The organism is Streptomyces sp. NPDC102270, assembly GCF_044766405.1.
In the GTDB taxonomy this organism is placed as follows: Bacteria; Actinomycetota; Actinomycetes; order Streptomycetales; family Streptomycetaceae; genus Streptomyces.
This window is the reverse complement of record NZ_JBIWLX010000002.1, coordinates 336,914-393,616: the sequence shown is the minus strand read 5'-3', so window position 1 is coordinate 393,616 and position 56,703 is coordinate 336,914. Positions and strand designations below refer to the sequence as shown.

51 protein-coding genes, 1 tRNA gene and 2 pseudogenes (2 of these 54 only partly in view) are annotated in these 56,703 nt (G+C 71.0%); 28 read left to right on the top strand and 26 right to left on the bottom strand.

The window, feature by feature from the left end:
* From ACIRP7_RS04705 to ACIRP7_RS04695, 3 genes are all read left to right on the top strand, one after another.
* Positions 1–1,255, top strand: the 3' portion of a protein-coding gene (locus tag ACIRP7_RS04705) for an MFS transporter (protein WP_403653926.1). It extends 254 nt beyond the left edge of the window; the window shows 1,255 of its 1,509 coding nt (coding positions 255–1,509); its start codon lies beyond the left edge, outside the window; it ends in the stop codon at positions 1,253–1,255.
* 237 nt (positions 1,256–1,492) lie between these two features.
* A complete protein-coding gene (locus ACIRP7_RS04700) occupies positions 1,493–1,900 on the top strand; it encodes a DUF485 domain-containing protein (protein ID WP_403653923.1) in 408 nt (135 codons plus the stop codon).
* Positions 1,897–3,504, top strand: coding sequence for a cation acetate symporter (locus tag ACIRP7_RS04695; protein ID WP_403653920.1), 1,608 nt, complete (start codon positions 1,897–1,899; stop codon positions 3,502–3,504). Before ACIRP7_RS04700 ends, ACIRP7_RS04695 begins: the two co-directional genes overlap by 4 nt.
* 369 nt (positions 3,505–3,873) lie before the next feature.
* Here the strand turns inward: ACIRP7_RS04695 and ACIRP7_RS04690 are convergent, their stop codons facing one another.
* From ACIRP7_RS04690 to ACIRP7_RS04680, 3 genes are all read right to left on the bottom strand, one after another.
* Positions 3,874–4,761 (bottom strand): cellulose-binding protein, encoded by an 888-nt coding sequence (locus ACIRP7_RS04690; RefSeq protein WP_403653918.1) that lies wholly within the window; start codon positions 4,759–4,761, stop codon positions 3,874–3,876.
* A 231-nt stretch (positions 4,762–4,992) separates the two neighbouring features.
* Positions 4,993–7,548, bottom strand: a complete 2,556-nt coding sequence (locus ACIRP7_RS04685) for an SUKH-4 family immunity protein (protein ID WP_403653915.1) — start codon at positions 7,546–7,548, stop codon at positions 4,993–4,995.
* 9 nt (positions 7,549–7,557) lie between these two features.
* Entirely contained in the window at positions 7,558–8,553 is a 996-nt protein-coding gene (locus ACIRP7_RS04680; RefSeq protein WP_403653912.1) for an SMI1/KNR4 family protein, read from the bottom strand.
* A 323-nt stretch (positions 8,554–8,876) separates the two neighbouring features.
* On the opposite strand from ACIRP7_RS04680, the gene ACIRP7_RS04675 reads away from it, so the two are divergent.
* Together ACIRP7_RS04675 and ACIRP7_RS04670 are read left to right on the top strand one after the other, a co-directional pair.
* Positions 8,877–9,449, top strand: a complete 573-nt coding sequence (locus tag ACIRP7_RS04675; protein ID WP_403653909.1) for a YwqJ-related putative deaminase — start codon at positions 8,877–8,879, stop codon at positions 9,447–9,449.
* A gap of 100 nt (positions 9,450–9,549) precedes the next feature.
* Positions 9,550–10,044, top strand: coding sequence for an SUKH-3 domain-containing protein (locus ACIRP7_RS04670; protein ID WP_403653906.1), 495 nt, complete (start codon positions 9,550–9,552; stop codon positions 10,042–10,044).
* 14 nt (positions 10,045–10,058) lie between these two features.
* On the opposite strand, the gene ACIRP7_RS04665 is transcribed toward ACIRP7_RS04670, so the two are convergent.
* On the bottom strand, positions 10,059–11,366 hold the full coding sequence (locus ACIRP7_RS04665) for a sensor histidine kinase (protein ID WP_403653903.1): 1,308 nt from the start codon (positions 11,364–11,366) through the stop codon (positions 10,059–10,061).
* Positions 11,367–11,533: 167 nt separating this feature from the next.
* Between ACIRP7_RS04665 and ACIRP7_RS04660 the strand changes: the two are divergent.
* The 8 genes and pseudogenes from ACIRP7_RS04660 to ACIRP7_RS04625 all read left to right on the top strand — a co-directional run bounded on the left by ACIRP7_RS04660 (position 11,534) and on the right by ACIRP7_RS04625 (position 17,645).
* Positions 11,534–12,224 (top strand): annotated as a pseudogene (locus ACIRP7_RS04660) (hypothetical protein).
* A 23-nt stretch (positions 12,225–12,247) separates the two neighbouring features.
* Positions 12,248–12,322 (top strand) — tRNA-Gln (locus ACIRP7_RS04655).
* Between the two features lie 112 nt (positions 12,323–12,434).
* Entirely contained in the window at positions 12,435–13,883 is a 1,449-nt protein-coding gene (glmU, locus tag ACIRP7_RS04650) for a bifunctional UDP-N-acetylglucosamine diphosphorylase/glucosamine-1-phosphate N-acetyltransferase GlmU (protein WP_403653900.1), read from the top strand.
* A 75-nt stretch (positions 13,884–13,958) separates the two neighbouring features.
* Positions 13,959–14,939 carry a ribose-phosphate diphosphokinase gene (locus tag ACIRP7_RS04645; protein WP_352388306.1) on the top strand — a complete coding sequence of 327 codons (981 nt, stop codon included), beginning with the start codon at positions 13,959–13,961 and terminating at the stop codon, positions 14,937–14,939.
* A gap of 183 nt (positions 14,940–15,122) precedes the next feature.
* Complete coding sequence (locus tag ACIRP7_RS04640) at positions 15,123–15,707, top strand: 50S ribosomal protein L25/general stress protein Ctc (RefSeq protein WP_403653897.1); 585 nt, start codon at positions 15,123–15,125, stop codon at positions 15,705–15,707.
* A gap of 102 nt (positions 15,708–15,809) precedes the next feature.
* A complete protein-coding gene (gene pth / locus ACIRP7_RS04635) occupies positions 15,810–16,412 on the top strand; it encodes an aminoacyl-tRNA hydrolase (RefSeq protein ID WP_403653894.1) in 603 nt (200 codons plus the stop codon).
* A 30-nt stretch (positions 16,413–16,442) separates the two neighbouring features.
* Positions 16,443–16,946: a hypothetical protein gene (locus tag ACIRP7_RS04630; protein ID WP_403653892.1), complete on the top strand. Its 504-nt coding sequence runs from the start codon at positions 16,443–16,445 to the stop codon at positions 16,944–16,946.
* Between the two features lie 118 nt (positions 16,947–17,064).
* Positions 17,065–17,645, top strand: a pseudogene (locus ACIRP7_RS04625) (LPXTG cell wall anchor domain-containing protein).
* Between the two features lie 61 nt (positions 17,646–17,706).
* Here ACIRP7_RS04625 and ppc read toward each other — a convergent pair.
* A complete protein-coding gene (gene ppc, locus ACIRP7_RS04620; protein ID WP_403653889.1) occupies positions 17,707–20,448 on the bottom strand; it encodes a phosphoenolpyruvate carboxylase in 2,742 nt (913 codons plus the stop codon).
* A 308-nt stretch (positions 20,449–20,756) separates the two neighbouring features.
* On the opposite strand from ppc, the gene ACIRP7_RS04615 reads away from it, so the two are divergent.
* Together ACIRP7_RS04615 and ACIRP7_RS04610 are read left to right on the top strand one after the other, a co-directional pair.
* Positions 20,757–21,767: an acyl-CoA desaturase gene (locus ACIRP7_RS04615; RefSeq protein WP_403653886.1), complete on the top strand. Its 1,011-nt coding sequence runs from the start codon at positions 20,757–20,759 to the stop codon at positions 21,765–21,767.
* A 7-nt stretch (positions 21,768–21,774) separates the two neighbouring features.
* On the top strand, positions 21,775–22,443 hold the full coding sequence (locus tag ACIRP7_RS04610) for a TetR family transcriptional regulator (protein WP_403653883.1): 669 nt from the start codon (positions 21,775–21,777) through the stop codon (positions 22,441–22,443).
* A gap of 70 nt (positions 22,444–22,513) precedes the next feature.
* Here ACIRP7_RS04610 and ACIRP7_RS04605 read toward each other — a convergent pair whose 3' ends face one another.
* The 3 genes from ACIRP7_RS04605 to ACIRP7_RS04595 all read right to left on the bottom strand — a co-directional run bounded on the left by ACIRP7_RS04605 (position 22,514) and on the right by ACIRP7_RS04595 (position 23,899).
* On the bottom strand, positions 22,514–22,687 hold the full coding sequence (locus tag ACIRP7_RS04605; protein WP_352388323.1) for a CsbD family protein: 174 nt from the start codon (positions 22,685–22,687) through the stop codon (positions 22,514–22,516).
* 64 nt (positions 22,688–22,751) lie between these two features.
* Positions 22,752–23,105, bottom strand: a complete 354-nt coding sequence (locus ACIRP7_RS04600) for a VOC family protein (protein WP_403653880.1) — start codon at positions 23,103–23,105, stop codon at positions 22,752–22,754.
* The gene (locus ACIRP7_RS04595) at positions 23,105–23,899 is read right to left on the bottom strand and encodes a trans-aconitate 2-methyltransferase (protein ID WP_403653877.1); all 795 of its coding nucleotides are present in this window, start codon (positions 23,897–23,899) and stop codon (positions 23,105–23,107) included. The genes ACIRP7_RS04600 and ACIRP7_RS04595 overlap by 1 nt, the downstream gene beginning before the upstream one ends.
* A gap of 89 nt (positions 23,900–23,988) precedes the next feature.
* Between ACIRP7_RS04595 and ACIRP7_RS04590 the strand changes: the two genes are divergently transcribed.
* A complete protein-coding gene (locus ACIRP7_RS04590; protein ID WP_352388327.1) occupies positions 23,989–24,486 on the top strand; it encodes a MarR family transcriptional regulator in 498 nt (165 codons plus the stop codon).
* On the opposite strand, the gene ACIRP7_RS04585 is transcribed toward ACIRP7_RS04590, so the two are convergent.
* Positions 24,445–25,212 carry a LuxR C-terminal-related transcriptional regulator gene (locus ACIRP7_RS04585; protein ID WP_403653873.1) on the bottom strand — a complete coding sequence of 256 codons (768 nt, stop codon included), beginning with the start codon at positions 25,210–25,212 and terminating at the stop codon, positions 24,445–24,447. The genes ACIRP7_RS04590 and ACIRP7_RS04585 overlap by 42 nt on opposite strands.
* Before the next feature lie 272 nt (positions 25,213–25,484).
* Between ACIRP7_RS04585 and ACIRP7_RS04580 the strand changes: the two genes are divergently transcribed.
* The gene (locus ACIRP7_RS04580; protein ID WP_403653870.1) at positions 25,485–25,943 is read left to right on the top strand and encodes a GNAT family N-acetyltransferase; all 459 of its coding nucleotides are present in this window, start codon (positions 25,485–25,487) and stop codon (positions 25,941–25,943) included.
* Here the strand turns inward: ACIRP7_RS04580 and ACIRP7_RS04575 are convergent.
* From ACIRP7_RS04575 to galT, 4 genes are all read right to left on the bottom strand, one after another.
* The gene (locus tag ACIRP7_RS04575) at positions 25,933–26,721 is read right to left on the bottom strand and encodes a hypothetical protein (protein WP_403653867.1); all 789 of its coding nucleotides are present in this window, start codon (positions 26,719–26,721) and stop codon (positions 25,933–25,935) included. The two genes, ACIRP7_RS04580 and ACIRP7_RS04575, sit on opposite strands and share 11 nt — an antisense overlap.
* Positions 26,722–26,809: 88 nt before the next feature.
* A complete protein-coding gene (gene galK / locus ACIRP7_RS04570; protein ID WP_403653865.1) occupies positions 26,810–27,964 on the bottom strand; it encodes a galactokinase in 1,155 nt (384 codons plus the stop codon).
* The gene (galE, locus tag ACIRP7_RS04565) at positions 27,964–28,932 is read right to left on the bottom strand and encodes a UDP-glucose 4-epimerase GalE (RefSeq protein WP_403653862.1); all 969 of its coding nucleotides are present in this window, start codon (positions 28,930–28,932) and stop codon (positions 27,964–27,966) included. The genes galK and galE overlap by 1 nt, the downstream gene beginning before the upstream one ends.
* The gene (gene galT, locus ACIRP7_RS04560) at positions 28,929–29,990 is read right to left on the bottom strand and encodes a galactose-1-phosphate uridylyltransferase (RefSeq protein ID WP_403653859.1); all 1,062 of its coding nucleotides are present in this window, start codon (positions 29,988–29,990) and stop codon (positions 28,929–28,931) included. Before galT ends, galE begins: the two co-directional genes overlap by 4 nt.
* 111 nt (positions 29,991–30,101) lie before the next feature.
* Between galT and ACIRP7_RS04555 the strand changes: the two genes are divergently transcribed.
* Positions 30,102–31,799 carry a sodium:solute symporter family protein gene (locus ACIRP7_RS04555; RefSeq protein WP_403654249.1) on the top strand — a complete coding sequence of 566 codons (1,698 nt, stop codon included), beginning with the start codon at positions 30,102–30,104 and terminating at the stop codon, positions 31,797–31,799.
* 21 nt (positions 31,800–31,820) lie between these two features.
* Complete coding sequence (locus ACIRP7_RS04550) at positions 31,821–32,123, top strand: hypothetical protein (protein WP_403653856.1); 303 nt, start codon at positions 31,821–31,823, stop codon at positions 32,121–32,123.
* A 332-nt stretch (positions 32,124–32,455) separates the two neighbouring features.
* On the opposite strand, the gene ACIRP7_RS04545 is transcribed toward ACIRP7_RS04550, so the two are convergent.
* From ACIRP7_RS04545 to rsmI, 8 genes are all read right to left on the bottom strand, one after another.
* Complete coding sequence (locus ACIRP7_RS04545) at positions 32,456–33,148, bottom strand: LuxR C-terminal-related transcriptional regulator (protein ID WP_403653853.1); 693 nt, start codon at positions 33,146–33,148, stop codon at positions 32,456–32,458.
* Positions 33,149–33,380: 232 nt separating this feature from the next.
* Positions 33,381–35,183, bottom strand: coding sequence for an ABC-F family ATP-binding cassette domain-containing protein (locus tag ACIRP7_RS04540; protein ID WP_403653851.1), 1,803 nt, complete (start codon positions 35,181–35,183; stop codon positions 33,381–33,383).
* A gap of 49 nt (positions 35,184–35,232) precedes the next feature.
* On the bottom strand, positions 35,233–36,132 hold the full coding sequence (locus ACIRP7_RS04535) for a 4-(cytidine 5'-diphospho)-2-C-methyl-D-erythritol kinase (protein WP_403653848.1): 900 nt from the start codon (positions 36,130–36,132) through the stop codon (positions 35,233–35,235).
* On the bottom strand, positions 36,129–37,004 hold the full coding sequence (gene rsmA, locus ACIRP7_RS04530) for a 16S rRNA (adenine(1518)-N(6)/adenine(1519)-N(6))-dimethyltransferase RsmA (protein ID WP_403653845.1): 876 nt from the start codon (positions 37,002–37,004) through the stop codon (positions 36,129–36,131). The genes ACIRP7_RS04535 and rsmA overlap by 4 nt, the downstream gene beginning before the upstream one ends.
* Positions 37,005–37,039: 35 nt before the next feature.
* Positions 37,040–38,395 (bottom strand): ubiquitin-like domain-containing protein, encoded by a 1,356-nt coding sequence (locus ACIRP7_RS04525; protein ID WP_403653842.1) that lies wholly within the window; start codon positions 38,393–38,395, stop codon positions 37,040–37,042.
* A gap of 118 nt (positions 38,396–38,513) precedes the next feature.
* Positions 38,514–39,398, bottom strand: a complete 885-nt coding sequence (locus tag ACIRP7_RS04520; RefSeq protein ID WP_403653839.1) for a TatD family hydrolase — start codon at positions 39,396–39,398, stop codon at positions 38,514–38,516.
* Positions 39,399–39,444: 46 nt separating this feature from the next.
* A complete protein-coding gene (locus ACIRP7_RS04515; protein WP_403653836.1) occupies positions 39,445–39,837 on the bottom strand; it encodes a hypothetical protein in 393 nt (130 codons plus the stop codon).
* A 246-nt stretch (positions 39,838–40,083) separates the two neighbouring features.
* On the bottom strand, positions 40,084–40,932 hold the full coding sequence (rsmI, locus tag ACIRP7_RS04510) for a 16S rRNA (cytidine(1402)-2'-O)-methyltransferase (protein WP_403653834.1): 849 nt from the start codon (positions 40,930–40,932) through the stop codon (positions 40,084–40,086).
* 85 nt (positions 40,933–41,017) lie between these two features.
* Here rsmI and ACIRP7_RS04505 point away from each other — a divergent pair, with 85 nt between their 5' ends.
* The 3 genes from ACIRP7_RS04505 to ACIRP7_RS04495 all read left to right on the top strand — a co-directional run bounded on the left by ACIRP7_RS04505 (position 41,018) and on the right by ACIRP7_RS04495 (position 46,275).
* On the top strand, positions 41,018–42,757 hold the full coding sequence (locus ACIRP7_RS04505) for a dolichyl-phosphate-mannose--protein mannosyltransferase (RefSeq protein WP_403653831.1): 1,740 nt from the start codon (positions 41,018–41,020) through the stop codon (positions 42,755–42,757).
* 126 nt (positions 42,758–42,883) lie between these two features.
* The gene (locus ACIRP7_RS04500) at positions 42,884–44,506 is read left to right on the top strand and encodes a penicillin-binding transpeptidase domain-containing protein (RefSeq protein ID WP_403653828.1); all 1,623 of its coding nucleotides are present in this window, start codon (positions 42,884–42,886) and stop codon (positions 44,504–44,506) included.
* A gap of 95 nt (positions 44,507–44,601) precedes the next feature.
* Positions 44,602–46,275, top strand: coding sequence for a penicillin-binding transpeptidase domain-containing protein (locus tag ACIRP7_RS04495; RefSeq protein WP_403653825.1), 1,674 nt, complete (start codon positions 44,602–44,604; stop codon positions 46,273–46,275).
* Positions 46,276–46,285: 10 nt separating this feature from the next.
* On the opposite strand, the gene ACIRP7_RS04490 is transcribed toward ACIRP7_RS04495, so the two are convergent.
* Positions 46,286–46,633 (bottom strand): SsgA family sporulation/cell division regulator, encoded by a 348-nt coding sequence (locus tag ACIRP7_RS04490; protein ID WP_403653822.1) that lies wholly within the window; start codon positions 46,631–46,633, stop codon positions 46,286–46,288.
* A gap of 168 nt (positions 46,634–46,801) precedes the next feature.
* On the opposite strand from ACIRP7_RS04490, the gene ACIRP7_RS04485 reads away from it, so the two are divergent.
* The 6 genes from ACIRP7_RS04485 to ACIRP7_RS04460 all read left to right on the top strand — a co-directional run bounded on the left by ACIRP7_RS04485 (position 46,802) and on the right by ACIRP7_RS04460 (position 51,573).
* Entirely contained in the window at positions 46,802–47,842 is a 1,041-nt protein-coding gene (locus tag ACIRP7_RS04485; RefSeq protein ID WP_403653819.1) for an energy-coupling factor ABC transporter permease, read from the top strand.
* Between the two features lies 1 nt (position 47,843).
* Entirely contained in the window at positions 47,844–48,605 is a 762-nt protein-coding gene (gene cbiQ, locus ACIRP7_RS04480) for a cobalt ECF transporter T component CbiQ (protein WP_352388369.1), read from the top strand.
* The gene (locus tag ACIRP7_RS04475) at positions 48,593–49,366 is read left to right on the top strand and encodes an energy-coupling factor ABC transporter ATP-binding protein (RefSeq protein ID WP_403653816.1); all 774 of its coding nucleotides are present in this window, start codon (positions 48,593–48,595) and stop codon (positions 49,364–49,366) included. Before cbiQ ends, ACIRP7_RS04475 begins: the two co-directional genes overlap by 13 nt.
* On the top strand, positions 49,363–49,824 hold the full coding sequence (locus ACIRP7_RS04470; RefSeq protein ID WP_403653813.1) for a MarR family winged helix-turn-helix transcriptional regulator: 462 nt from the start codon (positions 49,363–49,365) through the stop codon (positions 49,822–49,824). The genes ACIRP7_RS04475 and ACIRP7_RS04470 overlap by 4 nt, the downstream gene beginning before the upstream one ends.
* A 107-nt stretch (positions 49,825–49,931) precedes the next feature.
* The gene (locus tag ACIRP7_RS04465) at positions 49,932–50,378 is read left to right on the top strand and encodes an organic hydroperoxide resistance protein (RefSeq protein WP_352388375.1); all 447 of its coding nucleotides are present in this window, start codon (positions 49,932–49,934) and stop codon (positions 50,376–50,378) included.
* 34 nt (positions 50,379–50,412) lie between these two features.
* Entirely contained in the window at positions 50,413–51,573 is a 1,161-nt protein-coding gene (locus tag ACIRP7_RS04460) for a serine hydrolase domain-containing protein (protein WP_403653810.1), read from the top strand.
* Positions 51,574–51,576: 3 nt separating this feature from the next.
* Here the strand turns inward: ACIRP7_RS04460 and ACIRP7_RS04455 are convergent, their stop codons facing one another.
* From ACIRP7_RS04455 to ACIRP7_RS04440, 4 genes are all read right to left on the bottom strand, one after another.
* A complete protein-coding gene (locus tag ACIRP7_RS04455; RefSeq protein WP_403653807.1) occupies positions 51,577–51,852 on the bottom strand; it encodes a DUF1876 domain-containing protein in 276 nt (91 codons plus the stop codon).
* 85 nt (positions 51,853–51,937) lie between these two features.
* Positions 51,938–54,673, bottom strand: a complete 2,736-nt coding sequence (locus tag ACIRP7_RS04450; protein WP_403653804.1) for an alkaline phosphatase family protein — start codon at positions 54,671–54,673, stop codon at positions 51,938–51,940.
* 4 nt (positions 54,674–54,677) lie between these two features.
* Complete coding sequence (locus tag ACIRP7_RS04445; protein WP_403653801.1) at positions 54,678–56,033, bottom strand: ABC transporter permease; 1,356 nt, start codon at positions 56,031–56,033, stop codon at positions 54,678–54,680.
* Positions 56,030–56,703, bottom strand: the 3' portion of a protein-coding gene (locus ACIRP7_RS04440) for an ABC transporter ATP-binding protein (protein ID WP_403653798.1). The gene runs 274 nt beyond the window's last position; only the last 674 of its 948 coding nucleotides appear in the window; its start codon lies off the right edge, out of view; its stop codon occupies positions 56,030–56,032. The genes ACIRP7_RS04445 and ACIRP7_RS04440 overlap by 4 nt, the downstream gene beginning before the upstream one ends.

The following is a 56,703-nucleotide window of genomic DNA, read 5'->3' as shown; positions in this document are numbered from 1 at the left end:
CAAGCCGGTGCTGATCGCGGGCTCGGCGGTGTTCCTGCTCGGCTCGCTGCTGTGCGCGGTGGCCTGGAACATGGGGGCGCTGATCGCGTTCCGGATCGTGCAGGGGCTCGGCGGCGGGGCCCTGCAGGGCACGGTCCAGACGCTCGCCGCCGATCTGTACCCACTGGAGCAGCGCCCGAAGATCCAGGCCAAACTGTCCACGGTGTGGGCGGTGGCGGCGGTCGCGGGGCCGGGGATCGGCGGGGTGCTCGCGGCGTACGCGAACTGGCGGTGGATCTTCCTGGTCAACCTGCCGATCGGCGCGGTGGCGCTGTGGCTGGTCGGCCGTCACCTGCACGAGCCGCAGCGCTCCTCCCGCGGAACGACGGCCACGCGTACGCGTGTCGACTGGGCGGGCGCGCTCGCGGTGTTCGCGTGCGGGGGCGTGCTGCTGGCGGCGCTCGTGCAGGGCGGGGTTGCCTGGACGTGGCTGTCGTGGCCGTCGCTGGGCCTGTTCGGCACGGGACTCGCCCTGGTGGCCGCCGTGGTCCTGATCGAACGCCGGGCGGCCGAGCCGATCATCCCCGGCTGGGTCTGGCGCCGCCGCACGATCGCCGCGGTGAACCTGGCACTGGGCGCGCTGGGACTCCTCATGGTGGCCCCCACGGTCTTCCTGCCGACGTACGCCCAGTCGGTGCTCGGCCTCGCCCCGGTCGCCGCCGGATTCGTGCTGTCCGTATGGACGTTGAGCTGGCCGGTGTCGGCGGCCCTGAGCCAGCACGTCTACCGGCGCATCGGCTTCCGCAACACGGCGATGCTGGGCATCGGTACGGCCGCCCTGATCCTGTTCGCCTTCCCTTTCCTGCCCTACCCGGGCGCGGCCTGGCAGCCGACCCTGCTGATGCTGCTCCTGGGCGGTGCGCTGGGCCTGTTCCAACTCCCCCTGATCGTCGGGGTCCAGTCGACGGTCGGCTGGGCGGAACGCGGCACGACGACGGCCTCCGTCCTCTTCTGCCGCCAGACCGGCCAGACGGTGGGCGCGGCGGTCTTCGGCGCGGTCGCGAACGGCGTCCTGGCGAGTCGCCTGGGCGGCGCGAGCGACCTCGACTCCATCACGCGCGCGTTGGACGCCGGTACGGCCCCGGAGGCCACCCGTGCGGCCATCGCGGACGCGGTGCACGCGGTGTACGTGGGCGCGGGATGCGCGGCGGCCCTGGCGTTCGCGGTGCTGCTGGTGCTGGCGCCGCGGCGGTTCCCGGTGCTCGAGGAGCAGTGAGCGAGCCGTCCATGCGCCCGGCGTAAGGGGCCGAGCACGCTGCGGTGAGACCAAAAGTCTGAGTTAACGGGGGTAACACCGCAGGTCAGAGAAGTAAGCGCATACCGACCGATCAGTTTGTCGAAAGGGCTGTACAACTCCGGACCGCCGAGTAACGTGCGGGGCTCCGCTCCCCCGTCCACCCCCCAACTCCCTGCGGTCCGCCGCGTCGGACCCGAGCCTCGCAAGGAGCACCGGGTGTCTTACGACCCGTCACAGCCGTACCCCACCTATCCCTGGCAGCCCCCCGCCCCGCCGCCCGAACCGGCCCGACACCGCCCCAGCCACCGCGATCCGCTCGGCCACCACAGCGACCTGCGGATCCTGCGCAGCGCCTACCGCTGGCAGCGGCGCACCGCCACGCTCACCGCGCTCGGCTACTTCACGCTCTTCCTGGTGCTGTCCGCGTACGCGCCGTCCTTCATGGCGAGCAGCGTCACCGACGGACTGCCCACAGGACTGCTCCTCGCCCTGCTCCAACTGCCCGTCACCTGGCTGGCGATCGCCGTGTACGAGCACACCGCGCGCCGCTACGTCGACCCGCTCGCGGACCGCATTCGCAAGCAGTCCGAGGTGGACGCCCGGCGAGGGGCGGCGGCGCGATGACCGGCTTCAGCGACTCCGCCCAGGCGATGAGCCTGGTGGCGTTCTCCGCCGTCGCCACCATCACCCTCCTGCTGTGCGTGATGACCGGCCCGGACCGCGACGACCTCGACGAGTTCTACACCGGCTACAACTCCCTGTCCGCCCTGCGCAACGGCCTCGCCATCGCGGGCGACTACATCTCCGCCGCGACCGTCCTCGGTACGGGCGGGGTCATCGCGCTCTGCGGCTACGACGGCATCGTTCTCGCGCTGAGCACGGTCCTGTCGCTGATGCTGCTGATGTTCCTGCTGGCCGAACCCCTGCGCAACGCGGGCCGGTTCACCATGGGCGACGCGCTCGCACACCGGATGCCGGGACGCGCGGTACGTGTCGCCGCGTGCCTGGTCACCCTCGCCGCGCTGATGCCGCTGATGCTGGTGCAGCTCGCCGGCGCCGGCCAACTGCTGGCGTTCATCCTGGGGTTCTCCGGCGACTCGCTGAAGACGGGCTTCATCATCGGCCTGGGCATCCTGATGATCAGCTACGCGGCCATCGGCGGCATGAAGGGCACCGCCCTCATCCAGATCCTGAAGATCGTCATGCTCCTCGGCTCGGGCGCCGTGATCGCCGTACTCGTCATGCACCGGTTCGACTGGAACCCCGCGGCACTGTTCGACACGGCGGCCCGGCAGAGCGGGGTGGGGCCGGACTACCTGCGCTCGGGACTGGAGTTCGCGGGCGGACCGTATCCGCGCCTCGACATGATCACCTCGCAGCTCGCGGTCGTCATCGGCGGGGCGTGTCTGCCGCACGTCACCATGCGCATGTACACCGCGTCCAGCGCCCGTCAGGTACGGCGTTCGATGTCGTGGGCGGTGTCGTCGGTGGCCGTGTTCGTCCTGGTCATCACGGTCGTCGGGGTCGGGGCGACGGCGATGATCGGACGTACGGTGATCGCGGAGGCGGATCCGCAGGGCAACACGGCGTATCTGCTGGGCTCGCGGGCGGTGTTCGGGCCCGAGGTGTCGACCGGAGAGACGTTTCTCTTCACCACGGTCACCACGGCGCTCTTCCTCACCCTTCTCGCGTCCGTCGCCGGCATGATCCTCGCCTGCGCCAACTCCCTGGCGCACGACGTGTTCGCGGCGCGGGCGCGGTCGATGCCGGCGCACCGGGAGATCCTGCTGGCCCGGGTGTCGGCGCTGGCGGTCGGCGTCCCCACGATCTTCCTCGCGACGTTGATCCAGCACCGCAGTCTGCAGCCGCTGGTGATCCTGTCCTTCTGCGTCGGCGCGTCCGCGTTGGCGCCGGCGCTCGTGTACAGCCTGTTCTGGCGGCGCTACACGCGAACGGGGCTGCTGTGCACGCTGATCGGCGGCACGGTGACGGTGCTCCTGCTGATGCCGGGCACGAATCTCGTCTCCGGGTCACCTGTGTCCGCGTTCCCCCAGGCCGACTTCAACTGGCTGCCGTTCACGACGACGGGGCTGGTGTCGATTCCGGCGGGGTTCTTGTTCGGGTGGCTGGGGACGGTCGCCTCGGGGCGGCGGAAGGCGGAGGAGCAGCGGCGGCAGTACGAGGCGGTGGAGGGGTGGATCTTGGCGGGGGCTGTGCGGAGGGGGTGAGTGGGGGCGTTGGGTGTCGGCCGCGGGTCGGTGGGGGCTGGGCGCGCAGTTCCCCGCGCCCCTGAGTGGGTGCGGGTGACCGGCGTCGGGTCTGCGCCGCCGGCCCTGAGTGGGTGCGGGTGGCCCGACCGGCCCGGCCGCCCCAACTGGCTCGGCCCGCCCGGCCGCGGGCCGGTGGAGGCTGGGCGCGCAGTTCCCCGCGCCCCTGAGTGGGGGCGGGTGACCGGTGTCGGGTCTGCGCCGCCGCCCCTGAGTGGGGGCGGGTGACCGGTGTCGGGTCTGCGCCGCCGCCCCTGGGTGGGGGCGGGTGACCGGCGTCGGGTCGGCGCCGTCGGCTGACTGGTCCGGTCGGGCCGGCGCCGCACGCTGTCACTCCGTTGCTGCTGTTCCTGTGAGGGCCGTCAGGCTGCTGCGTACGTGGTCCATCTGTGCCTGCATCTCGTCCCAGCGCTCCCCGTGCTTCCGCAGCACCCGTTCCGTCTCGCCGGCGATCCGCTCCTCCTGGGCCCGCGCCTCCGCGAGGATCTCCGCCGCACGCGCGCGTGCGTCCTCCTCGCACCGGCCCAGCGATGCCTCCGCCTCCGCGAACTCCCGCCGCGCGTCCGACAGCGCCGCCTCCGCCCGCGCCACCCGTTCGGCGTCCCGCGCGTCCGCCTCGGCCATCCGCTTCTCCTCGGCCTGCTCCACCACGGCCCACCGCTCCGCCTGCTCCTTGGCCTGCTCGGCAAGCATCGCGATGGTGCGCTGGCGTACGTCGCGCAACGCGGCGAGCGCCTCTCCGCGCCCCTGTTTCACCTCACGCCGGGCGGTGACACGGATCTCGTCGGCCTCGGCGCGCGCGACGAGCAGCCGCTGACGAGCGCGTTCGTCGGCCTCGGCGCGCACGGCATCGGCGTGCGCCTGTGCGGCACCCAGGAGGCCGTCGGCGTGCGCCCGCGCCTCGTCCGTGAGGCGCTGCGCCTCCTGCCGCCCCCTCTCCCGAACGGCCGCGGCCTCCTCCTGCCCCAGCTCGAAGAGGCGCCGCGCCCCCTCACCGAGGGCCTCGTACGCCTGCGGGGCCAGCGTCGCCACGACCTCCCGCATCCGCACCGCCTCGGCCTCCATCTCCCGGGCGAGCACGGTGAGCCGGGCGGCCCGTTCCCAGGCGGCGTCACGGTCCCGGGACAGGGCGGCGGCGTACGCGTCGACCTGTTCGGGGCGGTAGCCGCGCCCCCGTACGGCCACGAACCCCGGGGGCGACACCGGTGCGCTGCTCATCCTGGAACCCCTCTCCACCGACCACGCAAATGGACGCGAAATGATGATTTCGTGCACATCTTGATGTATCGGACGGAAATGTTCATAACGCGACACTCCGCAGAAAGGCCCCGGGGGCACGAGGTCGACACGGGGTCGTCGCGTCATCGGATGCGCGCACAAAAGGGCCGGACCCGGTCACACGACCGGGTCCGGCCCTCCACGCGCGCGTGGCTCAGCGGCGGCGGGGCGTCACAACAGCCCGTCCCACATCTGTTCGAGCAGCACCGACCACCAGCTCTCCGGCGAACCCAGCGCCGCCGGATCGAGCGAGGCCAACTGGGCCTGGAAGTCGACGGTCCAGCGGCCCGCCTGCTCCTGGTTCAGGCCGAAGCGAAGCCGCCACATCCGGCCGAGCAGTGCCAGACAGCGCTGGAACTCGGGCAGGCCCGTGTTCACGAACTGCGGCGGTACGGGCGCACCGCCCGGCCCGGACTCCACGGGTACGGCGACGATGTTCGCCGTGCCGTACTGCACACAGATCGCCTTGCCGAAGTCGCTGCCCATGACGAGGTACGAGCCCGCGTCCGAGGCCGGCCGCACCCCGCGCTCGGCCGCCAGCTCGGCCAGCGTCGGCACCGGCCGCCCCGGCTGGGCCTGCGCCCAGAAGAACGGACCCATGTCCAACGGCAACCCCGCCACGACCAGCGAGTGCGCGACGACCGGCGGCACGCCCTGGCGGTCCACCGCGACCTGCTCGAACCGGAAGATCCCCGGCCCGAAAGCCCCCGCCAGCTCCTGCGCCACACCCTCCGGCGGGATCGGCGGCGCGGCCTGCACGGGCGGCAACGGCGCGCGCACCGGCGCGGGGCGGGCGGGTCCGTCCGCCACCTGGTGCAACTCGCCCTGGTGCGCCAGCAGTTGCTGCATGCCCTGCTGGCGGCTCGCGTGATCCGTGCCGTAGGGGGCGATGCTCGCGATCCTCGCCTGCGGCCACTGTTCGCGGATCATCCGCGCGCAGTACGCCCCCGGGAGCTCGCAGGACTCCAACTCGGTGTGGAGCTCCAGCACCTGGTCCGGGGGGACGTTCATGCCGCGCAGCTCGTGGAAGATCTGCCACTCCGGGTGCGGCGTCCCCGGCGCCGACCGCCGGATCAACTGCTGCTCCGACCCGTCCTGCGCACGGTACCGAAGGACGGCCTGATAGCCGGGCCCCACGGTGGGCTGCGACTGCTGGGGGTATCCGTAGGCCGGGGGCGGAGCGGGGGCGGGGTGCACGGGAGCGGGGTGGCCCGGTGTGGGCTGCCCGGCTGCGGGGTGCCCCGGCATCGGCCCGCCCGGCGGAGGCACTGGGCCCAGGGACGGGGACGGGGACGGGGACGGTACGGCACCCGGAGGCGGGGGCGGCATCGTGCCGGGCGGCATCGGCTGCGGAGCACCCGGAGCGGCGCCGGGGACTCCGGGGACACCGGGAGCCCCCGGGGCACCGGGAGAGCCGGGGGCCTGCGGCGGCGGAGGCACGCCGGGACCGCCACTCACCGGAGGTGCGGACAGCACGGTTTCCGCGTGATGCATGGCTCCGGGTTCACCCGGGGTGCCCGGGAACCCCGAAGCACCGGGCCCTCCCGCAGCACCCGGAGCGCTCGGGAACGGCGCTGCACCGTGAGTGCCAGGAGCCTGAGGCCCGCCCGGCCCGCCCGGCCCACCCGACGGCTGCGGAGCACCCGGGAACCCGTATCCACCCGGCGCACCCGCGGTGGGAGCACCAGGGGCCGACGGCGCCCCCGACCCCGAAGGCCCCTCGACACCCGGCGCCGACACGAACTGGGTGGGCACATACCCGCCCCCCGGCGCACCAGGAGGGGGCGGCGTGGGCGAGTTCCCCGGCTGTGCACCGGGCACCCCGGGGGGACCCGGCGGAGGCGGCGGCGTCGGTCCCCCGGCCTGCGCCCCCCGCGAGGGAGATGCCAACTTGCTGGTGGCGACATCGGCGATGTCCCCGGCACTCGGCGCGGGCCCCGGAGCACCGGGAGCGCCAGGCACACCCTGCGGCTGAGGCACCCCAGCAACCCCACCAGCCCCCTGCGGGTAGCCGTACGCAGACGACGCCCCGGACGACGACCGACCACCCCCAGAAATCCGCGCAGTCCTGGAGTCCAAGCCCGCCGAGCCCGCCGAGCCCTCCAAGTCCTCGAAGTCCTCCGAGACCTCAGAGATCTCCGACCCCTCCAAGACCGCCGAAGTCCCCTCGTCCGTACCGCTACCAGCGCCACCGTCACCGCTCACCGGCGCCGAGAACACCGTCTCCGGCAACGCCACCGAGAGGTCCTCGCCCCCGTTGGTGTCGGTCCCGGTCCACGGCCTGGCCCCGGCAGGCACCTCCGGCGCGGCGCCCGAACCGGCACCCGCTCCCCCGGGCCCGGCGATCCCCAACTTGTCCGCCGCGTCCTGCAACCACTCCGGCGGCGAGAGAAGGAACGACGTCTGATTCAGATCGACCCGGGACGCCGCGGACGCGGCCCCCGCGTCCCCGTCGCCGCCCCCGGCCTCCCGCCCGTACTCCTCCTCGTACCGGCGAATCACCTCGCCCACCGGCAGCGAAGGCCACAGCGTGGCGTCCCCGCTGTCCCGGGCGATCACCAGCCGCTGCGCGCCCCCGTCCGAACGGGGCCCCTCCGCCCGGTCCTCGGCCCACACCACGAACCCGAGGTCGAACTCCCGTACCCGCACCTCACGGTGCTGGTACGACGGCACGTCCCCGTTGATCCACTCTTCCGCGCGCTCCTGCGCCTGCGCGAACGTCACCATCGTTGAAGCTCACTCCCCCGACACGGAAGAAGACACGGGAACGGAACGGGCGAACCCGCCGTCCACCATCAGGTTCGCCACCGTCTCCAACTCCGGTGGATTACCGGCCAGTCGGGACAGGAACACGTCGAAGTCGGCGCCGCAGGGCAGCAGAAGACGTTCCACGCGCACGGCCGGCGGCATCGAAGGGTCGACGTCGCGCGCGTCGTCGTAGGCGCAGAACCAGACCGATCCGATGCCCTCGCCCTTCACCTTCACGGCCAGTAGACCGCCCTGGACGAAGCCGACACCGAGGTAGTCCTTCGTCAGGTGGTCCCGCAGGCACTTGTTGACGTACACGAGGTCGTTGACCGCCGCCTCGTCGCGGACCGTGAAGAACGGCTGGTCGACCAGGAGCCCCAACTCCGCGTCCAGGGCGGCGCCCACCGGGGCCGATCCGCCGGCCGCCTTCAGGAAGGACCGGTACGCGCCCGGCAGCCGGTAGCCGAGATCCTCCTCGACCCCCTGCACCTGTGACTCCGTCACGGCGACGGCCGACTTCGGCAGCCCGAAGTGCGCCGGCCGCGTCTCCTGCAACGGCCGCGTCCCCCGCTTGTTCTGGTCGACACGTGTCGTCGCGATCCCGCCGTGATGCCGCAGCAGCGCCTTCACCTCGACGGGGACCAGCTCGAGCCGCCGCGAACCCACCACGTGATGCCACGTCCAGCCGTGCGGCGTCGCCACCGCCGGCACCGTGTCCCACAGCTCGTGACCGGTCGCCGCGAGCGCCGCGTTCGCCGAGACGTAGTCCGTCAGCCGCAACTCGTCGACCCCGAAGCCCTCCGGCGGCTCGGCGATCTCCGCGGCGGCACGCGCGTAGGGCGAGAAGTCGGGGTAGCCATGCTCGTCCACCCGTACCCCTCTGGGGTGACGCGCGGCCCGGACCGGATCCGGAAAGTGCACGACCTGCCCGGCGTAGGCCGCGTTCGGCGGCGCGGCTTGTTGCCCGAGCCGACCTGTCGTCATGGCGAAAGCCCCCTGCGGCGCTCTGGTACGACCCGCGGCGACCCTGGGCAAATGCAGGGCCGCCACGCGCCGTATCGACTGTCTCGTCCGTCTCCACGCGTCAACCGCGCGCATCGCGGCGACCACTTGGATCGCGGTGCCGACAGCCTATGCGGTACGACGACACCGGTCACCGGGCACCGGCCAGGCCCCCTCCACTTCCGTGACCAGCCGTCACCCCACCGTGACAGCCCGCCCGAACCTGGGCGTGTCGCACGCCCCAGCTTCCCCGCGAGCCGCGCCATTTGGCAGTCTGTGACCTCCGGGGGGATGCTCGGGAGGGGATGACGATCATGAACACGACGCAGACGGGACCGGACACAGGACCGCACACGGCCACGACGACCGGCGCGAACGGCGGCCCGCACGCCGGCGCCTACGGCGATCCCCGCATCGGCTGGAGCAGCGCCGAAAGACCCCAGGCGCCCGTGCTCCGCCACCGCCGCGACGGCATACTGCCCACGGTCGCCGCAGCCCTCTCCGTGCGCGGCGCCACCCTCACCTCCACCGCCGCCCGCGGCGACCAGGCGCCACCGCTGCACCCGCTCGTCCAGGACTTCCTCGACACCCTCGGCAGCGACCGGCGCGACCGCTTCACCGGCCGCTGCGCCGAGACCATGCTGATATCGCGGCACATCGCCGCCGCCGACGCCGCCCGCAGCAAGCGCGCCGGCCGCAAACCGATGACCAACGGCGAGGCCCGCCGCGCCCTCAAGCAGGCCAAGCTCACCGCCCGCCGCATCCGCGAGGACGGCGATCCGCTGCACGGCAGCTTCGCCGCTCCCTGCCGCGCCTGCAGCGCCCTGAGCGCCCACTTCGGCGTACGCATCGTCGACCCGACGGCGAACGGCGGCTGACACCCCCCACCGGTACGACCCGTACGACCCTCACAACCCGTACGACGGCGCCTCGTGCACCCCGGCGCCCACCCATGACCTCGACGAACGCGAAGGGCAGATGCACCCCGACCGCACCGGTACCACCCGCTTCCCCGTCCCCGTCGACGCCGCTCTGCGCGCCGCCGGCTGGCAGCCCGGACGCTGGGACATAAAGCAGGCCGAGATCTGGGCCGACGCCCTGCGCGAGCACACCTCACCGGCCGGACACCGGCACGCCGTGTTCCCGGCCGCCGTCGAGGCCTGGGCCGAGTTCGGCGGACTGCACCTGACCCCCACCGGCCCCGGCCGCCAGGTCGCCCCCGCCCACCTCCACCTCGACCCCCTGCACGGCCTCCACATGGCCCGCACCCTCGCCGACCTCGGCCGCGCCCTCGGCGCCGAGGTCTGCCCGCTCGGCGCCGAGACCGACACCCAGGCACTCCTCGCCATCGACACCGAGGGCCGCGTCTACGCCCTCGACCACACCGGCGACTGGTACCTCGGCCCCGACATCGACCAGGCCCTGACCGGCCTCGTCTCCGGCATCGAACCGGCCCGTCTCGTCGCGACCTGACGCGAGGGCGGGCCCTACGCCGCCGGAATCACCGCCGACACGCGGAAACCCCCCGCCTCCGTCGGCCCCGACACGAACACCCCGCCCAGCGCGGAGACCCGCTCCTTCATCCCCACCAGGCCGTTGCCCCCCGACGGCAGCCGGGCCGACGCGAGCGAGGGCACCTCCGGCGGCGGTTCGTTCTCCACCTGCATCGCGATCTCCGACACCCGGTGCGCCAGCCGTACGTGCGTCTTCGCACCCGCCGCGTGCTTGTGGACGTTGGTCAACGCCTCCTGCACCACCCGGAACGCCGTCTGCTCGATCTGCGCGGCGTACGACCGCACATCACCCTCCACGGACAGATCCACGGCCATCCCCGCCGCGGCCGACTGCCCGATCAGTGTCTCCAGATCGTCCAGGCACGGCCCGTCGGCCTCGTCCACCACCCGGGAGGCCGCCGCGGCCGCCGCCACGCCCACCGCGACGAGCGGCACCGCCGCCCGCTCCTGGCGCCCGAACCCGTCCCCGCTGCGCAGCACCCCGAGCATCTCCCGCAGCTCGGTGAGCGCCTGCCGCCCCATGTCCCCCACCAGCGCGGCGTTCCTGACGGCCTTCTCGGGGTCCTTGCGGGCGACGGCCTGAAGCGCGGCCGCGTGCACCACCATCAGGCTCACCCGGTGCGCGACGACGTCGTGCATCTCGCGGGCGATACGGGTCCGCTCCTCGCCCCGCGCCCACTCGGCCCGCTCCTCGGCCCGCTCGGCGAGCAGCTGCAGCTCCCGCTCCAGGTCGTCGGCGCGCTCCCGCAGGCTCTCCATGAGCCGGCGCCGGGCCCCCACGTACAGCCCGAGCAGCAGCGGCGGCGCGGTCATCCCGATCGCGGTGGTGATCGACGCGAAGGGGACGAACCAGTCCCCCAGGTCCAGCTCGTCGTGGGCCATGTCCTGCCGCACCCGCACGAACATCACGATCAGCATCCCGACCAGGGACATCCCCGCCAGCGAGCCGATGATCCGGCGCGGCAGCTCGGACGCGGCGAGCGTGTACAGGCCGACGATGCCCATGAGGTAGCCCATCTGGGCGGGCGTGATGGCGATGCTCACCAGCACGACGGCGATCGGCCACTTGCGCCGGACGACCAGCACCGACCCCGCCAGCACCCCGAACACGATCCCCGCGGCCATCGGGATCCCCGCGTCCCGGGCGAACCGGATCCCCTCGAACGCACACTCCACCGCGGACGCGGACGCCAGGCCCACGTCCAGCACCGCACTACGCCACCGTGCCCACCACCACGGCCCCGTCTGAGCCGCGGTGGTGTCTTCCCCCGTCGTGGTCATGCCTCCAGCCTACGTTCGGCGCCCGCAGGTTTTCCGGTGCATTTCAACGACTGGCCTACACCACCTTGAGTGACCGATCGACCACGAAACCGCCCGATATCCCTCGAACTGCTGAATCGCACGCCGTTCGAGGCCGGAAGATCGGATTCCGCCCGGAGGGTATGCCCATGGCGCATCCAGAGGGCAAGTACGCGGACTTCGAGGGGCTGCGGGAGCGGGCGGTCGCGTTGCGGCGGCAGGGCTACAGCACGCGAAGGATGACCTACGGGACAGGGCGAGGGAACTGCGGCTCCAGGGCTGGACGTACGACCAGATCGAGGATGAGCTGGGCTGCTCCAAAAGCTCTGTCTCGTTGTGGGTTCGAGATCTACCGAAGCCGGAGCCTCGCTACACCCCGGAAGAGCATCGGGAGCTCATGCAAGCCGGGCCGGCACGCCTACGCGATACGCAGGACGAGGAGCGCAGGCGGGTCAAGGACGGCGCGACGCACGAGTCGGTGAACTCACCGACCGGGACTTGTTCGTGACCGGCGTCGCGCTCTATTGGGCAGAAGAGCAAGCCGTACCAGCGACGTGAGGTGGTCAACTTCGTCAACAGCGACCCGGCGGTGATCCAGGTCTTCCAAGCGCAGACGTAGTCGGTGCCGAGCAGTACTGGGCCGACCTCGTCGGAATCGACGCATCCGCCCTGCAACGGACGACGCTGAAGAAGTACAACCCAAAGACCGTCCGCAAGAACACCGGCGACGACTACCACGGCCGTCTCGTGATTTACGTCCGGCAGAGCGCCGATCTGTACCGTCGCATGGAGGGCACCTGGTACGGCATAGTAGGAGCCGCCACTCGGCAGCCTGACTAAATGTCCGGTTTAGTCGAACTCATTCCCCCGTGGTGTAATTGGCAGCACTGTGGCTTTTGGTGCCATCTGTCCGGGTTCGAGTCCTGGCGGGGGAGCCACACACTGTTCGGGCCCTGACAGGACTGTCAGGGCCCACTCTCATGTCCCCCAAGAAACGCCCCGGTATCCTGCGGATGTCACCCCACCCCCTCCACAGCCGAAGGGCATCCCGTGAGCGCCATTCGCCCGGCAGCCGTCGTCGTTCTCGCAGCGGGTGAGGGCACCCGTATGAAGTCGGCCACACCCAAGGTCCTGCATGAGCTGTGCGGACGGTCCCTCGTGGGTCATGTTCTCGCCGCCGCCCGTGAGTTGGACCCCGAGAACCTCGTCGTGGTCGTGGGGCACGCCCGGGAGAAGGTCACCGCCCACCTCGCCGGCACCGACGCCGACGTGCGCACGGCCGTGCAGGCGCAGCAGAACGGCACCGGGCACGCCGTACGGATGGCGTTGGAGGAGCTCGGCGGCCGTGTCGAGGGGACCGTCGTCGTCGTGTGCGGGGACACCCCCCTGCTGACCGGCGAGACCCTCAACGCCCTTGCCGCCACGCACTCCGCGGACGGGAACGCGGTCACCGTGCTGAGCGCCGAGGTGCCGGACGCGACGGGGTACGGGCGGATCGTGCGGGACGAGACCTCCGGTGCCGTGACCGAGATCGTCGAGCACAAGGACGCCTCCGAGACGCAGCGGGCGATCCGGGAGATCAACTCCGGAGTCTTCGCCTTCGACGGGCAGTTGCTCGCGGACGCCCTGGGCAAGGTGCGGACCGACAACTCCCAGGGCGAGGAGTACCTGACGGACGTGCTCGGCATTCTGCGCGAGGCCGGGCACCGCGTCGGCGCCTGTGTCGCCGCCGATCACCGTGAGATCGCCGGGATCAACAACCGGGTGCAGCTCTCCGAGGCGCGGCGGATCCTCAACGACCGGCTGCTGACCCGCGCCATGCTCTCCGGGGTCACCGTCATCGACCCGGCCACCACCTGGGTCGACGTCACCGTCACCTTCGGCCAGGACGCCGTCGTCCACCCGGGCACGCAGCTGCACGGCTCGACGCATGTGGGTGAGGGCGCCGAGGTGGGCCCCAACAGCCGCCTGAAGGACACGGTCGTCGAAGCCGGCGCCCGGGTCGACACCACGGTCTCCGACAGCGCCCACGTCGGCGCCGGCGCGAGCGTCGGGCCGTACGCCTATCTCCGTCCGGGCACCCGGCTGGGCGCGAAGGGCAAGATCGGGACGTACGTCGAGACGAAGAACGCCTCCATCGGGGAGGGGACGAAGGTCCCGCATCTCTCCTATGTCGGGGACGCGACGATCGGTGAGTACACGAACATCGGTGCCGCGAGTGTGTTCGTGAACTACGACGGTCAGGACAAGCACCACACGACCGTCGGGTCGCACTGCCGTACGGGTTCGGACAACATGTTTGTGGCGCCTGTCACGGTCGGGGACGGTGCGTACACCGCCGCGGGGTCGGTGATCACGAAGGATGTGCCGCCCGGTTCGCTGGCCGTGGCCCGTGGCCAGCAGCGGAATATCGAGGGCTGGGTGGCCCGCAAGCGTCCGGGAAGCGCGGCGGCGCAGGCCGCCGAGGCGGCTTCCCGTGAGGGCTCGATCGAGGACTGACCGGAAACAGGTGCGCCGAAGTCGTCGTACCGTGATAACTGCACACCCAGTTGAAACACCTCTGAGGAGACAGCTGTGACCGGGATCAAGACGACCGGCGAGAAGAAGATGATGTTCTTCTCCGGCCGCGCCCACCCCGAGCTTGCCGAGGAGGTCGCCCAGCAGTTGGGTGTCGGGGTCGTCCCGACCAAGGCCTTCGACTTCGCGAACGGCGAGATCTACGTCCGTTACCAGGAGTCGGCGCGCGGCGCGGACTGCTTCGTGATCCAGAGCCACACGGCTCCGATCAACCAGTGGATCATGGAGCAGCTGATCATGATCGACGCGCTGAAGCGTGCGTCGGCCCGCTCCATCACGGTCATCGTGCCGTTCTACGGTTACGCGCGGCAGGACAAGAAGCACCGTGGCCGTGAACCGATCTCGGCGCGGCTGATCGCGGACCTGATGAAGACGGCGGGTGCGGACCGCCTCCTCACCGTCGATCTGCACACGGACCAGATCCAGGGCTTCTTCGACGGTCCGGTGGACCACCTGTTCGCGCTTCCGCTGCTGGCGGACTACGTGGGCCGCAAGGTCGACCGGAACAAGCTGACGGTCGTGTCCCCGGACGCGGGCCGGGTGCGGGTCGCGGACCGCTGGTGCGACCGGCTGGGCGCGCCGCTGGCGATCGTGCACAAGCGGCGCGACAAGGACGTGGCGAACCAGGTGACGGTCCACGAGGTCGTGGGTGAGGTCAAGGGCCGGGTGTGTGTCCTGGTCGACGACATGATCGACACGGGTGGCACCATCTGCGCGGCCGCGGACGCGCTGTTCGCGCACGGCGCGGAGGACGTCATCGTGACGGCCACCCACGGTGTGCTGTCCGGTCCGGCCGCGGACCGGCTGAAGAACTCCCGGGTGGGCGAGTTCGTGTTCACCAACACCCTGCCGACGCCGGGTGAGCTGGGTGCGGACCTGGACAAGCTGACGGTGCTGTCGATCGCGCCGACGATCGCGAGCGCGGTGCGTGAGGTGTTCGAGGACGGGTCCGTGACCAGCCTCTTCGACGAGCAGTAAGGGTTCTGCAGAAGATCGTTTTGGTGACGGCCTCCCCCTCCGAGTAAGCTGCTGAAGTTGCTCGGCGAGGGAGGCCGTACCTGTTCGCGCAGGTGTCGGCGGTCCGTTATCGACGCGCTCTTCGTAGCAGGCCGATTGTTTGGCCGGGTGACCCCTTCCCCAACTGTTCTACGAGGAGTGACCATGGCCGACGTCAAGCTCACCGCTGAGACCCGCACCGAGTTCGGCAAGGGTGCCGCCCGCCGTATCCGCCGTGACAGCAAGGTTCCCGCCGTGGTCTACGGTCACGGTGCCGAGCCGGTGCACATCACGCTGCCGGGCCACGAGCTTCAGCTCGCCCTGCGTACCCCGAACGTCCTGCTCACCCTGGACATCGAGGGCAAGACCCAGCTGGCGATCCCGAAGGCCGTGCAGCGCGACGCCATCAAGGGCTTCCTCGAGCACGTCGACCTGCTCCTGGTGAACCGCGGCGAGAAGGTCAACGTCGAGGTCTACGTCCACACCGAGGGCGAGCTGGCGCCGGGCGCCTACCTGCTGGAGCACGTGCTCAGCACGCTGAACGTCGAGGCCGAGGCCACGCACATCCCGGAGTCGGTCACCGTCTCCATCGCGGGCCTGGAGGCCGGTGACTCCATCCTCGCCAAGGACATCCCGCTGCCCGAGGGCACCACGCTGCTGACGGACGAGGACGCGGTCGTCCTCCAGATCCTGGCCGCCCAGGCCGAGGAGGCCCCGGCGGAGGGCGAGTCCGAGGCCACCGAGGCCTGATCCTCTCCGTGATACCGGCTGTCGGCCGCCGTTCCCTTCGGGGGCGGCGGTCGGCGCGTATCACGGGGGCCGGGTAGCACGGAGACCGCGTATCAAGGAGACATGGACGTGACGACCGACGCCAACGGGCCCTGGCTCATCGTGGGGCTGGGCAATCCGGGGCCCGAGTACGCGAGCAATCGGCACAACGTGGGCTTCATGGTGGCCGATCTGCTGGCCGAGCGGGTCGGGGGCCGGTTCAAGCGGGCCGGGAAGGCGCAGGCGCAGGTCGTGGAGGGGCGGATCGGTCCGCCCGGCCCCGCGAACCGGCGGGTGATCCTGGCGAAGCCGATGTCCTTCATGAACCTGTCCGGCGGTCCGGTGAACGCGCTCAAGGACTTCTACAAGGTGCCGGTCGCCAACATCGTGGCGATCCATGACGAGCTGGACATCGACTACGGCACCCTGCGGCTGAAGCTGGGCGGCGGGGACAACGGTCACAACGGGCTGAAGTCGATGACGAAGGCGTTCGGGTCGGAGTACCACCGGGTGCGGTTCGGGATCGGGCGCCCGCCGGGCCGTATGCAGGTCGCGGACTTCGTGCTGAAGGACTTCTCGTCGAGCGAGCGCAAGGAGCTCGGCTACTTCGTGGACCGCGCGGCCGACGCGGTGGAGGCTCTGGTGATCGAGGGGCTCGAGCGGGCGCAGAGCACGTACAACTCCTAGCCCGAATTGACTTGCGTGATCCCATGGCCAATGATCCCGGCCATGCCTGCCCTCGCCGCCTCCGCCCGCCGGACCTCGACCGCCGCACTGCGGTTCGGACGGCTCGCGTCGATGGGCACCCTCGCGCTGGTGATCCTGATCGCCGGGGTATGGGCGTCCTGGGGCAGCGCCCAGTACGTGATGCTCACCAAGGGCCGCGAGCAGGGCAGGGTCAAGGTGACGCGGTGTGCCGAGGATGCCTGCACGGGCCCGTACACCCCGTTGTCCCACGGGTCGCGGGCACGGGCGCGGGCCGTCATCGAGAACACCGTGGCCGTGCGCAAGGGTCAGACCTACCCGGTCGTGGTGAAGCCCGGCACCGATGACCTCGTACGGTCCGGACCGGCCGGCGTGCTCTATTCGTGGGTGCCGATGGGCGGGGCGCTGCTGCTCGCGTCGGTGGTCGTGGCGGGCGGGCTGCGCCGGACGCGGCTCGCGTGGGTCATGGCGGGGTCGGGGATCGCGCTGCTCACGGCGGCTTTCGTGGCTGTCTGAGGGCTTTCGCCGTTCTCCGCTTCTGTGGAGAACCTGGGTGTTCTCTGTTCGTGTTGACCAGAGGTCAGTCCGCGCTGGAAGCTGAGCCGCCCCCTCCACGCCCGCTTCGGCGGCCTTCCTGGTCGCCCCGGCCGCCCACGCCACCGCTCCCGTGACAACGGCACCGTGAAGATCCACGACGCCACCACCGGCGAAGAGCTCCGCGAGAACGAGCCGCACGTCTGCACCTTCTACCTCGACGCGTTCGGCTTCGACGCCGTCCAGGAGGTCGACTGGCCCATCGAGGCCTGGGCTCCGACGGCCAAGGTCAAGGGCGACACCGTGAAGTCCGGCGAGATCACGCTGGACGCCGACGGACACGGCCGTACCGAGGACCTGTCGCTGCCCGACGGGCACTACAAGGTGTTCTGGACCGACTGCGCGGAGGAGGAAGGCGGCGGCGGTACGGCCACGCCCAGCGCGTCGGCCTCCGGCACTCCGGGGTCGGGCGAGTCCGCGTCTCCCAGCGCCGACCCCAGTGGATCCGCCGAGGCCGGTGCCTCCGCGTCGGCCTCTCCGTCCGCTTCCGCTTCCGCGCAGGGCTCCACCGCTGACCTCGCCGAGACCGGCAACAGCGCTCCCGTCGGCCTCCTCGCGGGGGTCGCCGCCGCGCTGACGGCGGCCGGCGGTTACCTCCTGGTCAGGCGGCGCCGGGCCTGACGTAGAACCGAAAAGCGGTGCCCCCGAGTCTCGGGGGCACCGCTTTTTCCGTGTCCGGAGGTCAGCCGGTGTTCCGCAGCCCCGCGGCCACGCCGTTGACCGTGAGGAGCAGGGCTCGGGCCAGCAGCGGGTCGGCGGGCTCGCCGGCGGCGGCCGCCTCGCGCTGGCGCTTGAGCAGCGTCACCTGGAGGTAGGAGATCGGGTCCAGGTAGGCGTCGCGGATGGCGAAGGTCTGCTTGAGGACCGGGGTGGCGTCGAGGAGTTCGGCCTCGCCCGTGATCTTCAGGACCTCGCGGACGGTCAGCTCGTGCTCGGCCTCGATGTCGGCGAAGACGTGCTGGAGCTCGGCGGGGACGAGGGTCTCGACGTAGTGGCGGGCGATGCGCAGGTCGGTCTTCGCGAGCGTCATCTCGACGTTGGAGATGAAGTTCCGGAAGAAGTGCCACTGCTCGTGCATCTCGTCGAGCACGGTGTCGAGGCCCGCCTCGCGCAGGGCCTTCAGGCCGGAGCCCACGCCGAACCAGCCGGGCACGATCTGCCGGGACTGGGTCCAGCCGAACACCCACGGGATGGCCCGCAGTCCGTCGAGAGAGACGCCCGAGCCGGGGCGGCGGGAGGGCCGTGAGCCGAGGTGCAGGTCGGCGAGCTGGTCCACCGGCGTCGACGCGAGGAAGTACGTCGGCAGGTCCGGGTCCTCGACGAGCCTGCGGTACGCGGCGTGCGCGGCGTCCGACACCACGTCCATGGCCGCGTCCCAGCGGGCCAGGGCCTCGTCGGACTGGCGGGGCGCGGTGTGCAGGGCGGACGCCTGGAGGGTGGCGGCGACCGTGAGTTCCAGGTTCTCCCGGGCCAGGGACGGCACGAGGTACTTGTCCGAGATGACCTCGCCCTGCTCGGTCACCTTGATCTCGCCTTCCAGGGTGCCCCAGGGCTGGGCGAGGATGGCGTCGTGGGAGGGGCCGCCGCCGCGGCCGACGGTGCCGCCGCGGCCGTGGAACAGGCGCAGCCGTACGCCGTACCGGTGGGCCACGTCACGCAGGCGCCGCTGGGCGCGGTGGATCTCCCACTGGCTGGTGGTGATGCCGCCGAACTTGGAGGAGTCGGAGTAGCCGAGCATGACCTCCTGGACGTCCCCGCGCAGGGCCACGAGCCTGCGGTACGACGGGTCGGAGAGCATGTCCTCCAGGATGGTGTCGGCGGCCTTGAGCTCGTCGGTGGTCTCCAGGAGCGGCACGATGCCGATCTTCGCCCAGCCGGCGTGCAGGTCGAGCAGGCCGGCCTCGCGGGCCAGTACGGCCGCCGCGAAGACGTCGTCGGCGCCCTGGCACATGGAGATGATGTACGACTCGATGACCTCGGGTCCGAAGACCTCCAGGGCCCGCTTCACGGTCTGGAAGACACCGAGGGTCTTCTCACCGGCCGCGTCGACCGGAGCCGGGGTCGGCGCGAGGGGCCGGCGCGAGCGCAGCTCCTTCGCGAGCAGCTTGGCCCGGTACTCGCGGGGCATGTCCACATACCGCCACGACTCCTCGCCGAGCCGGTCGAAGAGCTGGCCGAGAGCGTGGTGGTGGGCGTCGGCGTGCTCGCGGACGTCCATGGTGGCGAGCTGGAGGCCGAAGGCGGACAGGGTGCGGATGGTGCGGTTCATCCGGCCGTCGGCGAAGAGCCCGCCGCGGTGTTCCCGGAGCGAGGTCTGGATCAGGGTCAGGTCGTGCAGCAGTTCGCCGGTGCCGAGGTAGTCGCGGCCGTCCTCGTGCGGAATGCCCTTGGCCAGGCGGGTCTTGGTGTTCTCCAGCTTCTGCCGGATGCAGGTGGCCTTGAGGCGGTACGGCTCCTCGGCGTTGAGGCGCTTGTAGCGGGGGCTGATCTCCGGCAGGCGCTCCAGGTCGAGCTTCAGGGACTCCAGGAGCTCCTCGGTGGCGCCGGTGTAGCGGATGGAGTTCGACAGGAAGCCGCGCAGCTCGTCGATGAGCTCCAGGGCGTCGTTGATGCCGTGCTCGTGCTGGAGGATCAGGACGTCCCAGGTGACCTGGGGCGTGACGTTGGGGTTGCCGTCGCGGTCGCCGCCGATCCAGGTGCCGAAGGTCAGGGGGCGGGTCGCGTCCGGGATCTTGACGCCGACGCGCTCCAGCTCGGCCGTCAGGTCCTCCAGGACGTCCCCGACGGCGCCGGCGTGCAGCTCGTCGAGGTAGTAGATGGCGTTGCGGGCCTCGTCGGCGGGCTCGGGGCGCACCACGCGCAGCTCGTCGGTCTGCCAGACGAGGTCGATGTTCTCGGCCAGACGGGTGTCGTAGCGGCGCCGGTCCGCCTCTATGACGGGCATCTCCAGGAGCGCGGCGATCCGGCGGAGCTTGTTCAGCACCGAGCGGCGGGCGGCCTCGGTCGGGTGGGCGGTGAAGACCGGGCGGACGTTGAGGTTGGAGACGGTCTGGCGCAGGTGCTCGGGGTCGGCGTCCTTGAGGCGGTCGGCCGTACGGGCGAGAAGACCGCCCTCGGCGGCGCGTCTGGCCCGCAGTTCGCGGCCGCGGTGCACCTGCTCGGTGACGTTGGCCAGGTGGAAGTAGGTGGAGAAGGCGCGCACCAGCTTGGCGGCGGTCTCCAGTTCGATGCCACGCAGCAGCTCGGCGGCGGCCTCGCCGTCCTCACGGGTGAGGCGGCGCACCTTCTCGACGAGTTCCAGCAGCTCGGGGCCCTCCTGGCGGACGAGGGTCTCGCCCAGAAGGTCGCCCAGCCGGCGGATGTCGGCGCGCAGCTCGGTACTGGTGGACGTGGCGCTCATGGTCAGGTCGTCGGCACTGCTCACAGGTGCGGCTCCTTGCAGTGTTGAAGCTCGTCCGGCAGGGGAACCCGGAGTGCGGTCGTGCGGCAGCCGCCGCATACGGCCGGGCCATCCGGGAAGAATTCAGAGCGGACCGCGCTGTCCGACCGACTCCAAGGATAGGTGTCCATGCGGACGCGCAGACTCTCGGGCTCTTGCCGCCGGGCGCCCCACTGCCATACTTACGATGCCGTAGGTTACGGAACCGTAGGGACCGTCGTCACGGACCCCCGTGCAGGATTCCCGCAGCCCGGCACCAGTCTCCAATCCTCGAAACCCCACAGGGGACGCCCATGACCACGCGCTCCGATGTGATCGCAGACGCCCCGAAGACCCCCGACGGCCCGACACCGCCCTCCGCGACACTGGGCGGTGAGCAGAAACGCTCGCTCGAACAGATCACGCTGCTCCTCTTCATCACCGTTCCGTTCCTCGCCCTGCTCGCGGCGGTGCCGCTGGCCTGGGGCTGGGGAGTGAGCTGGCTCGATCTGGGTCTTCTGGTCTTCTTCTACTACCTCGGCTGCCACGGCATCACGATCGGCTTCCACCGCTACTTCACGCACGGCTCCTTCAAGGCCAAACAACCGCTGAGGATCGCGCTGGCGATCATGGGGTCGATGGCGGTCGAGGGACCGCTGGTGCGCTGGGTGGCCGACCACCGCAGGCACCACAAGTTCTCCGACGCCGAGGGCGACCCCCACTCGCCGTGGCGGTTCGGAGAGACGGTCCCGGCACTGATCAAGGGCCTGTGGTGGGCCCACATCGCCTGGATGTTCGACGAGGAGCAGACCCCGCAGGAGAAGTACGCGCCGGATCTGGTCAAGGACCCGGCGATGCGGGCGATCTCGCGACAGTTCATCTTCTGGGCGATGCTCTCGCTCGCCCTGCCCGCCGTGATCGGCGGTCTGGTGACCATGTCCTGGTGGGGCGCGTTCACCGGCTTCTTCTGGGGCTCGATGGTCCGCGTCTGCCTGCTGCACCACGTGACCTGGTCGATCAACTCGATCTGCCACGCGGTCGGCAAGCGGCCCTTCAAGTCGCGGGACCGCTCGGGCAACGTGTGGTGGCTGGCCGTGTTGTCCTGCGGTGAGTCCTGGCACAACCTGCACCACGCCGACCCGACCTCGGCGCGGCACGGGGTGATGCGGGGACAGGTGGACTCCTCGGCGCGGATCATCCGCTGGTTCGAGATGCTGGGCTGGGCGTACGACGTGCGCTGGCCGTCACGCTCGCGTATCGATTCCCGCCGGATCACGGACGGGGACGGCTCCGGGCGCAAGAAGGAGGCCGCCGAGGCGGCATGATGGACGCGTGGCGACCGACTCCAGCAGTACCCCGAGCAACGAAGCGAAGCCGCGGCGTGCCCGGCGTACTCGGATGACGGGGGTCGAGCGCCGCGCCCAGCTTCTGGAGATCGGTCGCACGCTCTTCGCCTCGAAGGGCTTCGAGGCCACGTCGGTGGAGGAGATCGCCGCGAAGGCGGGCGTCTCCAAGCCGGTGGTGTACGAGCACTTCGGCGGCAAGGAGGGCCTGTACGCGGTGGTGGTGGACCGTGAGATGCGGCGCCTGCTGGACATGGTGACGAGTTCCCTGACCGCCGGCCACCCCCGTGAACTGTGCGAACAGGCGGCCTTCGCCCTCCTCGACTACATCGAGGAGTACACGGACGGCTTCCGCATCCTGGTCCGCGACTCCCCGATCCCCCAGTCCACGGGCTCCTTCGCCTCGCTGATCTCGGACATCGCGACGCAGGTGGAGGACATCCTGGGCCGCGAGTTCAAGAGGCGCGGTTTCGACCCCAAGCTGGCCCCGCTGTACGCCCAGGCCCTGGTCGGCATGGTCGCCCTGACCGGCCAGTGGTGGCTGGACGTGCGCCGCCCGAAGAAGGCGGAGGTGGCGGCGCATCTGGTGAACCTGGCATGGCACGGCCTGGACGGCCTGGAGGCGAAACCGCGCCTGATAGGCCGCCGCAAGAGCTGACCCGTCACCGGCCCGTACGACGACGGCCCGTGCACCCAGGGGTGCACGGGCCGCTGCGTTCGCGTGGGCGTCAGTGCTTGAAAGTGTCCTTGGCCTTCTCCTTGGCCTGGCGCGCGTCGCCCTTGGACTGCCCCGCGCGGCCCTCGGCCTCCATGCGCTCGTTGCCGACCGCACGGCCCACGGCCTCCTTGGCCTTGCCCTTGACCTGTTCCTTCTTGGCCTTGGCCTTCTGGTCTTCCGCCACCGTACTCACTCCCAGCGCTTGCAGAGTCCGTTGTCATCACTGCGGGTGACCCGGACCGCCTCAGTCAAACAACGAACTCCAGCCGGTTGCCCCCAGGGTCGTACGAGTAGAACCTCCGCCGCCCCGGCAGTCCCTCGTCCCACAGGACCGTGGCGCCGTGCGCCTCCAGCCGGGCGGCGTACGCCGAGATGTCCGTGACGCGGAGCCCGGGGTGGGCTTTTTTCGCCGGCCGGAAGTCCTTCTCGATCCCCAGGTGCAGCTCCACGGCCCCCGCCCGGAACCAGCAGCCGCCCCGAGCCTCGAGCACCGGCGGCTTGGGGATCTCGGTCATGCCGAGGACGTCGACGTAGTAGCCGCGCAGCAGGTCCTCGGAGCCCGGCGGCGCGGCGAGCTGCACATGGTCGACGGCCGCGAGCATCAGCCCTCCTTGCGGGCCACCGCGAAGATGCGGCGGAACGGGAACGGCGTGCCGTGCGGCCCCGCCGGATACGCCTCGCGCAGGGCTGCCCGGTACTCGTCCAGGAAGCTCTCCCGCGCCGCCGGGTCGTCGGCGAGGGCGGCCAGGACCGGGCGCAGGCCGGTGCCCTTCACCCAGTCCAGGACCGGGTCCTCCCCCTGCAAGAGGTGCACGTACGTCGTCTCCCACGCGTCCACCTCGCAGCCCAGGTCGGTCAGCGCCGTCAGGTAGTCCTGGGGGGCGAGGACGGCGTCGTCGTGGCGCAGGGTCTCCGCGAGGCCCATCGCCCCGGCGAGGTCGCGCATCAGGCGGTGGCTCGGGGAGTCGAAGTTGCCGGGGACCTGGAAGGCGAAGGTGCCGCCGGGGGCGAGGCCCTCGATCCAGTCCGGGAAGCGCGAGACGTGCCCCGGCACCCACTGAAGCGTGGCGTTGCTGACGATGAGGTCGTACGGCTGTGCGGGCGTCCACGTGCGGACGTCCGCGTGGGCGAAGTCGAGGCTGCCGCCGCCGGACGTGGGGCCCGCGTACTCGACCCGCGCCTTGTCGAGCATCTCGGCCGAGTTGTCGTAGCCGGTGATGCGGGCCGTGGGCCAGCGTGCGGCGAGCAGCGTCGTCACGTTGCCGGGGCCGCAGCCCAGGTCGGCGATCACGGGCGCGTCCCCCGCAAGCTCCGGGACGCGGGCGAGGAGGTCGGTGAAGGGGCGGGCGCGGTGGTCCGCGTGGCGGAGGTACTGGGCAGGGTCCCAAGTCGTCATGGGATCCACTGTCCCCAACTTTTTATCTTGATGTCAAGATACTTTACATCAAGAGACTTCACATCGACACAACCACTACACTGATCGTCATGGAGGACGAGGTCGATCGGCTGGTCGCTGCGTGGCGCCGGGAGCGCCCTGACCTCGACGTGGAACCGCTCGAGGTGCTCAGCCGGGTGAGCAGACTGGCCCGGCATCTGGACCGGGCACGCCGGCTGGCCTTCGCGGAGCACAGCCTGGAGCCCTGGGAGTTCGACGTACTGACCGCGCTCAGACGAGCGGGGACGCCGTATCAGCTCTCGCCGGGGCAGCTTCTGACCCAGACCCTGGTCACCTCGGGCACCATGACCAACCGCATCGACCGGCTGGCCAAGAAGGGCCTGGTGGAGCGGCTGCCCGATCCGAGCGACCGGCGCGGGGTGCTGGTCCGGCTCACGGAGGACGGCCAGGACCGCGCGGACCAGGCCCTCGCCGGTCTGCTGGAACAGGAGCGCGCGATCCTCGCCGAGCTCTCCCGCGCCCAGCGCGGGGAACTGGCCGGGCTGCTACGCCAGCTGACCGCCCCGTTCGACAACATCCCCGGCTAGGTCCACCGGCCCCACGCCCGCGCGCCGCGCCAGAGCGACGGCGGCCAGGGTGGAGTGGACGCCCAGCTTGCCGAGGACGTTCTGCATGTGGGTGCGCACGGTGTGCGGGGACAGGAACAGTCTCTCCGCGACCGCCTTGCGGCCGAGCCCGGCCACCATGCAGCGCAGCACCTCCCGCTCGCGCGGGGTGAGGGACTCCACCAGCCGCTCGCTCTCGGTGCGGTGCTTGCGGGCGGCGGTGAGCTCCCGCAGCACGCCGGTGAGCAGGGCGGGCGGCAGATGCGTCTCGTCGCGCAGCACCCCCCGGATGACGGTGAGCAGCCGGGACAGCGAGCAGTCCTTGGCCACCCAGCCCGAGGCGCCGGCCTGCAGGGCGAGCGCCGCCCGCCGCGGTTCGTCCTTCTCGGCAAGCACGACGATTCGGACCGCCGGCTGCCCCGTACGGACCCCGGCGACCAGCGATATGCCGTCGACCAGCCCGTCCTCGTTGGCGTCCGGCACCGACACGGCGGGCCTGATGCCCTGGACGTTGCCGCCCAGATCGGCGTCGACGAGCAGCACGTCGAAACGGCGGCCCTCGGCGGCCGCGCGCTCCAGACTGCGCAGCGCGGCGGGACCGCTGCCGGCCGCGGAGACCTCCACGTCGGGCTCGGCCGCCAGTGCGGCGGCGAGCGACTCGGCGAAGATGCGATGGTCGTCGACGACCAGGACTCGGATGCGAACCACGAAACCCCCTTCCCCAAGCTCTCGAAGAGCAGGGGATACCCCATCGTCTTCGTCTGAGGACGACTCGGGGACGACACCGCCGCGGGTACGACGCCCGAAGCACGATGGCCGCACGGCCGCCGCCGCGCAAGAACTGCTACCCCCACTTCGGGCGCCGTACCCGACTGTCTCGCCCCCTGATCAGCACCGGCCCCCACCGGTGCTGTTCATCAGGGTACGGCCGGGGGGCAGGAGCGGAAGGTTATTTGCAGAACTGGCTGTCCGCTGCGTTTATGGTGAGCCGCATGTTTCGTCTGGAGACAGAAGTCGACAAAGCCCGGCAGGATCTGCTCCGCAAGCGGCTGCGGGACACCAACACGGCGGCCTCCCCGGTGCTGCGCGCGCTGCGCGGAACCCCAGGTGAACGGGAACTTCCGCTCCACGTCTGGGCGTTGGACGACTCCGGCGAGCTCGCGGGCGGACTGGTCGGCCACACCTGGACGAGCTGGCTGCACGTGACCTACCTGTGGGTGGACGGACGGCACCGCGGGGCGGGCCTGGGTTCGCAGTTGCTCGCACGGGCGGAGCGCATGGCCCGGCGCGGCCGCGGCTGCACCGCCGTACGCCTGGAGACGTGGGACTTCCAGGCGCCGGAGTTCTACAGGAAGCAGGGCTACGAGGTGGTGTGCGTGATCCCGGACTATCCGCCGGGGGCCACGGAGTACACGCTGACCAAGCGGCTCACCGTCTGAAGCGCCAGGAGCCCGGCTCGTCCGCCGGCTCCAGACCCAGCTGCCCGGCGATACCGGCCGCGCGGCGGTGCGAGACGTCGGGGTAGTGCGCGGGGTGCACCTCGATGACCCCGTGGTCGTCGGCCGAGGCCGTGCGCAGTGCCTCGCGGAGCGTGTGTTCCTGTTCCGCCACCCTGGACCGCTCCTCCCGCCGACGGGCGACGGTCGCGCCCCGGCGGGCGGTGGCCGCGACGACGCCGAGCGCGATCAGCGCCAGCGCCCCCACGCCCAGCACGTCACCGGTCGCGTCCGCGTCGCCCGGGATGCGGGGACGCAGGACGCCCTCGGGGTCCGCGAGCACGGTGACGGTCTGCCCCACGGCGAAGCTGCCGGAGCCGGCCTGGAGGGCGGGGCCCGGGAGCCTGCTGCCGTCGCGGCGGGCGAGGGCGTAGTCGTAGGTGTCCGCCTGGCGCCCCCGGTCCGGGGCGGGCCAGTCCCGTACGACGGTGGCGGTGATCCGTTCGCCCCGCCGCTCCAGGGTGAGGTCGTCGCGGGCCAGGTCGGCGATGTGGACGGCCATCAGGGAGGCGCCCACCACCAGCAGTGCCGCGGACAGGCCCGTCCCGTCCGCGCACAGTTTCGTCAGCAGCAGGGCGAGGAGCACGCCGTGCGCGATCCACAGGGGCACCAGAAGACCGTAGCCCTGGTGGTCCGCCAGGAGGTAGAAGCCGACGATCGCGGCGAGCGCGTAGCAGCCGATGCCGGTCGCCGACAGGATGCGAAGGTGCCCTCGACTCACGCTCCGACGTTACTGGGGCGTATGTCAGGGAGAGGCCCGGCTTTCCCCAAGTTCGGATCAAGCCGGGCAAAACAGCGGTCGGTCGGTCTCAGACCAGGCGCCGAGCTCCGGCCGAGGGCACCGCCTCGAACACCCGCGGAGCGGTGAACTCCGCCCCGGCGAAGGCCTCTTGGACCGCCTTGGTGATCGTCTCCACGTCGGCCGCCTCCGCCAGCACGATCGCCGAGCCGCCGAAGCCGCCGCCGGTCATCCGCGCGCCCAGGGCGCCCGAGGCGAGGGCGGTGTCGACGACCAGGTCCAGCTCCGGGCAGGAGATCCGGAAGTCGTCGCGCAGCGAGGCGTGTCCGGCGATCAGCACGGGGCCGATCGCGCGGGTCTCGCCCGACTCCAGCAGGGCGACGGTCTTCTCGACCCGTTCGTCCTCGGTGACGATGTGGCGGACCAGGCGTACGGCCTCCTCGTCGTCGCCGAGCCGGTCGAGAGCCACGTCGAGCTCGCCGTAGGGGATGTCCCGCAGCGCGTCCACGCCCAGCAGTGCCGCGCCCCGCTCGCAGCCCGCACGGCGCTTGCCGTACTCGCCCTCGCTGTGCGAGTGCTTGACGCGGGTGTCGACGACGAGCAGGACCATGCCCTCGGCGGCGAGGTCGAAGGGGATCTGCTTCTGGGAGAGGTCCCGGGTGTCGAGGAACAGGGCGTGGCCGGCCTCGCAGCAGGCGGACGCGGTCTGGTCCATGATCCCGGTGGGGGCGCCGACGTAGACGTTCTCGGCGCGCTGGCACAGCCGGGCCAGCTGCCAGCGCTGGAGACCGAGGTCGTAGAGGTCGTTCAGCGCGAGCGCGACGACGACCTCCAGGGCCGCCGAGGAGGACAGGCCCGCGCCCGCGGGGACCGTGGAGGTCAGGTGGACGTCCGCGCCGGTGACCGGGTGTCCGGCCTCGCGCAGTGCCCAGACGACCCCGGCCGGGTACGCGGTCCAGTTCCGGTCGCTCTCCGGGGCGAGGTCGTCGAGGCGCAGCTCCACGACCCCGCCCTCGACGTCCGAGGAGTGCAGGCGCAGGACGCCGTCCGTGCGCCGGGAGACGGCCGCGACCGCGGTGTGCGGCAGCGCGAAGGGCATCACGAAGCCGTCGTTGTAGTCGGTGTGCTCACCGATGAGGTTGACGCGGCCCGGCGCCGCCCAGACACCCTCGGGCTCGGTTCCGTACAGCTCGACGAAACCGTCCCGGACCTGCTGTGCCGCCACTACTGCTCCCTTGCTGCGCTGATGGTCTGAGCGAACTCCCACGCGTCCGCGACGATTCCCGCGAGATCCGTGCGGGACGGGTTCCAGCCCAGCTTCTCGCGGGCGGTGGCGGCGGAGGCGACCAGGGTGGCCGGGTCGCCGCCCCGGCGCGGGGCCACGACCTCGGGGATCGGGTGGCCGGTGACCTGGCGGACGGTCTCGATGACCTGGCGGACGGAGAAGCCCTCGCCGTTGCCGAGGTTGCAGATGAGGTGCTCGCCGGGCTCGGCGGCTTTCAGCGCGAGGAGGTGGGCCTCGGCCAGGTCGGCGACGTGGATGTAGTCGCGCACGCAGGTGCCGTCCGGGGTCGGGTAGTCCTCGCCGAAGACGTTGATCGCCTCCCGCTTGCCCTGGGCGACCTGGAGGATCAGCGGGATGAGGTGCGACTCGGGGTCGTGCCGCTCGCCCTGCTTTCCGTACGCGCCGGCCACGTTGAAGTAGCGCAGGGACACGGCACCGAGGCCGTGCGCGTTCGCCTCGCTGGTGATCATGAAGTCGACGGCGAGCTTGGAGGCGCCGTACGGGTTGGTGGGCCTGGTGGGCGCCGACTCGACGATCGGCACCTCCTCGGGCTCCCCGTACGTGGCGGCCGTGGAGGAGAAGACGAGCTTCTTGACACCGGCCTCGCGCATCGCGCCGAGCAGCGCCATGGTGCCGCCGACGTTGTTGTCCCAGTACTTCTCGGGCTTCACGACCGACTCGCCGACCTGCGAGGACGCGGCGAAGTGGAGCACGCCGTCGAAGGAGCGGTCGAGCCACTTGGCGGCGTCGCGGATGTCACCCTCGATGAAGGCGGCCCCGGCCGGGACACCCTCGCGGAAGCCGGTGGAGAGGTTGTCGAGGACGACGACCTCGTGCCCCGCCTCCAGCAGGTGCTGGGCCACGACCCCGCCGACATACCCCGCGCCACCTGTCACCAGGTACTTCATGAACTCGCTACCTCTCGCAGTCGCTGTGCCGCGGCTTCCGGACTGATGTCGTTGATGAAGACGTTCATGCCCGACTCGGAGCCCGCGAGGAACTTCAGCTTGCCGGACGTACGGCGAATGGTGAAAAGCTCGAGATGCAGCGCGAAGTCGTCGCGGCTCACGCCCTCGAACTCCTCCAGCTGACCGAAAGGCGCCTGGTGCCAGGCGGCGATGTACGGCGTGGAAGGCTCACTCTCCCCGAAGATCCGGTCGAAGCGCCTCAAGAGTTCCAGATAGACCTTGGGGAACTCTGTGCGGGCCTCCTCGTCCAGGCCGAGCAGATCCGGCACCCGGCGCTTGGGATACAGATGCACCTCGTACGGCCAGTGCGCCGCGTAGGGCACGAAGGCGACCCAGTGCTCCCCCTCCAGGACGACCCGCTCACCGGCGAGCTCGCTCGCCACGACGGCGTCGAAGAGGTTCTCCCCTCCGGTCGCCTCCTTGTGGGCCGCGAGAGAACGCAGCATCAGGGCGGTGCGCGGCGTGGTGAAGGGGTAGGCGTAGATCTGGCCATGGGGGTGACCCAGGGTCACACCGATCTCCGCACCCCGGTTCTCGAAACAGAAGACCTGCTCCACGGAGGGCAGATGCGACAGCTCCGACGTCCGGTCGGTCCATGCGTCCAGGACGAGCCGTGCCTGCTCCTCCGTGAGGTCCGCGAAGGAAGCGTTGTGGTCCGAGGTGAAGCAGACGACCTCACAACGGCCCGAGTCGCCGGCCAGCGAGGGGAAACGGTTCTCGAAGACCACGGCGTCGTACGACGAGTCCGGGATCTCACTCAGCCGCTCACCCTGCGAGGGGCACAGCGGGCACTCGTCGGCGGGCGGGTGGTAGGTGCGCCCCTGTCGGTGCGAGGCGATGGCCACGGAGTCGCCGAGCAGCGGATCCCGACGAACCTCGGACGTGGTGACAGTCCGCTCCAGCGGCCGCCGGTCCACGGCGTCGCGGACGGTGTCGTCGCGCAGGTCGTAGTAGATGAGCTCGCGACCGTCGGCCAGCCGGGTCGAGGTCTTCTTCACCGCTGGACTCCTTCAGTCAAACATAACTAAACACAAGTAACCATAACCGCGCAGTCGCGTCAACATCGGAATCAAACAAAGCGCATCAGTCGAGGTGTTCAATTGCTGACTATGCAAAACCCCACAAAAGGCGTAGAAACCGCATACCTCGCGGCCGAGCTGAAGCTCCCCACCAACTGGCTCGACTACACGATCCTCGGCATCTACTTCGTCGTCGTCCTCGGCATCGGCTTCGCGGCCCGCCGCTCGGTGAAGACGAGCCTGGACTTCTTCCTCTCCGGCCGCTCACTGCCGGCCTGGATCACGGGTCTCGCCTTCATCTCCGCCAACCTGGCCGCCACGGAGATCCTGGGGATGGCCGCCAACAGCGCGCAGTACGGCGCCTACACGGTCCACTGGTACTGGATCGGCGCCATCCCGGCCATGGTCTTCCTCGGCCTGGTGATGATGCCCTTCTACTACGGCAGCAAGGTGCGCTCGGTTCCCGAGATGCTCCTGCTGCGCTTCGACAAGTGGGCCCACCTGCTCAGCTCGGCACTCTTCGCCTTCGCGGCCATCCTGATCGCTGGCGTGAACCTCTACGCCCTGGCGATCGTGGTCGAGGCCCTGCTGGGCTGGCCGCAATGGGTGGCCATCGTCGTGGCCGGCGCCTTCGTGCTCGCCTACATCACCCTCGGCGGCCTGTCCTCCGCGATCTACAACGAGGTCCTCCAGTTCTTCGTGATCCTGGCGGCCCTGATCCCTCTCGTCGTCCTGGGCCTGAAGAAGGTCGGCGGCTGGGGCGGCCTGACCGACAAGCTGACGGCTGAGCACGGCGCCAACTTCACAACGGCCTGGGGCGGTACGGGCATCGGCAGCGCGAACCCGCTGGGCGCGAACTGGCTGACGATCGTGCTGGGCCTCGGCTTCGTCCTGTCCTTCGGCTACTGGACGACGAACTTCGCGGAGGTCCAGCGAGCGCTGTCGGCGAAGAACCTGAGCGCGGCCCAGCGCACGCCCCTCATCGCGGCCTTCCCCAAGATCTTCATGGTGTTCCTGGTGATGATCCCGGGCCTGACGGCGGCGGCCCTGATCCCCGGCTTCGGCACCGCCGACTCGGGCTACCAGTACAACGACGCCATCCCCTACCTGATGGAACAGCTCCTGCCGAACGGCGTCCTGGGCATCGCGGTCACCGGTCTCCTGGCCGCCTTCATGGCGGGCATGGCCGCCAACGTCTCGTCCTTCAACACGGTGTTCACGAACGACATCTGGGGCCGCTACGTGGTGCGGGGCCGTGACGACACGTACTACGTCCGCTTCGGCCGCCTGATCACGGTGATCGGCGTCTGCGCGTCAGTGGGAACAGCGTTCCTCGCCTCGTCCTTCTCGAACATCATGAGCTACCTCCAGACGCTGTTCTCCTTCTTCAACGTGCCGATGTTCGTCGTCTTCATCGTCGGCATGTTCTGGAAGCGCGCGTCCGTGAAGTCCGGCTTCTGGGGCCTGCTGGCCGGCACGGTCGCGGCGATGGTGAACTACTTCTGGATCTACAAGCAGGGCATCATCGACATCCCCTCCGACCAGGGCGCCAACTTCGTCTCCGCGATCGTGGGCTTCGTGGCGGGCGCGGTCGTGATGATCGCCGTCTCCCTGTTCACGGCCCCCAAGCCCGCCGAGGAACTCCAGGGCCTCGTCTACGGCACGACGTCCCCCGGCATGACCGAGCCCCCCGCCGTCGGCGATGACGCCTGGTACCGCAGGCCGGCCCTGCTGGGCTGGGGCGCGGTGGTGCTGGCGGCCGTCTGCTACATCCCGTTCTCGTTCTGATCCCGGCCGAATCGAGGAACCATGTCCGAACACGACGTCCAGCGGGAAGTCTCCGAACTCCAGGCCAAGTCGGCCACCGCGGCCCGCATCTTCGACCTGCGCCGCATCATCGGCGGCCTGTTCGTCCTCTACGGCATCATCGTCACGATCGCCGGCATCAACCCCTCCGACGCCACGCTCGACAAGGCAGAGGGCATCAACATCAACCTCTGGACCGGCCTCGGCATGCTGTTCCTGGGCATCTTTTTCCTGGTCTGGCTGAAGATGCGCCCGACGCCGCCGCCGGTACCGAAGGCGACACCGGGGGAGGAACCGACCGAGTAGCGACAGCGCCTAGGGAGATGCCGGGTCAGGTTGTCGGGCGGCTGCGGGTACGTCGTGGCCGGTCGCGCAGTTCCCCGCGGTGCCGCTGCGCTGGGCTTGAACCGGGCGCGAGGGTGCCGGGGAGGTGGTCGGGCGGCTGCGGGCCGGTGGGGGCTGGTCGCGCAGTTCCCCGCGCCCCCGGGTGGGACTCGTGCACCCACGTACGGACTCCCCCTCCACCCCGGCACCCCCCGGACCGCAACGGGCCGCCGCAGGCATTCAGGGGCGCGGGGAACTGCGCACAACACCCGGCCCCACCGGACCCGCACCAGACGAACCCGAACCCGAACCCGTCAAACCGCCGGAGGCTGCCGTTGGCCCACAGGGCCGGCCCGGTCCAACAACCCCGTCCGCGCAGCCAACGCCGCCGCCTCCAACCGAGACCCCACCCCCAGTTTCATCAGCACCCGCTGCACATGCGTGCGAGCAGTGGACGGCGCTATCCCCATCCCCGCCGCGATCAGCCGCGTGTCCTCCCCGTCGGCCACCCGCACCAGCACCTCCACCTCCCGAGGCGTCAGCATCTGCAGCAGCCGCTGCCCCTCGTCGTCCGGCTGGGCCGCGGGATTGAGCAGCTCACTGAAGGCCCCCTGAAGCAACTGCGGGGCGACCGCCGCCTCCCCTGCCCGGGCCTTCATGATCGCCCGCTCGACCCCCTCGATCCGCTCGTCGTGCCGCACATAACCGGAGGCCCCCGCGGCGAAAGCGGCGGCGATCCCCCGAGGGCTGGGCACCGGCCCCAGCACCAGCACCGCCACCTGCGGCCGCTCCCGCTTGATCTTCACGACCGGGTCGAACATCCCTGGTTCGGCCGGCGTGGCCGTCCCCAGCAGGCACACCTCGGGCGCCCGGCTGATCACCAGCTCCGCCGCCCCCGCGGCAGGCGCGGCCGCCGCGAGCACCCGGTGCCCGCGCAGTTTCAACGCCGAGGCCAGCGCCTCGGCGAGCAATCGGTGGTCGTCGACCACCATGAGCCGAACTCCCATCGAGCAACCCCCCAGTCCCCCCATGGATCCGCGTGAAGGCCCCACTATGGATGCTCACTGATCCGCACGGACAGAGGCACTCTCCCGGCACCCCCGCCCTCCATGCCCCCGGAAGCTACACGCTAGTTCGACGTTGCGCTTCCCTTACCGGTGAGAAGTGTCCCGGAAGGACTGAATTCCTGGCTTTCCTGTCGTTCGAGGAGGATGTGCCGCACCTTCACGTGCCGCACCTTCACGCGTCCTCGGCCAGCTCCAGCCACCGCATCTCCAGCTCTTCCCGCTCCCCGGCGAGATCCCGCAGCTCGGCGTCGAGGGAGGCCACCTTGGCGAAGTCGGTGGCGTTGTCGGCGATCCGGGCGTGCAGCTTGCTCTCCTTCTCGGAGATCTTGTCGAGCTGCCGCTCGATCTTCTGGAGCTCCTTCTTGGCGGTCCGCTGATCCGCGGAGCTCTTCTCGGCCACCGGCTTCACCACCACCGGCGCCGAAGCCGCGGCCGCCTCCTCCATCCGCTGCCGTCGCTCCAGGTACTCGTCGATGCCCCGGGGCAGCATCCGCAGGCTGGCGTCCCCGAGCAGCGCGAAGACGCGGTCGGTCGTCCGCTCGACGAAGAACCGGTCGTGGGAGATGACGACCATCGAGCCGGGCCAGCCGTCGAGGACGTCCTCCAGCTGGGTCAGCGTCTCGATGTCCAGATCGTTCGTCGGCTCGTCCAGGAACAGCACGTTCGGCTCGTCCATCAGCAGCCGCAGCAGCTGGAGCCGCCGCCGCTCACCACCGGACAGGTCCCCGACCGGCGTCCACTGCTTCTCCTTGTTGAAGCCGAAGGTCTCGCACAGTTGCCCGGCGGTCATCTCGCGCCCCTTGCCGAGGTCGACGCGCTCCCGCACCTGCTGGACGGCCTCCAGCACCCGCAGCGCGGGATCGAGTTCGGCGACCTCCTGCGAGAGATAGGCGAGCTTGACGGTCCTGCCGACCACGACCCGGCCGCCCACGGGCTGGGTCTCGCCCTCCGTCCACGCGGCCTCGGCCATCGCGCGCAGCAAGGACGTCTTCCCGGCCCCGTTGACCCCGACGAGACCGATCCGGTCCCCGGGGCCCAACTGCCAGGTCACATGCTTCAGCAGGACCTTGGGCCCGGCCTGGACGGTCACGTCCTCCAGCTCGAAGACGGTCTTGCCCAGCCGCGTCGACGCGAACTTCATCAGCTCGCTGCTGTCCCGCGGCGGCGGCACGTCGGCGATGAGCTCGTTGGCGGCCTCGACGCGGAACCGCGGCTTGGACGTACGGGCGGGGGCGCCCCGCCTGAGCCAGGCCAGCTCCTTGCGGACGAGGTTCTGCCGCTTGGTCTCCTCGGTGGCGGCGATCCGCTCGCGCTCGGCACGCGCGAAGACGTAGTCGGAGTACCCGCCCTCGTACTCGAAGACGTCACCCTTCTGCACGTCCCACATGCGCGTGCAGACCTGGTCGAGGAACCACCGGTCGTGGGTGACGCAGACGAGCGCCGAGCGCCGCTCGCGCAGGTGCTTCGCCAGCCAGGCGATGCCCTCGACGTCGAGGTGGTTGGTGGGCTCGTCGAGGACGATCAGGTCCTGTTCCTCGATGAGCAGCTTGGCGAGGGCGATACGGCGGCGCTCGCCACCGGAGAGCGGCGCGATGACGGTGTCGAGGCCCTGCGGGAAGCCGGGCAGGTCGAGTCCGCCGAACAGTCCGGTCAGCACGTCGCGGATCTTGGAGTTGCCGGCCCACTCGTGGTCGGCCATGTCCCGGATGACCTCGTGCCGGACGGTGGCGGCCGGGTCGAGGGAGTCGTGCTGGGTGAGGACCCCGAGGCGCAGTCCGCCGGAGTGCGTGACGCGTCCGGTGTCGGTGTCCTCCAGCTTGGCGAGCATGCGGATCAGGGTGGTCTTGCCGTCGCCGTTGCGGCCCACGACGCCGATGCGATCACCCTCGGAGACGCCGAGCGAGACACCGTCCAGCAGGGCACGGGTGCCGTACACCTTGCTGACGTTCTCGACATTGACCAGATTGACGGCCATTTCTCTCCTGCCCAGGGGGATCGATCGACCCTCCAGGGTAGTCCGCCCGCTACGCCCCGATCACCGTCGCACCCGGCGCCGGCCCCGACGCGACCCGCACCGCCCGGCAGGTGCCGGAGGCGCGCAGGGCGTCCGCGATCTTCGCCGCCGCCTCGCTGTCGCGGGCGAGGAAGGCCGTGGTCGGGCCCGATCCCGAGACGAGTCCGGCGAGGGCGCCCGCGGCGCTTCCGGCCGCGAGGGTGCCCGCGAGTTCCGGGAAGAGCGAGAGGGCGGCGGGCTGGAGGTCGTTGGAGACGGCTGCGGCGAGCGCGTCCGGGTCGCCCCCGGCCAGCGCGTCGAGCAGGTGCTCGGAGGCGACGGGCTCGGGGACGTCGAGGCCCTCGGTGAGCCGGTCGAACTCCCGGAAGACGGCCGGGGTCGACAGCCCGCGCTCGGCCATCGCGAACACCCACGAGAAGGTGCCGCCGACGTCGAGCGTCCTGAGCTTCTCCCCGCGCCCGGTGCCGAGCGCGGCCCCGCCGACCAGACTGAACGGCACGTCACTGCCCAACTCGGCGCAGATGTCGAGCAGTTCGCCGCGGGAGGCACCCGTACCCCACAACGCGTCGCAGGCCAGCAGCGCGCCGGCGCCGTCCGCGCTGCCGCCCGCCATGCCGCCGGCGACGGGGATGTCCTTGGCGATGTGGAGGTGCACGGCGGGATCCAGACCGTGCCGCTCCGCGAGGGCGATCGCCGCGCGCGCCGCCAGGTTCGTACGGTCCAGGGGCACCTGGCCGGCGTCCGGACCGGAGCAGGTGACGCGGAGCCCCTCGGCCGGCGTCACGGTCACCTCGTCGTAGAGGCCGACCGCGAGGAAGACGTTGGCCAGGTCGTGGAAGCCGTCGGGACGGGCGGCGCCCACCGCGAGCTGGACGTTGACCTTGGCGGGGACGCGGACGGTGACGCTCACTGCTGACCCGGCTCCTTGTTTTCCGCGATGCGCGCGAACTCCTCGACGGTGAGCGCCTCGCCGCGGGCCTGCGGCGAGACCCCGGCCGCCACGAGGGCGGCCTCGGCGGCCGCGGCCGAACCCGCCCACCCGGCGAGCGCGGCCCGCAGGGTCTTGCGGCGCTGGGCGAAGGCGGCGTCCACGACGGCGAACACCTCGCGCCTCGACGCGGTGGTCTTGATCGGCTCGGTCCTGCGGGTGAGCGCGACGAGCCCGCTGTCGACGTTCGGCGCCGGCCAGAAGACGTTGCGGCCGATCGACCCGGCCCGCTTGACCTCGGCGTACCAGTTGGCCTTCACGGACGGGACGCCGTACACCTTCGAGCCGGGCGGCGCGGCGAGCCGGTCGGCGACCTCGGCCTGCACCATGACGAGGGTGCGCTCGATGCCCGGGAAGGTGTCGAGCATGTGCAGCAGCACGGGTACGGCGACGTTGTAGGGAAGGTTCGCGACGAGTGCGGTCGGCGAGGGGCCGGGCAGGTCGGTGACGTGCATGGCGTCGGAGTGCACCAGCGCGAACCGGTCCGCGCGGTCGGGCATGCGGGCCGCGATGGTGGCGGGCAGCGCGGAGGCGAGTACGTCGTCGATCTCGACGGCGGTGACGCGGTCGGCCGCTTCCAGCAGCGCCAGGGTGAGCGAGCCGAGCCCGGGCCCCACCTCCACCACCACGTCGTCGGGGCGGACGCCTGCGGTCCTGACGATACGGCGGACCGTGTTCGCGTCGATCACGAAGTTCTGGCCGCGCTGTTTGGTGGGGCGGACCCCTAGGACGGCCGCGAGTTCACGGATGTCGGCGGGGCCGAGGAGGGCGTCTGGGGAGGGGCTGCTGCTCACGGCCCCAAGGGTACGGGGCGGGGGTGGTGCTTCACTCACCCGTGCAACCGGCCGCCGCAGTGCGGCCAGGGGCTCGCCCCGCGCCGTACGTACAACTTCTTCGCCCGGAGCGTCTGCTCCGCGGCAGGGGCGTCCTGCGGTCGTCCCGAGCCGCCCAGCCCCTGCCAGGTCCTGGTGTCGAACTGGTAGAGGCCGCCGTACGTCCCCGAGGGATCCACCGCGTTCGGGCGGCCGCCGGACTCGCAGTGCGCCAGGCCCTGCCAGTTCAGGTGGTCCGCGCCCTGCACGGAGGTGGGCATCGGTTTCGTTCCGACTCTCACCACCTGGTCCCGTGGCTCGCGCACCACCTCGGTCCTGAGTCGCCGCGGCCTCTGCTTCACGCCGTTGACGGTGCGCAGGGAGTACGTGACCCGCCGGATCCCCGGCCGGCCCGCCTGTTCCACGATCTCGGTGCCCCTGAAGACGGTGGCGTCCTCGCTCCGCTGTACGCGGAAGGGGATCTGCTCCTCGCGCACTTCCCTCGTCGCGGTGATCCGCAGCACCGTGACGGTCTGCCCCTCACGGGGAAAGCTGCCCGGCGCCACCGAGGTGGTGTCCATCCCGCTCAGCGTGACCCCGGCCTGCTCGACGGCCTCCGCCACGGTCGCCGCGTTCGTCCGGATCGTGCGCGCCCGGCCGTCGGCCATGATCGTCACGGACCGCTCGGTCCGCACGTCGAGCGCGAGCCCCTCCCGTCCGATCCGCCGGGAGCGCGAGGTGGACACATACGCGCCCTCCGCTCGCACCCCGAGCTGTTCGAGCGCCCCGTCCACGGTCCGTGCCGTGGTCCACACCTCACGCCGGTGCCCGTCGAGGGTGAGCCGCACGGGACGCCCGTACCGGACCGCGACCTCGTCCCCGCTGGCGAGCGGTTCGCCGGGCGCGGGCGCGACCACGTCGTGCGCCCCCATGGCGACGCCCTCCTCGGCGAGAAGTTCACTCACGTCGTCCGCGAAGGTGTGCAGAGTGCGCGGCTTGCCGTCCACGCTCAGCTCGATCGCCTTGTCCTTGGCTACGAAGGCCGTGGTGCCGCCCGCGAGGAACGCGACGACCAGCGCCTGCGGAAGCAGCCGGCGCATCGCGCTGTCCGGCCGCTCGGTGTACCGCGCCCGACGCCGGCGGGCCGCCCGCCGCCCCGCCGTCTGCTGCGGAAGGGCCGGCTCCGGGGCCTCGTACGCGGGCCGGTAGGTGTCCTCGTACGGCAGCGTCGGCGCCGCGTCGGGCACCCCGTACACGCCGTACGCGAGGGTCTCCACGGTGTGCGGATCAGTGGGGGGCGCGTCGAAACCGCCGTACGGCAGGGGTTCGTACGGCTCGTACGCCTGATACGTCTCGTACTGCGAGTTGCTCACGCCGACACGCTCCAGGGGCCGAGGGGTCCAGAGGGGTCCGGATCGGGCCCACAGAACCTAACGGAGCGACCGTCACTCTCCAAAGCGACTCGGCTACCCGGAGTTACGTTCGAGGGGGTCAGTACCCGAAGGCGCGTGCGGTGTTGGCGGCGAGCGCCGTGGCCAGCGCGTCCTCGTCGATGCCGCGCACGGCGGCCATGGCGCGCACCGTGACCGGAATGAGATAGGGGGCGTTGGGCCGTCCGCGGTACGGCGCCGGCGTCAAAAAGGGCGCGTCCGTCTCCACCAGCAACAGCTCCAGCGGGGCCACCGCCACCGCGTCCCGCAGGTTCTGGGCGTTCTTGAAGGTGACGTTGCCGGCGAAGGACATGAAGTATCCGGCGGCGGCGCAGATCTGCGCCATCTCGGCGTCACCGGAGTAGCAGTGGAAGACGGTGCGCTCGGGGGCGCCCTCCTCCTTCAGCACGCGCAGGACGTCCGCGTGGGCGTCCCGGTCGTGGATGACGAGCGCCTTGCCGTGCCGCTTGGCCATCTCGATGTGGGCGCGGAAGGACGCCTCCTGCGCCTCCTTGCCCTCGGGCCCGGTGCGGAAGTAATCGAGGCCGGTCTCGCCGACGCCCTTGACCTGCGGGAGTCCGGCCAGGCGGTCGATCTCCGCGAGCGCCTCGTCGAGCGCCGCCGTGCCCCCCGCCTTGCGCGCCCCCTGCCTGGACCAGCCGTCGGGGTCGCCGTGGACGATGCGGGGCGCCTCGTTGGGGTGCAGGGCGACGGTGGCGTGGACGGCGTCGTACCGGTCCGCCGTCTCGGCCGCCCAGCGGGAGCCCCTCACGTCGCAGCCGACCTGGACGACCGTGGTCACCCCGACCGACGCGGCTTTCGCGAGCCCCTCCTCCACGGTCCCGTCCTGCATGTCCAGGTGGGTGTGGGAGTCGGCGACCGGCACCCGCAGGGGCGCCGGGAGCGGCGGGGCCGCGTTCTTCTCGCGGGGGCTGTTCGAAGGCATGCCCCGATCCTACGAAAGGGGCATGCCCACCCGGATGCCGGAGCGGTCAGCTCGCCTTGCGCTGGAAGACGTGCAGCAGGTCGGCCAGGTGCCAGTGGTGCTCCTGGGCGGACGCCCCGCCCCCGGCCGCCGGCGCCTGCACGGGCCCGGCGGGGGGCGCGGGCTGCCCGCGGTGCGCCGCGTCACGGGCGGAGGCGACCCGGCCGGGCCGCATGATCCGTACGACGTGGTGGTCGCAGTTCTCGCACGCGGGCCTGGAGAGCGGCGAGGGCACGACCCGTCCGTCGACCATGTACTGCACGAACTCGCGGCCGTCGCCGTCGACGTGGTGCTCTATCTCGTACGACTGCTCCCACCCGTGCCCGCAGCGCATGCAGGCGAAGGAGTAGGACTCGTTGACGACTGCTGTCGCACCGGGGTGCCCTGCGATCTCGCTCATTCCAGCTCCTGTGTGTCCGCTGGTTCGAAGGACGGGTACGTCCCTCACCCCAGTGGACGCCTCCCGCGGCACGAAGGCGACAGCCCTGCCGACTGTTGGAGCCGATTTGGACGTTGCTTGCCAAACCGCCCCGCCAGGGGGCCCGGAGCTTTGCATTCCGAGACACCGCTTTGCGAGCACATGGGGCGCACGCTCAGAAGTCATGCGCCCTGCTCAGAGGGGGTGTGACCCACCTCATGCGGCATGTCAGCCAGTGGCGTTCTTCGCCGCGACGACCGCATCGAAAACGACCCTCTTGGGGACCCCGGCCTCGACGGCCACCGCGGCGATGGCCTCCTTGCGCCGCTCCCCCGCCTCCTCGCGCACCCGCACCCTGCGCACCAGTTCCACGTCGTCGATCTCCCCGGCCCCCTTCTCGGGCGCCCCCTCGACGACGACGGTGATCTCCCCCCGGACCCCGTCCGCGGCCCACTCGGCGAGCGCGCCCAACGCCCCCCGCTTGACCTCCTCGTACGTCTTCGTCAGCTCCCGGCACACCGCCGCCCGCCGCTCCGCCCCGAACACCTCGGCCATGGCCGCCAGGGTGTCGTCGAGCCGGTGCGGAGCCTCGAAGTACACCAGGGTGCGCCGCTCGTCGGCGACCTCCCGCAGCCGCGACAGCCGCTCCCCGCCCTTGCGCGGCAGGAACCCCTCGAAGCAGAACCGGTCCACGGGCAGCCCGGACAGCGCGAGCGCGGTGAGCACCGCGGACGGTCCCGGTACGGCGGTGACCCGGATGTCCTTCTCCACGGCCGCGGCCACCAGCCGGTACCCGGGGTCGGACACCGAGGGCATCCCGGCGTCGGTGACGAGCAGCACGCGCGCGCCGCCGAGGAGTTCCTCGACGAGTTCGGGCGTACGGGCGGCCTCGTTGCCCTCGAAGTAGGACACGATCCGCCCCTTGGGCGTCACGCCGAGCCCCTGGGTCAGCCGCCGCAGCCGACGGGTGTCCTCGGCCGCGACCACGTCGGCCCCGGCCAGTTCCTCCGCGAGCCGGGGAGGAGCGTCCGCGATGTCGCCGATGGGGGTGCCCGCCAAGACAAGGGTTCCAGTCACGTCCCCATCCTCCCAGGGACGCCTCGAAGCGGACGCATCCGCCCATGCACGGGACTCACACAGCGCCGTTCCTTACGATGGCGCGGTGACCAGTACCGCGTCCTCCACAGACACCCGGCAGGACCAGGCCCCCCAGGACCGGCGGCCGTCGTGGCAGCAGAGGCTGCGCCGTTTCGGCTACACGGCCGAGGCCGGCAGTGATGTGCGTGAGCGCCTGGTGCCGCCCTTCGTGGCGCCGAGCCCGCGGATGTGGCAGGTCCTGGGCGTGCCCGGGGCGCTCGCCGAGCGGGTCACGCGCTGGTCGGGCTGGCTGGGTCCGCTGCTGGTGACGCTGGTGGCGGGGCTGATGCGGTTCTGGAACCTGGGCAGCCCGAAGAAGGTGATATTCGACGAGACGTACTACGCCAAGGACGCGTGGGCGCTCGTCCACCGCGGCTTCGAGCTCAGCTGGGGCAAGAACGTCGACAGCCAGATCCTGTCCTCGAACGGGCACGTCGCGCTGCCGACGGACGCCGCCTATGTCGTGCATCCGCCGGTCGGCAAGTACGTCATCGGGCTCGGCGAGCTGATGTTCGGGTTCGACCCGTTCGGCTGGCGGTTCATGACGGCGCTGCTGGGGACGCTGTCGGTGCTGATCGTGTGCCGGGTGGGCCGCCGCCTCTTCCGCTCCACGTTCCTCGGCTGCCTGGCCGGCGCGCTGATGACCGTGGACGGCCTGGCCTTCGTGATGGCGCGGACCGCGCTGCTCGACGGTGTGCTGATGTTCTTCGTGCTCGCCGCGTTCGCCTGTCTGGTCATCGACCGCGACCGGGCCCGGGAGAAACTCGCCGCCGCGCTGCCGGTCGACTCCTCCGGCCTCGTGCGCCCCGACGCGCACGTCGCGGACACCCTGTTCCTGGGTTTGCGCCCCTACCGCTGGCTGGCGGGCCTGCTCCTCGGCCTGGCCATCGGCACCAAGTGGAACGGCGTGTTCTTCCTCATCGCCTTCGGCATCATGACGGTCCTGTGGGACGTCGGCTCCCGCAAGGTCGCGGGGGCCCGCCGGCCCTACCTGGCGGTCCTCATGTACGACCTCGGCATCGCGTTCCTGGCCATGGTGCCGGTCGCGGTGATCACCTACCTCACCTCGTGGATCGGCTGGATCCTCTCCCCCGCAAACGGCAGCGGCGGCTACTACCGAAACTGGGCGGCGACCGACGGCAAGGGCGGCAGCTGGACCTTCCTGCCCGACTGGTGGCGCAGCCTGGTCCACTACGAGCACGAGGTCTACAACTTCAACGTCCACCTGTCCTCGCCGCACACGTACATGTCCAACCCGTGGAGCTGGATCGTCGACGGCCGCCCGGTCTCCTACTTCTACGAGTCCCCCGCCCCCGGCACCGACGGCTGCCCGGTGAACGCGGGCGAGAAGTGCGCGCGTGAGGTCCTCGCGATCGGCACACCGCTGCTGTGGTGGGCCGCCTGCTTCGCGGTCCTGTACGTCCTGTGGCGCTGGTTCTTCCGCCGCGACTGGCGGGCCGGCGCCATCGCCTGCGGGATCGCGGCCGGGTACCTCCCCTGGTTCAACTACCAGGAACGCACGATCTTCTTCTTCTACACGATCGTCTTCCTGCCCTTCCTCTGCCTGGCCGTGGCCATGCTTGTCGGCGCCCTCCTCGGCCCGCCACGCGCCACCGAGACCCGCCGGGTGGCAGGCGCCACGGCGGCCGGAGTCCTGGTCCTGCTGATCACCTGGAACTTCATCTACTTCTGGCCGCTGTACACCGGCACGAGCATCCCGATCGACGACTGGCGGTCGCGGATGTGGCTGGACACCTGGGTATAGCGGGCCGATATTCACGTATGTGATTGAGCACTTGCTCCGGCCAATCCCGAAACTCACACCCCGCCCGCCACACCTCCCGCTTAGAGTTCCCACAACAACGGGGTGAATCGGGGAGGGGGCCACACCATGGCCAAGGGGGTGAAGGTCGCTGTCGTCAGCACGGTGTTCGCCGTGATGGTCGGCGGGGCCGGGTACGGGGCGTACAACTTCGTGTCGGCGTTGAGCGACGACGGGAGCGGTGGGGTCGGGGAGACCAAGCGGAGCGGGCCCCCCACCGCCGACGAGGTCGAGGAGACCTCCAAGGACTTCTTCGCCGCCTGGGAGAAGGGCGACGCGGCGAGCGCGGCCGCACTGACGAACAACGGCACGGCGGCCGAGGTGCTGCTGACGGCCTACGGGACGGACGCGCACATCGGCCGGGTGCACATCACGCCCGGCCGGGCGACCGGCGCGACCGTGCCGTACAGCGTGAAGGCGACGGTGTCGTACGACGGCAAGTCGAAGCCGCTGGCGTACACGAGCAAGCTGACCGTCGTGCGCGGGGTGACCACCGGCAAGGCGCTCGTCGACTGGCAACCCTCCCTGGTGTACCCGAAGCTCCAGCGGGACGACCGGCTCGTCACCGGCGCGTCCGCGAACCCGTCCATCGAAGCCGTGGCCCGCGACGGCAAGGTGCTGACCAAGGAGAAGTACCCCTCGCTCGGCCCGGTCCTGGACGCCCTGCGCGAGAGGTACGGCAGTGAGGCCGGCGGCACCCCCGGCATCGAGCTGGTCATCAAGCACCCGGACCAGAGCCCCGACACCTCGCTGCTGACCCTCGCCGAGGGCCGGGCGGGGAAGCTGCAGACCACCATCAGCGCGAGCGCGCAGGCAGCCGCGGAGAAGGCCGTGAAGCTGTACGGCCAGTCGTCGGTCGTCGCCGTCAAGCCCAGCACCGGCGAGGTGCTGGCCGTGGCCAACAACCGTACGGACGGCTTCAACGCGGCCTTCGAGGGCACCAAGGCCCCCGGCTCCACCATGAAGATCATCACCGCCGCGATGCTCATCGACAACGGCGTCACCTCGATGAACGGCCCGGCCCCCTGTCCGCCGGACGCCGTGTGGCAGGGGCAGACCTTCAAGAACCTCACCGGCATGCAGCCCAACGAGAACGCCTCGCTGGCCAACAGCTTCATGCGGTCCTGCAACACCGCCTTCATCAAGCTGATCGACGAGAAGCCGCTCACCGACGACTCGCTGACGCTGGAGGCCCAGAACCGGTTCGGGATCGGCGAGGACTGGAAGACCGGCATCGTCTCCTTCGACGGGAAGGTGCCCGCGGTCAGCGGTCCGGACCGCGCGGCGAGCGCGATAGGCCAGGGCCAGGTCCAGATGAACCCGCTGAACATGGCCTCGGTGACGGCCACCGCGATCACCGGCGCCTTCCGCCAGCCCTACCTGGTCTCGCCGAAGCTCGACAGCCGTGAACTGGCCACCGCGAAAGGGCTGCCGTACAACACCGCCTCCCAGCTGAAGCAGATGATGCGGCTCACCGCGACCCAGGGCACGGCGGCCAAAGCGATGGCGGGGCTCGGCGGGGACATCGGCGCGAAGACCGGTTCCGCGGAGGTCGACGGACAGCAGGTGTCCAACAGCTGGTTCACCGGCTTCCGCGACGACATGGCCGCGGCGGCCATGACGGAGGAGGGTGGCCACGGCGGCGACGCGGCCGGCCCGATTGTCGCAGCTGTGCTACGAGCCGCCGGCTGACGTCACCCGCGCAGGACAGGGACTCTAGGCTGTGGCAGTCGTTGAGGTGCATGAGGGCAACGGGGACCCTGAGAAGCGCGGAGGAAGCGTAAGTCGTGGGTAACAGAAGGCGCGTCGCCGAGCGACGGAAGACCAGGCCCGCCGTGGTCGGCGGGATGATCGCCGTGGTCGTCGCCGGCGCCGGCCTCGGCGGCTACGCGCTGTACGGCGCCGGGGCAGCGGCCGACGACCGGACGCAGAACACGTCCGCGTCCGCCGCGGACCACAAGCCGAAGGTCAAGACCGGCCCGCTGTCGGCGACCGAGGTCACCACCACCGCGACCACCTTCCTCACCTCCTGGCAGCAGGGCAGGGTGAGCGCGGCGGCCGCCGCGACGAGCGACACCAAGGCCGCCACCGCCCTGCTCACCGGCTACACCAAGGACGCCCACCTCACCGGCGTCACCCTCACCCCGGGCACCCGCGCCGGCGACAAGGTGCCCTTCTCCGTCAAGGCGACGGTGACGTACAAGGGCACCAGCAAGCCGCTGACGTACGACAGTGCACTGACCGTCGTCCGCGACACCGCCACCGGGAAGCCGCGGGTCGGCTGGACCGCCTCGGTCGTGCACCCCGACCTGAAGGACGGGGACACTCTCGTCACCGGGGAGTCCGGGACCCCGCCGATCAAGGCGGTCGACCGGGACGGCGGCGAGATCACCGAGGCGAAGTACCCGTCGCTCGGCACGGTCCTGGACGGCCTGCGCGAGAAGTACGGCAAGAAGGCCGGCGGCAAGGCGGGCATCGAGCTGCGGGTGGTCCGCGGGAAGGACTCCAAGTCCTCCGACAAGACGCTGGTGGAGCTCAGCAAGGGCACCCCGGGCACCGTGAAGACCACCCTGAACCCGACGCTGCAGGCGGCGGCCGAGGCGCAGGTCGCCAAGCAGGCGCGGTCCTCCGTCGTGGTCCTGCGTCCGTCGACCGGCGAGATCCTCGCGGTGGCGAACGCGAGCCACGGCTTCGACACCGCCCTCCAGGGCTCCCTCGCCCCGGGCTCCACGATGAAGGTCATCACCTCCTCGCTGCTGATCGAGAAGGATCTCGCCTCGCCGGACAAGGCGCACCCGTGCCCGAAGTACTTCACGTACGGCGGCTGGAAGTTCCAGAACGACGACAAGTTCGAGATCAAGGGCGGCACCTTCAAGGCGAGCTTCGCCCGCTCCTGCAACACCGCCTTCATCAGCCAGGCGGGCAAGCTGGACAACGACAGCCTGACCAAGCAGGCCCAGCAGGTCTTCGGCCTGTCCATGGACAACTGGGCGATCGGCGTCCCGTCCTTCGACGGCTCCGTGCCGGTGCAGAGCGCGGCCCAGAAGGCGGCCTCGCTCATCGGCCAGGGCGGGGTGCGGATGAACCCGCTGAACATGGCGTCGGTCTCCGCCACCGTCGAGTCGGGCACCTTCAAGCAGCCCTACCTGGTCTCCCCCTCGGTCGACGGCCGCACGCTGGCCACCGCCTCGCGGACGATGTCCTCGGGCACGCTGTCGCAGCTGCGTGAGCTGATGGCGTACACGGCGGGCTACGGCACGGCGGCCGAGGCGATGTCCGGGGTGTACGGCAACGTCGGCGCGAAGACCGGCTCCGCGGAGGTCGACGGCCAGAAGAAGCCGAACGGCTGGTTCACGGCGTACCGGGGCGACCTCGCGGCGGCGGGCGTGGTCCAGGCGGGCGGCCACGGCGGTGACACGGCGGGCCCGATCGTGGCGACCCTGCTGAAGACGGGCGGCTGAGCCCGCACGGCTAACCCCGTACGGGTGCCGTGGCCGTGTACGTCCGCCGCAGGAACCTGAGCAGGGCCTTCTGCTCGAACTGCACGACCGACACGCCCTGCGGCGAGTGGAACTCCACCACGGCCTGCACCCGTCCGCACGGCCACACCCGCACCTCGCCGGTGCCGACCGGAGCCCTGAGTCCCTGCTCCAGCAGGGCTCGCGCGAAGGTCCACTCGTGGGTGCCCGGCAGACCGATCCGTACCGAGCGCGGGTCGGTCTCCGGGTCGTAGCGCAGGACCACCGCGACTGCCTCGTCCTCGGCGATGTCCGCGTCCGAAACGATGTGGGCTCGCGCGTACTGTTCGACTACGGACATCGTGACGGCCCTCTCACGCTGCGTGACCTGTGCGGAAGCTGTGCGTCCACCCCCCTCCCAGAGTCGCACATTTCCCGTGTTCCGCCCCCTGGACCGAAAGCCCGTGAGTTGCTGTTCGCGACAAGGCCCTCTTGCAAAGGGTTCGCAACAAGCCACTATCATCGAACGGTGCATGTGCCTGACGGATTCATAGACGCCCCCATCTCGGCAGCGACCGGCGTGGTCGCCGCGGCCGCCGTCGCGGTGAGCCTGCGCGGCGCCCGCCGTGAACTGGACGAACGCACCGCGCCCCTGGCCGGCCTCGTCGCGGCGTTCATCTTCGCCGTGCAGATGCTGAACTTCCCGGTCGCCGCGGGGACCAGCGGACACCTGCTCGGCGGCGCACTGGCCGCGATCCTGGTGGGCCCCTACACCGGGGTCCTCTGCGTCTCGGTCGTCCTGCTCATGCAGGGCATCCTCTTCGCGGACGGCGGCCTGACCGCGCTCGGCGTGAACATCACCGACATGGCCGTCGTCACGACGGTCGTGGCGTACGCCGTCTTCCGCGGGCTGGTGAAGGTGCTCCCGCGCCGGCGCGGTTCGATCACCGCGGCCTCCTTCGTGGCCGCCGTGCTCTCGGTGCCCGCCGCGGCCGTCGCCTTCACCCTGATCTACGCCGTCGGCGGCACCACCGACGTCTCCCTCGGCAAGGTCGCCACCGCGATGATCGGCGTCCACGTCCTCATCGGCATCGGCGAGGCGGCCATCACCGCGCTGACCGTCGGTGCCGTCGTCGCCGTACGCCCCGACCTGGTGTACGGCGCCCGCGGCCTCCAGCAGAAGCTGAAGCTGCGGGTCGACGGTGAACTGGTCGACGTACCGGACACCGCGCCTGTCGCCGCCGCCCGTTCGCACCGCAAGGTGTGGATCACCGGCCTGGTCACCTCCCTGGTCCTCGCCGGGTTCGTCAGCTTCTACGCCTCCGCCAGCCCCGACGGGCTGGAGAAGGTCGCCGCCGACAAGGGCATCGACGCGAAGACCGACAAGCACGCCACCTCGGACTCCCCGCTCGCCGACTACGGCGTGAAGGACGTCGAGGACGCCCGCCTGTCCGGGGGGCTGGCGGGCGTGATCGGCGTCGGCGTGACCGTCGTCGCGGGCAGCACGGTGTTCTGGGCGGTCCGCAGGCGCCGTACCGCCGGCACCACACCCGTCGGGACGGGCGTCTGACGTGGGCGCCGGACACGCGCACCGGCTCTACCGGCACGGACACTCGCCGGTGCACGCCCTGCCGCCGCACACCAAGCTCGCGGCGGCCTTCGGCTTCGTGGTGGTGGTCGTCTCGACCCCGCGCGAGGCGATGTGGGCGTTCGGCCTGTACGCCGTCCTGCTGGGCGTCGTCGCGTACGCCGCGCGCGTGCCGGCCGGCTTCCTGCTGAAGCGGCTGCTGATCGAGGTGCCGTTCGTGGCGTTCGCGGTGCTGATGCCGTTCGTCGCGGAGGGCGAGCGGGTCGAGGTGCTCGGGGTCTCCCTGAGCGTGAGCGGCCTGTGGGGTGCCTGGAACGTGCTCGCCAAGGGCACGCTGGGGGTCGCCGCGTCGGTGCTGCTGGCGTCCACCACCGAACTGCGCTCGGTGCTGCTCGGACTGCAACGGCTCAGGCTCCCGCCGCTGCTGGTCCAGATCGCCTCCTTCATGATCCGCTACGGCGATGTCATCACCGACGAGATGCGGCGGATGCGGATCGCGCGGGAGTCGCGGGGGTTCGAGGCGAGCGGCGTCAAGCACTGGGGCGTCCTCGCGAAGTCGGCGGGCGCGCTGTTCATCCGCTCCTACGAGCGCGGCGAGCGCGTGCACCTGGCCATGGTCAGCCGGGGGTACGCCGGTTCGATGCCGGTCATCGACGAGGTGACCGCGTCCCGGGCGCAGTGGTCGTACGCCCTCGCGCTCCCCGTCGCCGCCCTTGTCGTCTGCGTGGTGGGATGGGCCCTGTGAGCGACCTTGTGAGCACCGCGTCCCTGGAGGTCTCCGGCCTCGCCTTCGCCTACCCCGACGGGCATCAGGCCCTGTTCGGCGTGGACTTCTCGATCGCGCGCGGCGAGCGGGTCGCGCTGCTCGGGCCGAACGGCGCCGGCAAGACGACCCTCGTGCTGCACCTCAACGGCATCCTGAGTGGCGGGGTGGGCACGGTGAAGGTCGCCGGGCTGCCCGTGGGCAAGAAGCACATGGCCGAGATCCGGCGCCGGGTCGGGATCGTCTTCCAGGACCCCGACGACCAGCTCTTCATGCCGACCGTGCGCGAGGACGTGGCGTTCGGACCGGCGGCGGCCGGGCTCAGGGGGCCCGAGCTGGAGGAGCGCGTGGACCGGGCGCTGGCCAGGGTCGGCATGGCGGAGTTCAAGGACCGGCCCCCGCACCACCTGTCCTTCGGCCAGCGGCGCCGGGTGGCGGTGGCGACCGTGCTGGCGATGGAGCCGGAGATCCTCGTCCTGGACGAGCCCTCCTCCAACCTCGACCCGGCCTCCCGCCGCGAACTGGCCGACATCCTGCGCTCGCTGGACGTGACGGTCCTGATGGTCACGCATGATCTGCCGTACGCGCTGGAGCTGTGCCCGCGCTCGCTGATCCTGAGCGAGGGCACGATCGCCGCGGACGGGAGGACCGCCGAACTCCTGGCCGACGACGAGCTGATGCGGGCCCACCGGTTGGAGTTGCCCTTCGGATTCGATCCGCGGTCCGTGACAATGGGCGCGTGACGAACCAAGAGGACGCCGGATCACTGCTGCTGGACGACCAGTTGTGCTTCGCGCTGTACGCCGCCCAGCGCGCGGTGACGGCCGCGTACCGGCCGCTCCTCGACGAGCTCGGGCTCACCTACCCGCAGTACCTCGTGCTGCTGGTGCTGTGGGAACGCGGTCAGACGACCGTGAAGGAGCTGGCAGCCGCCCTGCGTCTCGACTACGGCACGGTCTCGCCGTTGCTCAAGCGGCTGGAGAGCGCGGGGTTCGTACGCCGGGAGCGCGCGGCGAGCGACGAGCGCTCGGTGCTGGTGGCGTGCACGGGGCGTGCGGAGGAACTCAGGGAACGCGCGGCGGCCGTCCCCGGCGCCCTCCTCTCCGCGACCGGGCTCGACACCGCGGAGGCCGCGCGACTGCGCGAGGACCTGTGGGGGCTCGCGGAAAGAGCGCACGAGGCGTCCGAGCGCCCCCGCTGACCACCTGTTACCCGAGGTTGCCACCCCCTGGTGGTCCGGCCCAGACCTACCGGCCGGTACCTTGTGCACGATGTATTTGCGCGCACCTCTCCGGGGGGAGACCAGCCATGCTTGAGGAAACCGCCGTCGACACCCGGCCGACGAAGATCATGTACGTCGCCGAGGCCACCGCCCACGGCGGCCGGGACGGCTTCGTCACCAGCCAGGACGGCCAGATCGAGCTGAAGGTCGCGATGCCGCCGGCGCTCGGCGGGGACGGCAACGGCACCAACCCGGAGCAGCTGTTCGCCGCCGGCTACAGCGCCTGCTTCCACAACGCGCTGATCCTCGTCGGCAACCGCGAGGGCTACGACCTGACCGGTTCCACGGTCGCCGCGAAGGTCGGCATCGGCCCCAACAAGCACCGCGGCTACGGCCTCGCGGTCGCCCTGAGCGTCTCCCTCCCGATCCTCGACGCGGGCCTCGCGGCGAAGCTGGTGGACGCGGCCCACGAGGTCTGCCCGTACTCGAACGCGACCCGCGGGAACATCGACGTGACGATTCTGCTTGGCTGAGGGGGCACCGAGCGGCAGTAAGGGGAGTACGGGCGTGGACGTGAACGGCGCAGTCGCCGAGGGCTTCGAGCCGGTCAGGGACGTGTTCGCGCGGAACTTCGAGGCGCTCGGGGACCGGGGCGCGGCGGTCGCCGTGTACCGGGACGGGCGCAAGCTGGTCGACCTGTGGGCCGGTACCAGGGACATCGACGGCACCGAGCCCTGGGAGCGCGGCACCGCGCAGGTCGTGCGCTCGGCGACCAAGGGCGTCGCCGCCGCCGTACCCCTGCTGCTGCACCAGCGCGGGGCGCTGGACCTGGACGCGCCGGTGGCGGAGTACTGGCCCGAGTTCAAGGCGCGCGGCAAGGAGCGCGTACTGGTCCGGCACGTGCTGAACCACCGGGCGGGCCTGCCGGTGATCGACCGGCCGCTCACCCCCGAGGAGGCCCTGGACCCGCTGAAGGGCCCCGAGGCCGTCGCCGCGCAGGCACCCGTCTGGGAGCCCGGCACGGACCACGGGTACCACGCGCTGACGTACGGCTGGATGCTGGACGAGCTGGTGCGCCGGGTGACCGGGCTCGGGGCCGGTGAGTGGATCGCGCGGGAGATCGCCGGGCCGCTGGGGGCCGAGTTCTGGCTCGGGCTGCCGCAGGAGGAGGAAGCCGCCGGGCGCACGGGGCGGGTCGGACGGGTCGAAGGCCCCGAGCCCACCGGCGCCCTGCGCGCCCGCCCCAAGCGGTCCGTCACCGAGGCCTACGAGGACCCCGGCTCCCTCACCCGCCGCGCCTTCGCCGCGATCACCCCCTTCCCCGACCAGAACGCACCGGAGTACCGGGCGAGCGCCCTGCCCGCCACCAACGGCATCGCGACGGCCGACGGGCTGGCACGGATCTACGCGGCGCTGATCGGTGAGGTCGGCGGGGTGCGGCTCTTCGACCCGGCCACGGTCGCACTCGCCCGCACCGAGGAGTCGGCGGGCCCGGACCGCGTGCTGGTCGTGAACACCCGCTTCGGCCTGGGCTACATGCTGCACGGCAGCGCGTCGCCGTTCCTCGGCGCGGGCTCCTTCGGGCACCCGGGCCGCGGTGGCTCCCTCGGCTTCGCCGACCCGGAGACGGGCATCGCCTTCGGCTATGTCACCAACGGGTTCCGCAAGACGGTCACGGCGGACCCGCGGGCGCAGGCGCTGGTCAGGGCGGTGCGCGCGGCCCTGTGACGACTACACGTTGATCGAGTGGGACGTCCGCCCGGACGCCTCGTCGATCTCGTCGTGCGCCTTGGTCAGCAGCTGCATCGCGAGTTCGTTCAGCGCCCGCGCCCCCGCGACCTCCTCGCCGACCCGCGGCTGATTCGGGTCGGTGCGGTGGCGGCTGGCGTGTCCGTGCGCCCGTACCTCGGTCCCGTCGGGCAGGCGGACCAGGGCGACCGCCTGCGTGTGCCGTTCGTCCTCCCGGAACTCCAGCTCGACGTGCCATCCCACAGTGGTCTGCGTCATGTCGGTCACCTCCGGAAACCTTCTGCTTCCAGAGTGCTCCTCCGACGGCCACCGCACACGTGGCCGCCGGAGACGCTGTTGGCCGTCAGCCGTCGGACTCCGGCGACGGGAGGTAGGCGCCGGGCACGTCGTTCGGTGCGTAGACCTTCTTGTCGCCCGGGTACGGCTTGGTCCAGGCGTGCGTCTGGTACCAGGTGTACCGGTTCATCTGCTCGGCGTTCGCGTAGTCCGGCACCGCGTGCGCGCCGGTCAGCCGCTGGTGGGAGGCCCAGGTCTTCCACTGCGCCGCGAGCTGCTGCTGGGCCTGCGGCACCGCGGCGGACGTCGGAGCGGGGGCGGCGTCGGCGTCCTGGGCGGCCGGGGTGTCCGCGCCGCAGGAGGGAGTGGGGCTCACGCCGAGGGTGAGCGAGGTGCGGTTGGGGACCGCCGTGAACGGGGTGGTGTCCGCCTTTGTCGTGAAGGCCCCGTACATCGGCGTGGCCGCGCTGTCCTTCTGGTTCATCGGGTGGATCCCGAGGATCTGCTCGACGGTGCGGATCATGGTGATCTGCGTGTAGTAGCGGCTGTCCACGGTGCCGTGCTGGGCGTAGGGGCTGATGACCTGGACCGGGGCGCGGTGGCCGTCGACGTGGTCCAGGCCGTTCTGGGAGTCGTCCTCGACGACGAAGATCGCCGAGTCCTTCCAGTACGTGCTGTGGGAGATCTTGTCGACCATCCGGCCGACCGCGAGGTCGTTGTCGGCGACCTCTGCGGACGCGTTGGCCGGGCCGCCGGTGTGGTCGTTGGAGAACCAGAACATGTTCAGGTTCGCCGGGCCGTTCTTCTCGAAGTCCTGTTGCCAGATCTGTTCCTTGTAGATGTCCGGGACGTCGAGGTCGAACATCGGGAAGCCCTGTACGGACACGTCGTTGAGCGAGGGGATCGCCGAGCCGGTCTGGATGGGGTACTGGGTCTGCGCCCCGGTCGCGGCCATGGTCTTGCTGTCGCAGTACAGGTTCTGCCAGTTCGCGCCGGCCGGCTTGGACTCAGTCGACTGGAACTCGCCGAAGTCCTTGACCGACTTGCCCACGGCCTGCGCGCCGGTCCAGATGAAGCCGGACTTCTGGTGGCCGAGGACGTCGTTCTCGGTGTCGTAACTGCGGGTGTACTCACCGGCGGAGGACTCGGTGTACTCCGGGTTGTCCGACTGCATCAGCCAGTTGTGGCCCTCGGCGGAGTTGGTGCCGATGTCGTAGAAGTTGTCGTAGAGGCCGAACTGCTGGGCCAGGGCGTGCTGGTTGGGCGTCACGTTCGCGCCGAAGGTCGTGAGCGCCGGGTCGCCGTCGCCCTGCGGGAGGTCGCCGTAGACCTGGTCGTAGGTGCGGTTCTCCTTGACGAGCAGGAAGACGTGCTTGATCGTCGAGGGGTCGCCGAGCCGTGCCGGGACCGGGACCGGCCTGGCGTGGCTCTTGCCCTTGGCGGTGGTGACCGAGCCGGGCGTCCAGCCGTTCTGCTGGAACACCTTGGCGGTCTGGGACCTGATGACGAGGTCGCTCGGCAGCGTGAACTCGGTGAGGCTGGACGTGGTGTCGTGGGTGCCGTGGCCGGTGGCGGTGGTGGGGCGGCGGGCGTCAATGCCACGGGTGTTGGAGACGACGACCTTCTTGCCGACGGTGGTGATCTCGGCGGGGAAGTAGTCGGTGGGCAGCAGGCCCACGTAACTGGCGGGCTCCTGTGCGGACTTGTACCGGTAGACGGCGACCGCGTTGGCGCGGCCCAGCGTCACCAGCAGGTGGCCGTCGTCGGTGAGGGTGACCGCGTCGGGCTCGTAGCCGACCTTCGCCTCGGGCCACGGCTGGGTGGCGATGGTCTGGACGACCTTGTCCTTGCGGGTGTCGATGACCGACACGTCGTTGTCGGCGGTGTTGGTGACGAACACCGTGCCGTTCTTCGCGTACACGGCGGTCGGGTGCAGGCCCACGTCGATGGTCCGGACGACCTTGCCTGCGCCGGTGTCGATGACGCTGACCGTGCCGGTGGTCGCGGCGCCGGTGTCGGGGTCGGCGGGCACCTGGGTGCCGTAGGAGTTCATGGTGGTCTCGCCGGGCCTGGCCGGACGTCCGCCCTCGTTGCTGACGTACAGCTTCCCGCCGACCAGGGCAAGGCCGCGCGGGGCGTTGCCGACGGCCCAGCTCTGCTGGATCGTCCCGGTGGCGGCGTCGAGGGCGACGACCCGGTTCTGGCCGTTGACGGCGGAGTACACGGTGGAGCCGTCCGCCGAGAACACCGCGGCGCCCACGAGCGCCTGCTGGGTGCCGACGGCCGGGATGGGGACGGCCGTCGGGGTGGAGAGGGTGCCGTCCGCGTTCACGGTGAACCTGGTGTAGCCGTTCGCCTGGCCCAGCCACAGCTGCTTGCCGTCGGGCGAGTAGGTGGGGCCCTCCTGGCCGACCGCGGCGCTGCTGATGCGCAGGTCGTCCGCGGCCTTGGCGCCGATCTTCTGCTTCACCCGCCCGGTCGCCAGGTCCATGATCACAAGCGCGGCGTCGCCGTCGGTGACCGAGGCCGCGAGGTGGGCGCCGTCCGGGCTGACCGTGGACGACATGATCTTGCCGTCGTTGATGACGGTCCGGCTGCCGTACGGCTTGAGGTACTGGTCGCTGGAGATGACCTGACCCTTGGCGGTGTCCTGTGCGACCTGCTGGGTGCCGAACTGGTAGGTGGAGGCGACCGCGGTGCCGGTGACACCGAGGGCGACGGCGATACCGGCCGTCACCAGCGTGGTCCGACGGCTGAGACGTCTGACCTTCTCGCTGCTCCGGCGCTGCCGTGTTACCTGCATGGGACTATCCCTTCGAGGTGGTGTCCAGCAGCTCGACGTTGCCGTCGAACTGCCACAGCGGGTTGGGTGCGTCCCCGGTGGAGGTCCGCACCAGGAAGTAGCCGTTCACTTCTTTCGGTCCGTCGCCGTCGGCGACGAACCGCCCGTCCGATCCGACGTCCAGCTGATAGACAGCCGTCCCCGCCACCGGTACGCCGGGCAGGTGCCAGGTCACGACACACCGCCAGTCATTGCCCGCCCCCTGCTGAGCGGCCTGGCCGTCGCTCTTGGTGCACGCCGCCGAGGCCTTGAGCTCGGCCTCGGTGACGGCGGGGCGGTGGAGTTGTTCGGTCTGCAGGCGGTAGAGGTGGGCGAAGGCCGTGGCGAGGGAGCGCTGGACCTTGGCCTGGGTGATGCCCGTCGAGTCGGTCGCGGTGGCGATCACCGCGACGGTGAGAGCGGTCAGCGCGGCCAGGGGCAGCACACCCACGGTGAACGCGCGGCGCCCGCCGCCGTCGTAGGCGAGGTCGGTGAAGTCCCGCCGGAGAAACAGCAGATGGGCCAGTGCGGTCGCGAGCACGGCCCACGCCAGGCTGACGGCGACGCCGATCAGCAGCGGGGCGAGTTGGGCCGGGGCGGTGAACAGGCCGTTCCAGGAGAGGAAGGCGTAGCCGGGCAGGGCCAGGCGCACGGCGACGGGCAGTGGCAGCATCTGGGCGACCTGCATCCCGAGCGCGACCAGCGGGGGCAGCAGCAGTCCCATCGGGGACCGGCCGAGGGCGACCGACCCGAGCAGGCCGATGGCGGCGAGGGCCAGGGTGGGGGCGAGGGCGGCGACCCAGGCGAGCAGGACGCCCTCGGCGGCGTCGGAAGGGGTCAGCAGGTGGCCGTCGAGGCCGACGAGCGGCTGGTTGCCGACGGAGGCGAGGCCGCCCACTGCGCTGGAGCAGGCGAGCCCGGCAACGAGCAGCAGGATGACGGTGAGACTGGCCAGCACCTTCGCCACGAAGATCCGCCGCGGTGAGCGGACCGCCACCAGCAGGTGCCGCCAGGTGCCGAGCCGGTCCTCGGCGGCGAACACGTCACCGGCGACCACCGACGTCAGCAGCGGAAGCGCCCACGTGCCCGCGAAACCGAGCATCACCAGCGGTCCGGCCCAGCCGGTGGCGTGCATCCAGCGGCCGAAGAGGGTGTCGGAGGGCAGCGTGCTCTGCCCGCTCACCCCGGCGACGAAGAGCCCCGGGGCGATCCAGCAGACGAGGACGAGGAGCCGGATGCGCCACTGGGAGACGAGCTTGACGAGCTCGAAGCGGTAGCTGCGCGGGACGGAGACGGGGCGGGCGGGGCGAACAGAACGGATCGGGGTGGCAGTGGTGGTCATCTGCTTGCCCCTGTCTCCTGGTTCTCGGTGAGGGCCAGGAACGCGGCCTCCAAGGGCGAGACCACGGGCGCGAGTTCACGCACCGCGACGCCCGACGTCACCAGCCGCGCCACCAGGTCGTCGAGAGCGGGCACGAGCGCGCGGACGACGAGGAGTTCGGTGTCCTGCCGGGTCCCGCCGTCCTCGACGACCCGGATCCCGTCCATGCCGTCGGCCAGCCGCCGCGCGGCCCGCGGGTCGGACGTCCGTACCCGGTAGTCGAGTTCACGGCTCTCGACGGCCAGTTTGCCGAGCGGTCCGGAGAACACGACCCGTCCCGTGGCGAGGATGGTGACCTCGGAGCACATCGCCTCCAGGTCGTCCATACGGTGGCTGGAGACCACGACACTCGTGCCGTCCGCGGCGAGCCGGTTCAGCACCCCGTGCACATGCCGTTTCCCGGCCGGGTCAAGGCCGTTGGAGGGCTCGTCGAGCACCAGCAGCCGCGGACGGATCAGCAGCGCGGCGGCCAGCCCGAGCCGCTGACGCATGCCGAGGGAGAAGCCGCGGGCCTTGTCGTCGGCGACGTCGGTGAGCCCGACCTGGTCGAGCACGTCGTCGATGCCGGCGGTACGCGCGTCCCGGCCGCGAAGTCCGGCCAGCGCGGCGAGGTTCTGCCGGGCGGTGAGCG

Bases quoted from the DNA above. Each gene is read 5' to 3' on its own strand.
- ACIRP7_RS04515 (WP_403653836.1), bottom strand. From the start codon at position 39,837: ATGAGCGAGATCGCAGGGCACCCCGGTGCGACAGCAGTCGTCAACGAG.
- ACIRP7_RS04695 (WP_403653920.1), top strand. From the start codon at position 1,897: ATGACCGGCTTCAGCGACTCCGCCCAGGCGATGAGCCTGGTGGCGTTC.
- ACIRP7_RS04580 (WP_403653870.1), top strand. From the start codon at position 25,485: ATGGTGAGCCGCATGTTTCGTCTGGAGACAGAAGTCGACAAAGCCCGG.
- ACIRP7_RS04615 (WP_403653886.1), top strand. From the start codon at position 20,757: ATGACCACGCGCTCCGATGTGATCGCAGACGCCCCGAAGACCCCCGAC.
- ACIRP7_RS04600 (WP_403653880.1), bottom strand. From the start codon at position 23,105: ATGCTCGCGGCCGTCGACCATGTGCAGCTCGCCGCGCCGCCGGGCTCC.
- ACIRP7_RS04690 (WP_403653918.1), bottom strand. From the start codon at position 4,761: ATGAGCAGCGCACCGGTGTCGCCCCCGGGGTTCGTGGCCGTACGGGGG.
- ACIRP7_RS04670 (WP_403653906.1), top strand. From the start codon at position 9,550: ATGCACCCCGACCGCACCGGTACCACCCGCTTCCCCGTCCCCGTCGAC.
- ACIRP7_RS04675 (WP_403653909.1), top strand. From the start codon at position 8,877: ATGACGATCATGAACACGACGCAGACGGGACCGGACACAGGACCGCAC.
- ACIRP7_RS04455 (WP_403653807.1), bottom strand. From the start codon at position 51,852: ATGACGCAGACCACTGTGGGATGGCACGTCGAGCTGGAGTTCCGGGAG.
- ACIRP7_RS04680 (WP_403653912.1), bottom strand. From the start codon at position 8,553: ATGACGACAGGTCGGCTCGGGCAACAAGCCGCGCCGCCGAACGCGGCC.
- galE (WP_403653862.1), bottom strand. From the start codon at position 28,932: ATGAAGTACCTGGTGACAGGTGGCGCGGGGTATGTCGGCGGGGTCGTG.
- ACIRP7_RS04640 (WP_403653897.1), top strand. From the start codon at position 15,123: ATGGCCGACGTCAAGCTCACCGCTGAGACCCGCACCGAGTTCGGCAAG.
- ACIRP7_RS04555 (WP_403654249.1), top strand. From the start codon at position 30,102: ATGCAAAACCCCACAAAAGGCGTAGAAACCGCATACCTCGCGGCCGAG.
- ACIRP7_RS04445 (WP_403653801.1), bottom strand. From the start codon at position 56,033: ATGACCACCACTGCCACCCCGATCCGTTCTGTTCGCCCCGCCCGCCCC.
- ACIRP7_RS04465 (WP_352388375.1), top strand. From the start codon at position 49,932: ATGCTTGAGGAAACCGCCGTCGACACCCGGCCGACGAAGATCATGTAC.
- ACIRP7_RS04595 (WP_403653877.1), bottom strand. From the start codon at position 23,899: ATGACGACTTGGGACCCTGCCCAGTACCTCCGCCACGCGGACCACCGC.
- ACIRP7_RS04665 (WP_403653903.1), bottom strand. From the start codon at position 11,366: ATGACCACGACGGGGGAAGACACCACCGCGGCTCAGACGGGGCCGTGG.
- ACIRP7_RS04630 (WP_403653892.1), top strand. From the start codon at position 16,443: ATGATCCCGGCCATGCCTGCCCTCGCCGCCTCCGCCCGCCGGACCTCG.
- ACIRP7_RS04590 (WP_352388327.1), top strand. From the start codon at position 23,989: ATGGAGGACGAGGTCGATCGGCTGGTCGCTGCGTGGCGCCGGGAGCGC.
- pth (WP_403653894.1), top strand. From the start codon at position 15,810: ATGGACGTGACGACCGACGCCAACGGGCCCTGGCTCATCGTGGGGCTG.
- ACIRP7_RS04490 (WP_403653822.1), bottom strand. From the start codon at position 46,633: ATGTCCGTAGTCGAACAGTACGCGCGAGCCCACATCGTTTCGGACGCG.
- ACIRP7_RS04500 (WP_403653828.1), top strand. From the start codon at position 42,884: ATGGCCAAGGGGGTGAAGGTCGCTGTCGTCAGCACGGTGTTCGCCGTG.
- ACIRP7_RS04685 (WP_403653915.1), bottom strand. From the start codon at position 7,548: ATGGTGACGTTCGCGCAGGCGCAGGAGCGCGCGGAAGAGTGGATCAAC.
- ACIRP7_RS04475 (WP_403653816.1), top strand. From the start codon at position 48,593: ATGGGCCCTGTGAGCGACCTTGTGAGCACCGCGTCCCTGGAGGTCTCC.
- ACIRP7_RS04550 (WP_403653856.1), top strand. From the start codon at position 31,821: ATGTCCGAACACGACGTCCAGCGGGAAGTCTCCGAACTCCAGGCCAAG.
- ACIRP7_RS04450 (WP_403653804.1), bottom strand. From the start codon at position 54,673: ATGCAGGTAACACGGCAGCGCCGGAGCAGCGAGAAGGTCAGACGTCTC.
- ACIRP7_RS04545 (WP_403653853.1), bottom strand. From the start codon at position 33,148: ATGGGAGTTCGGCTCATGGTGGTCGACGACCACCGATTGCTCGCCGAG.
- ACIRP7_RS04540 (WP_403653851.1), bottom strand. From the start codon at position 35,183: ATGGCCGTCAATCTGGTCAATGTCGAGAACGTCAGCAAGGTGTACGGC.
- ACIRP7_RS04520 (WP_403653839.1), bottom strand. From the start codon at position 39,398: ATGCCTTCGAACAGCCCCCGCGAGAAGAACGCGGCCCCGCCGCTCCCG.